This is a genomic window from Novipirellula herctigrandis, assembly GCA_007859835.1.
In the GTDB taxonomy this organism is placed as follows: domain Bacteria; phylum Planctomycetota; class Planctomycetia; order Pirellulales; family Pirellulaceae; genus Novipirellula_A; species Novipirellula_A herctigrandis.
In genome coordinates this window covers 1,934,033-1,991,703 of record SJPJ01000001.1, presented here as the reverse complement: position 1 = coordinate 1,991,703, position 57,671 = coordinate 1,934,033, and the positions used below count along the sequence as shown (strand labels likewise).

Below are 57,671 nucleotides of genomic sequence, written 5' to 3'. Positions count from 1 at the left end.
CGATGGTGATCCTGAAGATGTCCGGCAATTAGCCGAGCAGGCCGCTCAAGTACAGGGCATCAAAATTCAACCGCACGAACAAAACACGGTTTTGGTCGAAGTGGCCGACGGTCATAGCCGCGCCGGCGTGATGGCCGAAGTGCTGCGGTTAGTCGATGCCAGCAAACTTACCCTTCAAGCCATTCGGTCGACTCAGAACGAAACCGAATTCGCATACCTTCAGCTTTTGCAACAGGACAGTGATCATGGATTTCGGCGGTTTGATCTCCAATCTCCACTCAAAGAGCATGCCGTTACGAGCGATTCTGGCGTATGAGCTTAACGGCTTGTGGAAAAGTTGGCTCATTCGTGCATGGTTGATTGCCACCGTTCTTGTGACGTTTTTGATTGTCACGACGAATTGGGCTGTTACACCGACGGCACGTTTGATTGCTCAACTTTTGTTTCCGTATCTCGTTTTTCCGTGGTTCTTGGTGGTGTTACTACTCGGACTCAATCCGGTCACCGGGGCCCGTTTGGAAGCGTTGTCCGATGGCATTCTAAGCAGGCCTGTCACTCGGTTGGAGTATTTGTTGGCGTCTTGGGCAGCTCGCGTGACGGCGGTCTTGGCGGCTTTGTTCGTTGTGATTCTGCCAGCCGTTTGGATCGTCGCTGTGGCTGATCGTCCGGGCGTGGGCGAGAACGATGTGACGCTTTATGGGATCGTCGCTTCACTCGCCGTTGTGGCGATGGTGCTAACGTTTCTTGTCTCAATAGGATTTTTTGCGGGAACGGCTTTTCGCAGTTCGATGTTTGCTGCTGCTGCACTGATTTTGATTTGGATGCCGGTAAACCTTGTGCTACATACGTTTTCACTCGAAGAGTTTTCCCCAATCAGTTTGAATCAATCGTTACCAACGCTGCTGCGAACACCTTGGCATGAAGGACAATCGGCTGCTGCGGAGCCAGCCAAGGGAGAGGACATGCAAGCGGCGGCCGAACAAGCAGCGAACTTCCTGAATGTTCTGGCGGGCGGAAGTGCTGCGGCGACCAGGAAAGATCCAAAGTTTTATGAACGTGGCGACTACAAAGATTTTTCTTTGATTCGCGTTGTCTTGGGATACGGGGTCCCAACGCTCGCCGCACTCGGACTGACCACACTGATGTTTTCCAGACGAGATCTTTAGAGGCGTCAAAACGCCTGTTCGAGACGCTCTTAGGAGGTGTCTCGACGAAAACGGGCCTGCGTGTATGACCAACCAACTTTACAACCTCCAAGGAGTCAAATCCATGTGCCGAGTTAGCTTCATCTTCCATTCTTCGCTGTTCCTTTTGTTGGTTCCACAGATCGTTTATTCGCAAGATTCACCCGCGCCTGCGACGGAGTGGATTTCGCCGGATGCATTGATCGTCGTCGAGATCACTCGCCCAGATGCCATCTTGGATGCTGCCTTTCAAGACGATGTTGTTAAAGCCGTCACTGCGATACCTGCTTACAAGGACTTGATGGCGAATTCGGAGGCACAGCAAGCGTTCAATCTCGTCAACTATTTCAAGGGTAGGTTCGAGTGCGATTTGCCAACGTTGATCGATAAAGTTGTTGGCGGCGGGATCACTTGGGCGATTGGGCCGAATGAGGCCAATCTATTGATCATCGAAGCCAAGGATGCAAAAACGATCGAGGAAATCCACGAGTTCTTTCTAATGAATGCTCGTAACGATGCAGAAAAAGCGGGGCAGCCTGATCGCGTGGCATCGGCAGAATACCGCGGCGTCACGGGATGGCGGTTTGGACCAAACGAAGCTCATGCGATCGTGGGCAATCGATTGTTAGTAACCAACAAACCAGACATGTTAAAGCTGGCGATGGATCTTCGTGCGGAACCCGATCAGCCCTGCTTCGCAGACTCCGAGAGTTTCCAAGAAGCGAAACGAGCATCAAGTCAGGAGTCGGTGGCGACTGTGTATGCAAATATGGGTGTGCTGAAGCAAATACCTAAGCTACAGAAAGGGTTGTCGGAAAACGAGAACCCATTGGCGTCACTGCTCTTTGCTCCATTGCAAAAATCGTTGCGCAATGCCAATTGGGTATCGATCGCAGCGGAGATCCAAGACGGTGCTGTGCAATTCCAATTGACCACCGATGGTACCGTCGGTGATCCATCGGCAGCGGATGGATTCGCTTTGCCAGAAGTTGCCGGTGAAGGCGCAATGCCCAATTTCGATGTGCCACAACAGATTGCTGGGATCAGCCTGTATCGTGATTTGTATCGCTACTATGCCGCAAAGGATGAATTATTCCCAGAGCGTACGTCTGGGCTGATTTTCTTTGAGAACATGATGGGAATCTTCTTCACGGGGCGTGACTTGACCGATGAGGTTTTAGCTGAAACGCGACCCGAAATTCGTGTGGTTGTTGCCGAACAGCGATATGACTCAAACGTCGGCACGCCATCGCTTCAGTTACCGGGATTCGCGGTGGTGATGCGGATGCGGGATCCCGATAAGTTCGCACCGATCGTCGAGGAAGCTTGGCAAAAGGCGATTGGCTTGGTCAATTTCACACGTGGGCAACAGGCCGAACCAGGGTTGATCATTGAAAGACCAACCCACGCCGACATCACCTATACAAAGGCTGGATTTTCCGCCGCCGACGAGCAGGATCGTGCTTCGGTCAATCCACGCCACAACTTCCAACCGACGCTTGCCATGCCGGGTGACTATTTGATTCTTGGTTCTTGCGACACGTTGACTCGAGATTTGATTGATGCAATCGGCGACCATGGTGATGTGGACGCCATGACGGACACGCATAGTATCGCTGTCATTGATGGTCCCCAACTCGCTTCGATATTGGAAAAAAATTCGGATGCAATGGTGCGTCAGAACATGGTCGAGGACGGTAACACGCGCGAGGAGGCCGAGATGCAACAGAGAATTTTGAGGACTGTGCTGCAAAACGTCCGCACCGCGACCCTCCATGCAAATTCCACCAATGGGCAATCCCAGCTGATCGTCCGATTTGAGTTGTCTTTGCCTGTTTCTGTTCGATAAGACGTTTGCTTCAAATTCGATTACCAGTGAGAAGAACGATGAAACGAGACATCGCGAACGACGTTGATCCTGATTGGGCTTGGTCATCCTACCAGCCGAGCGAGAGCCGACCATGGACGCTCGCGATGGCCGGTCACCTATATCGACGTGCTGCCTTCGGAGCAACGTATTCAGAGCTGCAGCAGGCGGTCAGCGGCGGTCCTCAAAAAACTGTTGACCGTTTGCTACGGGGTGGCGAGGAATTGGACGCGTTCCACCATGTGATGGACCAGGACGAATTGGCATCGGCTAAGTCCGGTAACATGGGATCTTTGCGAGCATGGTGGTTGCGGCGGATGCTGAAAACCCCCTATCCATTACTCGAAAAGATGACGCTGTTTTGGCACAGCCACTTTGGTATCAGCGGATCACGCGTAGGCGATTCGCAACTAATGCTCCAGCACATACGCGTGCTGCGCGAACATGCGTTGGGCAAGTACAGCAGTATGCTTGATGCCGTCTCGCAGGACCCGGCTGTCTATCTTGGTTTAGGTGCACAGTCCAGTCGTAAGGCACAACCCAATGAAGAATTCGCTCGGCAATTGATGCATCGTTTGAGCTTAGGCCCTGGCAACTTTGGAGAAGAAGATGTCAGTGAAGCGTCGCGAGCTTTCACCGGTTGGGTCGTCCTGAGGGGGCAGCTCCGCTTTTTCGACCGAGAACATGATACGGGCGTAAAGAAGATCCTCGGTCGAAGCGGGAATTGGAAAGCAGAAGACGTACTGCGGATCGTACTGGAACAACCGGTTGCACCGCGAATGCTAGTTCGAAAGCTGTACCGTTGGTTCGTTTCGGAAGTGGAAGATCCCAGCGATCGTCTGCTTGACCCGTTGGCCGAGATGTTAGCCAAGGACTATGACACTGGTCGAGTCGTTGAGACAATGTTACGTTCGAACCACTTCTTTTCCGCTGCCGCCTACCGACGCCGAATCAAGAGCCCTGTCGAGTTCGCATTGGAAATCGTCCGAGGGATGGAGGGGACGTTGTCGACCGTCATCCTTAGTGAGGAACTCGCTCAACTCGGGCAAAACCTTTACAACCCGCCAACCGTTGATGGTTGGTACGGTGGTCGTCACTGGATCAACTCGGCCACCATGACCGGTCGATGCAACTTGGCGCATTCGTTGTTTGCTCGGAATGGTCGGTATGGTGGTAAACTTGATCCCACTGCGATTGCGAGTCGTTATGGCTATGACGATCCGACGGCCTCGCCAGGATTCTTGGTCGCGTTGTTTTTGCAGGACGATTTACCGAAATCCGTGCGTGAGGAACTCCGTAGAACGATACCAAGTTCGATTGATACGGATGGATCGGCTTTGCGGCAATTTGCATCCAATGCCGCCGCGCTGACTGAGTTTCAATTGTCCTAGAGATTTTGCCGCGTCGCGAGATTTTGTTGACGCTGCGAACCACGACTGTTTTTCAATGACCCTAACGAGAAATTTGCTATGTCACATTCACGTCGTGATTTTTTGAAATCGGTGGTTGGCACTTCCACCTTGGTCTCGCTTTCGCCTGCGATGCCCACGTTCATGCAGCAATCGGCACTGGCGGCCGGTGCGAGTGAACCATCATCGGATACGGTGCTTGTTGTCGTGCAACTTTCTGGGGGCAACGATGGGCTCAATACGGTCGTTCCCTATTCGAACGACATTTACGCACGCAGTCGATCGACGCTTCGTTTGACGGCTAGTGATGTACACCCGATCGACTCGGATCTTGGCTTCCATCCCGAAATGCCGCTGTTCTCGCGACTGTTCAAAGACGGGCAAATGATGGTCGTTCAAGGTGTTGGTTATCCAAATTCAAATCGCGGCCATGACGAAGCCTTGCGAGATTGGCATACCGCGCGTCCCGGTCAGGCCGCATGTCAAACCGGGTGGCTAGGCCGTGCGATTGACCACGCCGAACGCCCCGACGAGCCTTCGGTTCCTGCCACGCTGGTGGCTCCAATCCCAATGCCGTTGGCACTAGGAACGCAACGAGCGGTCGTTCCGTCGGTCCGCTCAGCGGAAAAATGGACTCTGCGAACGGATGAGAGTCAACGAAAAGGTCTGTTAGAAGCAGCCAAACAATCGGCCACAGATAGTGACAATCCGCTCGCCCACTATGTCCAGCAAAGTTCTTTGGCCGCTCACGCAACCAGTCATCAAGTGGCCGAAGTACTACGTACCACCGACCGGCAAGACGAATACCCTTCGTTCTCACTTGCTAAACAATTCAAGACGATTTCGGAATTGATCCGTGCTGATCTTGGCGTGCGGATCTTCTTTGCCGAACTTGGCGGAGGTGGGATAGGCGGCTTTGATAATCATGCGAACCAACGGGACAATCACGCGGCGCTGTTACGTGAACTATCCATCTCGGTCGCCGCATTCGTTGACGATTTGAATCGTGCGAAGCTGCTCGATCGCGTGCTATTGATGAGTTTTTCGGAGTTTGGCCGAACTCTCTCCGAGAACGGGCGACGCGGCACGGGGCACGGGGCTGCCGCTCCGGTGTTTCTAGCGGGCGGACGTCTCAAGGGGGGCCTGTTCGGTGAACATCCCGATCTAGCCGATTTGAAGGAAGACGCACCACGCCACCATACCGATTACCGACAAGTCTATGCCACCGCGCTTGAACGTTGGCTCGGTTTCCCAAGTGAGCCAGTGCTAGGGGCAAGCTACAAAGCATTGGACCTATTCGTCTAACCGGCATCGATCAGCTACGTGACACGGTGGAACGTGGAAAACACACGACAATCCGAGTGTACGCAACTATCATTGGTTGTGTGCCATGACGTCAGCGTCAATCGGGTGTGCGTTCGAATCGATAATTGAAAGGGAACCGGACAATGCTACATGCAATCAAACGGCTAACCGCAATCAAACGGCTAACCGCGATCAAATGTCTTGCCCTTGTCCTTGCCCTTGTCCAATCGAGCCTGCGAATATTCGTAGGGTGCTGCCTGCTTAGTGTGCCTGTTCTATCCGTGGCAGCTGACGAAGAGCCGATTGTGGAGGAACGTCTGCAAAATTTGCTCAAGCGATTTCCAGGTGCCGACACAAACAAAGACGGCATCTTAACACGCGAGGAAGTTCGTGCTTACCAGATTCGATATCGCGAAAATCTGAAAAAAGGGTTCGCGAGGAATAGTGACACAACACGCGGCGCGATCCAACCAACCTACGCGGATGTAAAGTACGGCGAGCACGAACGAAACGTACTCGATTTTTATCAAGCATCATCTGACGAGCCAACGCCATTGGTGATCTACATTCATGGCGGAGGTTTCGTCGGTGGCAACAAACACGTCCCCCCGGATAGGCTAAACGGTTTCTTGGATGCTGGTATCAGTGTTGGTGCGATTCACTACCGTTTTGTGGACGGAAAAGAGGTGCTCTTTCCCACGCCGCAACAGGATGGTGCTCGCGCATTGCAGTTCCTGCGAAGCAAAGCGGAGCAATGGAATATCGATGCGCAGCGAGTTGCCTGTTTTGGCAGTTCCGCCGGTGCGGGAATCTCGATGTGGATCGGCTTTCATGACGATCTTGCCGATCCAATGAGTGATGATCCAATCAAACGCCAATCCACTCGCATTCAGGCCATCGGTACGTTTGGTGGTCAAAGTACCTATGACCCGATCAAAATCAAATCGTTGATTGGTGGTCGAGCTTGGCAGCATCCGTCGATTTTCAAAGTATACGGAATGACGACCGCGGATGAGGTGCTCCATCCGACTCCTGAAAAACAGAGACTCTACGATGAGTCATCAGCCATTACTCATTTGACGAAAGACGACCCGGCAATCTATATGGTCTACAGTGAAGCGGATGGACCGCTTCCTGATAATGCGCGGCCTGGCCAGGGTATTCATCACCCGAATTTTGGCCGAGACCTCAAGTCAAAAATGGACGAACTTGATGTCGAAAATATCTTTGTGTACACCCGCGATGCCGGCGGCCGAGACATCAATTCGGAAATGCGGGAGTTCTTTCAGAGGCAATTCGAGAAAGTGAAATAGACCATCCAGACTTGTATGTGGCCTTGAACACGCGAGCTAAGTATCTAGCGCCTATTCGATTTGGACGGCCAAGGTAACGCAGCAAGGCTTTTCGCAGGGTCCTATTGTCTTCTTTGGACCGCAGTTTGGTCCACGTTCGGGGCTTTGGGTGGTTTCGAAAAGCCGTGAATTTTCACTGAAAAAAACTCGGAAATTAATAAACCTTCCATTTCGGTCTGCAGTACAGGGTCTGGTTAATCCGGTTTTTCCGAATCAATGGTTGCGTTCTATGAAGACGAGGAAAATTCCTTGCCTTGTGCCTTGCAAACGAGGCGAGGATTTCCGATTGGGAATAACGGGGGAAGAAATGGATTCTTCCGAGTTTGAATAAACTCCTGAGACTCTCCGGTGGCATGCCCGGTTTACAGGCGGGCACGACCATCCGGACAAGACGGTCCATTGGTGTAAAACGCCAGATTAACATTTTTTAAGCCAGGGACGGTCCACTAATGTATTCCCTCTTTACATCCGCCCGCAGGCGGACCCTATGCGGACTCATTTATACTTCAACATTCATTTGCTTTAGCGCATCGGCCGAAGCTGATCAATTGGAGTCGTATCTCCATTCAGCTTACGAAGTCGAGTCGGCAAACGTGCCAATCGCACAACCCTATCTAGGCGAGTCGTATCCGCAAGGCATGCTGATCAACGAATCGCTTAGCGAACCCACCGAAGCTGAAACGGACACGGAAGACGCCGACGAATCCGAGGACGATGGTAGTGATATCACGAAGCTTTCGGAAAAAATCGAAGCCTTCGGGGAAGATCTTGACGGTTTCGAAAAGTCACTTGAAAAAGTTGAAAAGCTCGCCGGGAACAAGAGCATTGTCGTCAGCAACACCAGTAAGGCGACGATGAAGATCAGCGGACGTATTCACGTCGATGGTTGGGGGTTTGATACTAACGAAGATCCAGCAATCAACCAGTTCAACGGTGGTTCCGACCCCGACAATCGACTGGGCTTTCGTCGCTTGCGATTGGCTGCCTCTGGCAAGATCAAAGACAACATGAAATACAAGTTGGAATTGGAAATGGCCGGCGCAAACAAGTCGGAGTTCCGCGACGCCTATATCGGATGGAGCAATTTGCCGATTTTTCAAGAAGTCTTACTGGGAAATCAAAAACGTCCCTTTGGCTTGGATCACTTGAATAGCTCTCGTTACAACGTTTTCATCGAGCGTCCGTTTGTGATCGAAGCGTTTAATGAAGACGCACGCCGATTGGGATTGCAATCCTACGGTATCACGGATGACTTGGCTTGGAATTGGCGATACGGGGTTTTCAATCAACGCAATATTCAGGATGAAGGTAACTACACGGGCGACCATTTGCAGTTGCAAGTTGCCGGACGATTGGCCAATACAATTTGGTACGATGAAACAAGCAATGGACGCGGTTACGCCCACTGGGCCATTTCGGGTTCACACGCCGATGTTAGCACCGATGCGGTATCGGAATCCCGCTTCCGCACCCGCCCAGAAGCTCGGACCGAGAGTACGCGGTGGCTCGATACCGGACAAATCGCTGGTGCAGACTACTACAATCTGATCGGACTCGAAGGCGTTGTGAACTTGGGGGCGTTGCAAATCGTCGGCGAGTACCAAAGCAACTGGGTCGAGCGTGATGGAGCCGAAGACGTTCGTCTGGACGGTGGCTACATCTATGCCAGCTACTTCTTGACGGGGGAGCATATGCCCTGGGAGCGTAAGTCGGGAACGATTGGTCGTGTCGTTCCGTTCCAGAATTTCTGGATGGTTGACTCCGCTAATTGTGGACGTGCGGCTGGTTGGGGAGCGTGGCAACTTGCTGCTCGATATTCAAAGGCTGATTTCTCCGATGAGGACATCTTTGGTGGCGAAGGCGAGGCACTTACCATTGGCATGAACTGGCACTGGAACACAAACGCGCGGATGCAGTTCAACTACATCACTGGTGACATTTCCAACAGCACGGTTGGTAATCGGATGGGAGCTCCTGTCTCGGGTGAATACGATGTCTATGGTGCTCGATTTTTGGTTGACTTTTAAGCCGACCTTTGACTTTTTTGCCGAACCCCGGTGGGGTTTGGCACCATCGCATATTGATCAACCGAAAAAAGGATTTTCCGATGAAACGCATTATTCCATTAGGATTGTTGGGTTTGGCGACGTTGCTGACCCTTTCGACTAGCACCGCAAGTGCTTTCGGCCCCTGCTGCTGCTTCTGCGAAGAGGGACGCTGTCAGGTCAAAGTCGAAAAGGAAGAAGTGGAGACAACGAAATTTGTTGTTGAATGTGAAACCATTTGCATCCCGCCACTACGATTCCCCTGGGAATGTGGTCCGCTGAAAAAATGCGGCAAGGTGCGGACGATTAAAAAGCTAGGGACTGAAAAAGGCAAGAAGACCGTTTGTGTTTACGATTGGAGTGCACTGCACTGCTGCCCATCCTGTTACAGCAAAGTACGCGGTGGCTGTGGATGTGATAGCGGATGCGATTCCTATTCCTGTTGTGCTCAGGCGGACGTCCCAGCGTCTAATGACGTGCGTGCAGTGGCGCTGGCGGATGCCGCCAAAGCCGCCGTTGACTTCGCAGCTCGATTTCCCGAGGTCTCCGTGGCAGCGATCGGAGCGATCCAATCGGCTAAACCCGATTCGGATGGTTGGGTCACGCTCAGTAATCACGAAGAGGTTGCAGTCGCCTCGGACGTCGAATTGATCGAAGTTTCGCGGTAAGTCGCCGAACGGCTTTTGCCGTGAACTATTCAAAAAGAGCCTGGCGTTTGCCAGGCTCTTTGCGTTTCGGGATGACTCTTCAGCTCACATGTCGGCAGCCGCAGCAAAAGAATGGAAGCGAGTGCGGCGGTTTGGGCGATCCTAAAACGCTTCGGCGAATTGCTGGCAACCGTCCCGAAAGAGCGCCTCGGTCAATCCGTCGGCAACGTGAATACTGGTCACGCCAAGCTGTGAAACTTCGCTAATGTTTCGCATTTCATCATCAAAGAAGAGCATCTTCTCAAATGGAATGCCGCTCGATTCTTGAAGTGCTGCGAAATGTTTCAACTTCGTTGTCGGGTAGATCTCGGCGAACGAAAACCGATTGGTAATTTCGAGTAGATCTAGCAACATTTGCGCCCACCTCGGCTGCTCCGTTCGTGATGCCACGGCAATGGGGACACGCCCTCGCTTGCATTCGTCAAGAATCATTGCAACGTCATCGTATAGTCGGACCATGCGCCCCGTTCGGTCGGTGACTTTTCCGCCGCGTAAACCAAATGGTGGCGACAAACAGTCACACCACGTTCCGTCGCAGTCCCATAGAGTGAAGTCGAGATCAAAGACGATGAGTTTTGGATAGGATTCGTTCATACCCAAGGTTACGAATCGTTAGAAAGCAACGCAACTAGGTATCCAAATGTCGTGTCGGAATGTCTTTACCGGGAAGAATCGAACCGTACGGTAGGGAGAGCTGGCATGATTCATGCGTTTCTTGTTGCGTTTTTTCTTACCCGCACTCGCCCGCTGGATTTACTGACACAGCTTCGCTACAAACCGGGCTCATCGAATTCGTTTTTTGACGATGCTTGATCCGCCGGTCCTGTTACCCTTTTGCGATTGAATTACATTGAACCGTTTCGTTTTTGGCGTTTTATCGCTCGTTGGAGTGGTGACGGTTTGGTCCGGTTGGGCGATCGCGTCACGCTGGGGTTTGACGCATTCGTCGCTCGGGCCGATGGAATTGATGTTGCTTAGGTTCGTGTTCGCGGGCGTCGTGATGGCTCCCGTCTTATGGCGTATCGGGTTGGGGGGGCTGCGGCTGCGGACCTGCTTTCTGCTAGGTCTTGCTGCCGGACCGGGCTATACGGCTTTGACTTATACCGGACTTTCGTTTGCTCCTGCAACGCACGGTTCGGCGCTTACCGCTGGGATGCTGCCGCTATTCACGATCTTACTGGGGGCAGCGGTCGGTATTACGAAAGTGACGCCGGTTCGTGTGGTGGGTTTGTCCTTCATGGTACTGGCAACGTTCTTTTTTTTCCTCGATGGCGTTGAACCGTCACGAGGCCAAGCTTGGATCGGCGACTTGTTGCTGTTGGGTGGTCCGTTGATGTGGGCGATCTATACGGTTCGAGTTCAGCAATTGGGCGTAGATGCACTTCGAGCGACATCGATCGTTTCCGTATTCGGTCTGATTCTCTATCTCCCCATCTATATGATTTTCGGTGATGCTCAACGTCTTTTGGACGCAGGAGCCGGCACGCTTGCTGTACAGGGCATCTTTCATGGTTGGATCGTCGTCGTCGGTTCGTTGACACTTTTTACCTACGCCGTTCGTTCGCTTGGCGGTGCGATCACGACGCTGGCGACAGCGACGGTTCCCGGTATCACAGCCGTCGCCGCTGCGATTCTTCTAAACGAAGCTTTTACAACGACATCGCTGATGGGTGTGACGCTTGATGCGACTGGTTTGGTTTGTGTCGCGATAGCCATGATGAGAGCGGCACAAGTGACGGCGGATGTGGAAGAGTCACCATCCATTCCGACGACAGGTTTTGCCAGCCAACCTGCGATCGCAATGGACAAGTGCTGATTCGATTTCCCGCTCTCGATGGTTGGCCGCGTGTTTGCTTTGCTTCCACCGGTTGCGCCCGATCTGTCCGTTGAATGCGCCCAGTCCGTTGAATGCGCCCAGTCCGTTGAATGCGCCCAGTCCGTTGAATGCGCCCAGTCCGTTGAATGCAATGCTCGACGATGCCATTCTAAACGCGAAGGCGTTTCTGGAATCGGGCAATGCTAAGTGCCATGACGACCACGCCACAAATGGTAAGGCCAATGACCCATGGCATCAGGTCAATGAAGTCGGCACCACGCAAAACGACGCCGCGAAGTATCTCGATATAGTAGGTCACTGGAATCATGAACGTGACCAAATAGATCGGCAATGGCATTTCACTCCGCGGAAAAACGAAGCCCGAAAGCAAGACCGATGGCAGCATGATAATGAACGCAAATTGGATCGCTTCGAGTTGTGTCTTTGCGATCGTAGACACGAGTAATCCGAGAGCGAGCGAGCAAACCATGAACAACATCGACAGGGCAAGTAATAGCGATATGCTGCCACGGATGTCGACGCCAAACACATAGATCATGACGACCATCACGGTCAAAAAGGAGACAAACCCGACCAAGGCATACGGCAATAGTTTTCCCAGTAGTAGCCCCGTACGGCCGACGGGAGTCACAAATAGCTGCTCCAACGTACCGAGTTCGCGTTCGCGGACGATGGCAAACGACGTTAGGAATAGCGTTACCAATTGCAGGATGATCCCGACCAAGCCAGGGACAAAGAAGTGGGAGCTTTCCAAATCAGGGTTATAGAGCATTCGCGTCCGAACTTCGATTGGCAGCACGCCTTTTCCTGACTCGCTCCGAGCGGGGGCCAATTGCATCGCGTCCTCTTTTGCCCTCGCCAATTGGATCGACAAATTCATGCCTAGTAGCTGCGCGGTGCTCTGAGCCGTCGTCGCGACTTGGGAATCGCTTCCATCAATGAGTACTTGCAGACGCGTTTGTTCGCCTCGGAGTAGTTGGTCGACATAATTCGGAGGAATGCGGATTCCGACTTTGGCTCGTCCCGACGACATCGCACGCTGAAAGGATTCGTCATCGGTTGCGTACGAGACGATTCGAAAACGACGCGTATTTTCAAACGCCGATGTCAACTCTCGAGACAATTGTCGGCCATCAAGGTTAAACACGACCGTTGGGATGTTCTCGATCTGAGTGTCAATGGCATACCCGAAGATGGTCGTCTGTATCGCAGGGATAACCAGCATGAAGAAAAGCGTCGTCGGCTGGCGGCGGATATGGACGAGTTCCTTGAGCAAGACTGCCCAAAGACCTGTGTAGGTACCACGATACGATGGATTTTCTATCGCTGTCGCATCGTCGGGGATCTCTTCCGCAGATTCGTGGAAAGTTGGTTCCGTCGCGATGGCGGGTTCGGTCGTGAGCTGGGTTGCGTTCTCGTTGGCTTGATCGGGATCCTGTGGGGTTTGTTTTTCTGCGTTGTTGGTCAACGTCACAAAAACATCTTCTAAGCTTGGGGCGATTTCGCGTGTGTCTTCTGCACTAGGCTGACCGATTTGGCGAAGAACGTCACCGGGTGATCGCGTTTGATCCATTAGTAGATGAATCGTTTCACCGAAAAGCGTTGCGTCATGGACTTCGGGCAACTGTCGCAGTGAGGCGAGGTGCTGGGCTGGGCTAGGTAGACGAATCTCATACCGCTGCGTGCCCGCTGGGTTCACTTCGGGCAGCTGTTTCAATTCGTGAGGCTTTCCAAGTACCAGAAGTCGTGACTGATAGATGTAGCCAACTTCGGTGCATCGTTCCGCTTCGTCCATATAGTGGGTGGTGACGAACAGGGTCACGCCGCGACCGGATAGCTCGAACAGCAAATCCCACAAGTGACGCCGAGCGACAGGGTCAATGCCAGCAGTGGGCTCGTCCAAGAACAAAACTTCGGGCTCATGTATCAGCGAACAGGCCAGCGCTAAGCGTTGTTTCCAACCACCCGACAGCGTGTCGGCTAGCTGTGGTAGTCGGTCGTCGAGCCCCGTCAGGCTGAGTACTTCATCGCGCCGCTTCGCCAAACATTGCTGGTCAAGTCCATAGACGCGTCCGTAGAAATCGAGATTCTCCCTGACCGATAAGTCGCCATAAAGACTGAATTGTTGCGACATATATCCGACCCGTGGCTTGATCCGTTCGGCGCCGGTTCGCACATCCAGGCCAAGCACACTAGCACGACCACCACTGGGCGGAAGAATCCCGAGCAACATGCGGATAATGGTGGACTTGCCGCTGCCGTTCGGGCCGAGCAGTCCGAAAATCGACCCGCGTGATACTTGGAAACTGACGTCGTGAACGGCCACCAATGAGCCGAAGCTGCGCGATAGCGATCGGACGTCAATGATTGGTGGATTCATTCTCCATCACCCATTGAATCCAACCAAACATCGGCCATCATCCCCGGTCGAAGGTAGTCACGCTGATCTTCAATGGACACTTTGATGCGGTAGACTTGTTTGGATCGTTCCTCCAATGTTTGGACATTGCTTGGCGTGAACTCGGCTTGCCGGGCAATGAATGTGATCGTACCGCTGAATGGTTCGGAGGGATAACTGTCGACAGTCACACGTACTTGCTGCCCAACTTTCATACCAATGCGATTTTGCGGAACATACGCGCGCACCCAAAGATTGTTCTTGTCCAGCATCGATAACACGGGCGCTCCCGACGCAACCATGTCCCCCGGTTGAAGATCGAGTGCTTCGACGATTCCATCGATGGGACTTCTGATGCTAAGTTCCTGTTTCTGTTGTCGAAGTGCATCCAATGCAGCTTGGGCGGAATCGCGAGCCGCTTTGGCTTGTTCAATTTCCTCGCTACGGTAGCCTTGCTGCATCAGTTGCCAAGCTTGACGCGCTTCTTCTACTCGGGCTGTTGCCTCTTGCAATTCCTCTTTTCGGGTGCCGGCAAGCAGTAGATTCAGCTCTTGTTGACGCACAACCACATTTGACGAGGCGGCATCGAGCGACTCATTCGCATTGTCGATTTCCTGTTTTGAAGCAGCGTTTTCGCGGACAAGCCTTGTCAGTCGGTCCGAGGTTTGCTGCGCGAGTTTATGTTGAACCCTGGCCATCGAAAGTCGACCCCGTGCCGCTTCGATTTCCTCTGTCCGAGGTCCCTCGGTCAATAAGTCGAGCCGTGCCTGCAATTGGTCAATCCTTGCCTGAGCCTGCGCCTTCTCTTGGTCACGAAAGCCAGCAGAGAACCGTTTGAACTCGGCCTCGCGAGCGGCCAGAGAAAACACTCGCTGCGATTCTCGCTCTAGTAAATCAAACGGTTCGAGTTCAACAAGAACGGTGCCTTGCTTGACCGTTTGGCCTTCTACTACCAAGACACGTGCGACACGCCCCCCGACGCGTGAACCCAACCTTATCTCGTCAGATTCAATGTACCCCGATACAACCGCTGGCTTTGGGGTCCATTTGCTGTAGTACACGAGACCCAAGAGAGCGACGACAATCAACGTCAGAACGAGGACCCGTTTTGTCATACTGCTAAATCTCGTTGAAATACCGTGACCAGAACGCACATTCTAGCAGCAAACACGGGCAAACAGCAAACACAGCATGCTTCGTGGAGTTGATTCGAAAATCATCGTAGGTGGTGTCAAATTGTTCCGACGCTATTCATTGCAGACAGGCGTTGTTGAGGAATTTCGCGAATGAGTGTCGCAGCACTGACGCGCGAACCCTCGTCCAATCCACAACGTCACGAATGGCCGATGGCAGGATTTATATTAGCACATGGCTTCCTACACCGCCGTCCATCGCACAGCTAACGCAATTTGTTGTAACCACTTTGGGCCTGCAGCGAATGAGTGCGGCAAACGTCAACTTTCTGTGTACTCCGGTGCGTGTTGCCGCAACCATGGTCCGCCATGATTGTAGTTGATTGCACTACTGGATTTCCCATTGGAGGAATCGCGATCATGATGAGAAACGGAACTAACGATACGGTGAATCCTGCGGAACAACCTTAGTCGGCTGAGCAGTCATGCTTCTCGCTTTGGGGCACTTCGTATAGGCTACGTGAATTGGCCGGACACGGCACACGGATTGCTGTAGTATGCTAGTTTGTGTGCCTGAGCAGATAAGCACAGTTGTGACGTGTCGAATAGGATGGCAGATGCGTGTTGTAGGACGGGGTGTCCAGGTTCGAGAGGTGGCGTACTTAACGGCTGCGTACCAATTTCACCTGACACTCCCTCCTACCACACCCGAATGAGTCGCCAAGATTGGTTATGCGATGTTCATAGGATAATCGCTGATTTTGTGCCTATATCGGCCTAAAAGTGTTCGCCAAATATGCTCTCCGGCAGCGGAAGAAGTCGTGCTGGCAAACACCGACGTGCGCTCGGTAATTGCCGACGTGCGCTCGGTAATTGCCAACGTGCGCTCGGTAATTGCCAACGTGCGCTCGGTGATAGACTGAGAAGTCGGCTAGATCGAAGCATTGGTTGTCGCTTTCTACTTTTCATTTCGTCGCGTCGACGAGCTTTCATCGACAAGTCCAGTAATGCTACTGTGCTATCCATGTGTGCGGATGCGGACGATTGCAGCGCCGCAACCACTCGAAACATGTAGGAAACGGGGATGGGCTGTTTCGGTATGTACATTGCAGCGTTTTGATCGCTGTCGCTTTTCTATAGACCAGAGTTTCTCTTCCAAATTGGTTTCATTGATGAATGCTTTAATCGAATATCGCCACGTGGGTGGCGAAACAGGGTTTGTGGTTGATAAACGTGCTGCTGGTCGGATTGATCAAGACGTTCGCGCTAAGTTGGAATCAGCTCACCAACCGGCATTGAGAGCAGTATCGTGCGAATTTCGACAAGGCGTTCTTCAACTTCGTGGTCGCGTCGATTCCTTCTATCTAAAACAGTTGGCGCAGGAGCAAGTTCGGCGTGTCGATGGAGTGACCAGCATCATCAACAATATTTATGTTGTTGGTCCAGCAAATCTTGATAAGAACGCGCCGGACTGAGTGGCGGAACCTTTACGCCAGTGGCCATTATCGAAATGCCAATTGAGTTTGCGGAAAGGCTTTTGATGACGCGCGTGCTTTCACAGCATCTTGAGACCCGATGTAGGCCCCCAATAGGCAAGGTGGAACTTAGCCGATCAGGGTTCGAGATTTTCGTCAACTTCGAATTTTGGGGTAGCGGGACTCGTCATGAGTTTCGATTTGCACCGTGAATCGCTGAAAGTATTGACGACTTTCGCTGCGCCGCCAATCTTGGGATTTAGTTTGGACGAAGCTCAAGGTAGGCAGTTTGATTCGCGAAAACCATGATCAAAAAGACTTTTGTTGCGCGCTTTGCAGTTGTCACTCCGATGGGTGGGGATGCGATATTCCCCTCGTCGCGATTGCCTGTTTACATTCAATTTAGTACCTCGTTCGCACAGCCGTGTGTCGGCTGATTTTGTTCGCATCGGAAGGACATTGAGGCAAGAATAATGGACCGTGTCTTCGTTTTCCGTTGTCGTGCAATTCGTTTAATCGGAGCATCGATGTGTTGTCGCGCGTTTCGCGAATTCGTATAGCAATGTCCCAATTGCAAATTGAACCGGCCTCGACATCGTCATCGATGCAAAATATGCTTTGCCACTGAAGATATTCAACCATGTCCTGTTTCCAAGTCGAACCTCACTAATCATTTTTAAAACAAAGGACCCGAGTTATGAGTCACAAACAGACGTTAAAGAATTTGCAATCCGCAGTTTCGATGGAGTTAACCGCGATGCATCAGTACCAACTGCATGCGAGCGTTCTTGACGATTGGGGAATGGACCTGCTTGCAACGAAGATGCGAGAAGAAATGCAGGAGGAACTCGGGCATTCGGACGAGTTCATTTCGCGCATCATCTTCCTTAAGGGTGAGCCCGATCTAACGCTCCAAAAGACGCCTGTACGCGCCGGATCACTCAAGGAAATGTTCGAGCTAGACCTTGCTGACGAACAAGAAGCGATTCAGTTCTACACGGCGTCGGCAAAGCAGGCAGCGGACGAGAATGATTTAGGTTCACGCATGCTTTTTGAACGTATCGCGCTCGACGAAGAAGGGCACATCGGATGGCTTGAATTGCAACTTGACTTGCTCCAGCGAATGGGAGAGCCAGCCTACATTTCCAAGCACATTTCTGCACCGGGCGATGTCGGCGACGCTTCGTAGACAGTTGCAAGCCTTAAGGACAAAGGGACGAAAACTGTCTGCTGATGGTTTTCGTTTGCATCATCCACCGATCGTCATCGTGCGAGGCGTACGAGTTCGTTGTGATCGCTAAACGAGTTTGTGATCGCTAAGCGAGTTTGATTTCTTTTCTCACTAGGCATGATCACTTCACTCGCTTTCGGTGGTAAGCGGTCAACCGACGAATGTGCTCAATGCGTCTAGCATTTGATCAATGCGTGTTTCCAGTTCGGCAATCGCGATTGTGCCTTCGGGTAATTCATCCTGGCGAGCCAAGCACTCTATGTTTGATGCTACGTTTTGCACTTGAAGACCGCCAAGATTACTGGCACTGCCTTTAATCGTGTGGGCCGCTTTTGCGATTCGTTCTGGATCATGTTCGGAGAACGCTAACCGCATTTCGCTGAGATGTTTAGGGTAATCTTCCCTAAAGATGTCTAGCATCGTCGCTAAAAATTCTTTGTCGTTTCCGACTCGTTTCATCACTCCCTCAAGGTCGAGTGATTCTTCTGGGGATCGAATCGGTGGTGGTGGTGGTGGTGGTGCTGCGTCACTCGCTTGATCGACAAGATTGGCCATCACAACGGTCAATTTGTCTGCATCGATTGGTTTGGAGACATAGGCATCCATTCCGGCTTCAAGGCACTTTTCCCGATCGCCCTTCATTGCATGCGCAGTCAAGGCAATAATCGGTATCCGCCTCGTTCCACCAGCTCGTTCATCTTTTCGTATTGCCGAGGTGGCTTCGATGCCATCGATCTCTGGCATTTGGACATCCATCAAAACGACATCAAAGTGCTGTGCTATTGCCTGTTCATAGGCATCACGGCCATTGTCGACAATAATGACCTCATGCTTCTCTTGTTCCAGGATGCGAATCATTACTTGTTGATTGACGTAGTTGTCTTCGGCAAGCAAGATTTTCAATGGACGGATCCGCGACTGCTCCAATGAGGCGAACTCGGTGTTTCCAGTGTTGGACGCGGTAATGGTTTCGTCGGCGATCACGGAGCTTTGAGTGACGGCGATGATGGAATCCAATAATTCGGATTGCTTGATCGGCTTGACGAGCGTGGCAGCAATGCCAAGCTCTTTATTTAATTCAACGGCACTGCTGGAATCATTCGAACTCAGTACGAGCAACGCCACATCTGGCATTGCCAAATTTTGCCGGATATGTCTTGCGACTTGGAATCCATTGATCCCCGGCATGTGAGCGTCGAGCAGAACGAGCGAAAACGGATTTCCCTGTTCTTTCGCAGCGATGATTGCCTCAATTGCCTGTTGGCCTCCTACAGCAACACTTGGTTTCATCTGCCATGCAAACGCCATTTCTTCGAGAACCAATCGATTGGTTTCGTTATCGTCCACCACCAACACACGCAGTCCGTCGAGCGACACAACTCGTCTGGCGGATCGCATTTTTGCCATCGCTTCCTCGGGTGCTGCCTGTAGCTTCACGATAAAGTGAAAAGCACTCCCTTTGCCGACATCGCTTTCCATCCAAACACGACCACCCATGATTTCGACAAGGCGTCGTGTGATCGCCAAGCCAAGACCCGTCCCGCCATAGCGGCGCGTCATTGTCCCATCCGCTTGGGTGAACGCTTCAAAAACAGCTTGCTGTTTTTCGGGATCGATTCCGACTCCCGTATCTTCGACGGTGAAGTACAACGAAAGGTTGTCGTCGACACGGTGCTCAACATCCACCGTTAAGGAAACTTGGCCTTCGTGAGTGAACTTGAGTGAATTGCCGATCAAGTTCACCAAAATCTGACGAAGTCTGCCGCTATCCCCGATTAGCATTTCAGGGATTGCAGGCTTGATTCGAGTGGTTAATTCAAGTCCCTTCTCATGGGCGCGAAGTCCAAACATCTTCATCGCATCCCCGGCGAGTTCTCTCAAGTCGAACGTTACGGGATCCAATTCAAGCTTGCCGGCTTCGATTTTTGAGAAGTCAAGAATGTCATTGAGTACTCCCATCAAGGAGTCCGCGGAAGTTTGGACCATTTCCAAATGCCTGCGTTGCCTGTCGGTAAGAGCGCTCTTCAACAACAAACCGGTTAGCCCGAGAATGCCGTTCATCGGTGTCCGGACTTCATGGCTCATGTTCGCAAGGAATTCACTCTTGGCTCGGTTTGCCGATTCCGACACACGACGCGCTTCTTGTGCATCACGATAGAGTTCCTCTAGATTGGCATTTTGACTCAATATGAAGGTCTTTTGCTCTTCTAACGCTTTGCATGCGTCTTGTAGCTCCGCTGTCTTTTCCACTACCTTCATCTCTAAGCTTGCCTGTTGGTCTTTGACGGCACGGCCGAGTTGCCACTTTTTTGAAAGCGTCCATGCCATTTGCAGTGCTTCACTATTGTGGAATGGCTTCTTCAGAATTAACAAACGATCATGATGGCCAAATTTTTGGACGAGTTCTCGCCACGAATAGTCGGAGTGTGCCGAACAGATAACCAATTGGATCTCATCGTCAACGGTTTGTATATGTTCGAGAGTCTTGACTCCGTCCCATCCCGGTGGCATTCGGATGTCGACAAAGGCCATGGCGTAGGGTCGGTTTTCTTCTAGCGATGTTTTGACCATTTCAAAGGCATCTTTGCCTTGATACGCTGATGCCAATTCAAAACGAACGCGCGGCCCAATCTGTTCAGGCTTGCCAAACAACGCTTCTTCGTCCTCGGAGATCTCGTCGAGTTCTTTGGGAGCAAGGATCCTGCGAAAGTCCTCATGAATCGACCGATTGTCGTCGACCAATAGTATCCGTAGCGGTTCAGTATGGAGATCGGGATTGATCATGATGTGATTTCGGTTGTCGATTGAATGAGAGGTAAATTGAGTGTGAATGTGGCTCCCTGGCCAACGCCGTCGCTCCCAAAGCGAATGGATCCGCCAAGTTGTTCCATGGCTAAGGCGCAGCTATGCAAACCAAAGCCATGACCGTCGCTTTTGGTTGTGAAGCCATGAGAAAAGATCGAATCGTGGTGCTCCTTGGCGATACCGACGCCGTTGTCGATCACCGAGACGATTGCTCGATCGAGGCTTGGTTGCGACAGGTGCACGATGATCTTTTTGCTGTCGACGTCCGCCTCACTGACCGCTTGTTTGGCGTTCCCCAGTAGATTGACGAGTATCTGTAACAGCTTGTGTTTGTCGGTAAGGGTTTTTGGGTGACCTTCATATTTCCGCACAAGTTCAATTCCGCAATGCTCGTACCCGACGTGAGGGATTTTGATTGCGTCTTCGATCACATCCCTAAGATCGATTTGTTGCTCCACTCCGCAGACGCGAGCAAATTCTTGCTGACGCGATACAATTTCTTTGATGTGTTCGATCTTTTTGCATACACGATCGATGTTCTCCATCGTGATCGCTCTTTCCCCCATTAGGTTTTTGGCCAGCGTCCCCAAATACCTTGGAATCCTACGCCCGCGATCATCTTCGGTGATGAAATGATTCAAATTGTCAGAATGCTCGTCAAGCATATCGGCGATCTGGCCGAGCTGGGAAGCTCGCGACGTTTCAAGACTTTCACAAACCAATGCTGCCGACACACAAACGCTATTGAGGACGTTGCCGACGTTATGCAGTACGCCCGATGCGACTTCCGCCATGCCCGCTTGGTGAGACATTGCGACCATTTCTTGGTGGAGTCGCATCAGTTCCTTTTGCGAATCCTTTTGGGCATTGATGTCACTCAAGGATCCAACTAAACGAGTCGCAACACCCTGGTTATTTCGAACGCATTTGCCTCGTACTCGATACCAGCGATATTCTCCGGACTTCATGGTGCCGCGGAACTCGATATCGAGCCCGGCCGTTTCCGCCGATAGATGCTTTGTGATCGCATCTTTCACACTGGGTAAATCGTCCGCAAGGACGTACTCGGAAAAATGCGGAGGATCCTCCGCCGGTTCATAGCCTAGCAACTGCTTGAATCGATCAGAACGATAGTTGACGGTTCCATCCGACGCCTTTTCAAGGTCCCAATCCCAAATGCCGTCTTCCACTCCATTGACCGCCAAGTCGTATCGCTCTTCACTTCGTCGCAGCTCGACTTCAATCAACTTGCGCTGCTCGATCTCACGAACCATCGTTGAATTGGCGAGGCTTAGTTCCTCGGTCCTCTCCAAGACTCGTTCTTCAAGCGTTTGGTTCGCCTCAAGTAGCGACGCTTCGGTTGACTGCAGTTTGTCGAGCATTTGGTTAAACGCGATGGCCATACAGCCAATCTCATCGTCGCAATCCACTGTCGCTCGCGCTGATCGGTCCCCATCGGTCATCCGTGTCATGACTCGTTCGAGGTTGCGGATCGGTTTGGTCAACCGTTGGCCAACGAACCAACAAACCGAAAGAACAAGAATGAAACAGGCGAGCACTTCGTAGATGGATCGACGGTGCATTCGGCCGACTTCACGGTCCAATTCGGCCAAGCTTAAACGGATCTCGAATTTGCCAAGGTCCATACCATCGGTGATCAAGTCACCTTGGGTTAAATGGGTTCTTAATACCGAGCTGTGGTTTGGTTCGGTGTCCTCGGGCAAAAAATCGTAGCCATCCTTGTTGAAAACCATGATATCGCCATTGGCTTTCACAATAATGGATTCAATGTCGGGATTGGCCGAGAGCACTTCCATTGTATGGTTGATAACCACTTCATAGTCTTCTCGGTACAGCGATTTTGCGTATGTATCCGAAAGTGAACTCGCCAAGGTCGTGCCTCTAGCTTCCACCGCTGCATACAGCGCCGCCTGTTGGCTTTTTGCACGAAAGAAAAACATGAAACCAACGCAGGTAGTCACGATCACAACCATCGGAAGCATTAGCTTCGTGAAAACGCTGAACTTAAATGGCTTCGGCAAAGGTGTCGCCTTCGCGGGGCCGTTGTCGTTCGCTGGATTTGTTTGAGTGTTTAACATGGTGTTGGTGAGCTCAATGGCAAACGCGTTGCTTACATTCCATACTGTTCGACGATGGCTTTCGCGTCTTGGTACATTTCCACATCGTAATGGGCAAAGCACTCGACCTTGAACAACACAAGAACCTGTCGCGTGCGTGCTTTCTGTTTGAATCCATGCGTTAAGAAGTCAACAATTTGTCCTTTTAGGGCCGGATCAAATTCCGCTCGAAACGCCAGTGATGCGCGAGGGTATTCGGGAGACTTCGCAACGATATGAAGGCGTTTGATTAGGTGGGGACTTAACTGTTGCATTGTTTCGAATGTGGTTCGTGTGACCAAACAGGCCCGCGATTTACGGCGTACAACGCTGATGATTGCATTGACTTGCTTATCGATGGTCTCGATCTCTCCAAAGAATGACTCGGGACGGGTTTGGCACTCTTGGTCGATCAGGGATTCCAGAAAGTAAATGGGGAACTCGCGATTGCCAGGCGCGACTAATTTTGAACCTTTCAAATCAGCCACGTTCTCAATCGGCTGATTGGAAACGAGATAGATTTGCTCGGATGCTCGCCCTCCTTGCACGACGCAAATGGACGGTTCGAGATCCCAGTCTTTTTGCAGTCGAACTAAATCCGTAAACTGGACGATAACGCCATCAATCTCATCGTCTTCGAGTTGCTGCGGAATGGGCTGGGCGGTTTCCGGAATGATTGACTCGACGGTCAAGCCAAGGTCTACTGAAATCTCTTGCATGTAGATCGGGAACGCGGTGAACAGGTCGATGCGTTGAACCTCAGGCCAAGCCGATATCGGACCGGAGTAGCGAATCGGACGCGTCTGTGCAAGCAACAAGCTCGGGAACGAAACGCCGATAAATAGCCATGCCAAGGCACGCATGCCCGGAAAGCAAAACCTTCTCATCGCGTCGGTAGGAGGATTCTTCGCAATTCGTTTTTGTCGCATTTTTTTTGCCCCACTTTGATTCGTCAGTTGGTCGCCTATTCATCGCAGCATCTGTTCGATGCAACGACCGGTCGCATGGTCCAATTCCACCAGCGACACATTCCAGTGGTACAGCGCCATTAAATTTTCACGCTTCATTGCCGTTTCCGTCATCTGTGCTTCGATGACGTCCTTGCTTTCGGTCATGCCGATTTGGTATCCGCGAATAAGTAGCTCGCGGTTTTCGATCGCTTTCTGCCAAGCCCGGTCGGTGGCCGCGATCTGGTCTCTTGCCTGAATGAGCTCGATATAGGCTTTCTTTACCTGCACGCCAATTCCATCGTGCAACAGAGCTCTTTCGGATTGTCGTGCACAATAACGAGCCTTCGCCTGGCGAATTTCATTGAGTGTCTTGAAACCCGAAAATAGGGGCACTTGTGCGTACAAACCGACTCGCCAATTATCGCCATTGGGGGTGACCACCCCGACGCCACCGAGGTTGTCGCGGGCTTGGATCAGGGCACCGGAAGCAAGCAATTTCGGGTGCAAACCGCTCTTGGCCAAATCGACCTGGGACGCGGCGAGGCGAACAACATCTTGCATCTGTTTCCAATCCGGTCGAAATGCGTATGCCTCGCCAATCATTTCGTTTAGATCGAGATGGATTGGCTGATAAGGTAGTACGGCCTCCACCGAATCGATTTCCTCGCTTGCGTTTGCCCCCACCGCGTTGGCCAACGCGGTTCTCGCCAATTGCGTTTTTGCATTGGCTTCGGCAATCATGGATTCGACCGTTGCGACGGCGACTTCGCCGCGAAGATAGTCCGTGCGGTCAACCGTTTCGGAACCCGCATCGAGCATCCCTTTGGTCAATTCTTGGGTAACCTGCAATCGGTCTCGTGTGTCCAGACCGAGTTCGAGCATTTGGCGGGTTAGAATCGTGCCGTAGTAGGCTCGACGCGCTACACGCACAACGTCGTTTTTGGTGATCACTGCTTGCTGACGTGCGATTTGCACCCCGGCGTCAGCCATGGCGACTCCTGCCTTGCGCGCACCGCCGACATAAAGTGGCAAGGTGGTATCAAGCGACGCCGTTTCTACCCTTTCACCGGTTAGCGGAATCGTCAGCAGGCTGGTGGATGGGATTCCCAGCGCCGAAGCGGAGACCTTCGTGTCGATACCTTGCCGGATTCGGGTGACGGAAAAGTTTCCGTTTAGTTGGGGCCAAAACGTCGACTCAGCTTGCTTTAATTGCGCCATCGATGCATGAATGCGGTGATGGGCCGCATCGTTCCGATGGTGATTGGCTATTGCTGAATCGACACACTGCCCTTCGGTCCAATGGCGGATGTCAGTTTCACTGACGTGGCCTTCCGTTGCGCTCGTCGCCGTGACACTCGATCGTCCGCGGTATGCGACCGGAGTTGTTACCAGCGAATTCTCAGTCGGCGTGTCGAAGGCGATCGAGCTGCCCGCGTCGGTAGGACACGATTCGTGGCCCTGAAATGATCTTGCGCTGTGACGCGACCGAGAACTTGCTAGCTGCGGTTCGCGACGATGGGCGGCGCAACCCAGAGAGCACGCCGAAGCCATGAAGACAAGGATACTCAAACAAGTTGTTTTGGATAAAGGGACTGGTTCAGCCACGACAGGTAATCTCGTTGTAACGAGCAAAGCGATGATGCTAGATTTGCGGCTGGCATCGTTCGCTCTCGAAATTCGGTTTGGCAGCAATCAATGCTTACCCAAACACGAATGGGAAATACGTTGTCGCAAGGAAGGGGCGGGATTTTGTTAAGAATCTCCGTGCGTCTATGGGTTAGAGTTCGGTCGTTGACGGATCGCTCGCGAGATGACGCAAAGCTTTTCCGGTTGCGAGGTTTAATCCATTTGGGGATGCAACACCCATTGTTGGTTTGGTGACAAGCTAGAGAGCCCCTTTTGTCGTCGCTTTTCAGACGACACTTAATTTATGACCTACATTAAGGGTGGAGTAGAACGGGGCAAGCGATCGCCGATGATTTGGTGATTGCGTCTATATTCAGTAAGATACCAATGAAACTTCCAACCGAAGAAATCCCGGTCCTTGCGACCGAGGCGAGATCATCTGACGACGTTCGCGTTGTCAGTAACACATGCATGCGCCAGAATTCCGAGCCAAGTTCGGGGCTGGTGTTGATTGTGGATGATGAGAGAATCAATCAGCAGATTCTTGCACGTCTTCTCTCGAAAAAAGGTTATCAGACGGTGCTTGCGTCCGATGGAATGGAGGCGCTGCAATACATCGAAGAGCTTCCCATTGACATCGTGTTGCTCGACATTGTGATGCCCGTGCTCGACGGATCCGAGACGCTTCGAAGACTGCGGAAAAAGCGAAGCGAAGTGGTGCTGCCTGTGATTATGGTCACCGGGGATGGTGACAAACAACAGGTTGTCCGGGCACTCAACGATGGTGCCAACGACTTTATCACGAAACCGATCGACCCCGATGTGACCATCGCGCGGTTAGAGATGCAGATGAAGTTGAGAAGTCTTCAGTCCGCCTTGTTTGAAAGTGAGCAGCGGTATGCGCTCGCGTCGCAAGGAGCCAACGACGGCCTATGGGATTGGGAATTGATCACCAATGAAGTCTATTTTTCGCCACGTTGGAAGCAAATGTTGGGGATCGATGAGGCATTGGTCCTGGATTCATCGGACGATTGGCTGGGCCGAACTCACCTCGAAGACCGAGCACGCATTCAACGCGAATTGGAATGCCATTTACTCGGAGAAATTCCGCATTTCGAAGCGGAATTGCGAATGTTGCACTGCGATGGCTCCTATCGCTGGATGCTGTGTAGAGGCTTGGCCGTTCGCGACAAAAATGGAAAAGCGACGCGTATTGCTGGTTCGTTGACCGATATCACCGAAGGAAAGGTAGCGGATTCACTGACCGGGCTTCCCAACCGTTTGCTGTTTCGTGATCGTTTGCAAGGGACCATTGACCGCGTTGGACTGTTAGACGAAAAAAAGTACGCGGTACTCTATCTCGACTTGGACAACTTTAAACTTGTCAACGATAGCCTTGGCCATGCAGCGGGGGACCAGTTATTGGTTCTGTTGGCCAAACGATTGGAATCGTGCGTGTGTGCATGTGAATCAATCGTTGCAAGAATTGGTGGCGATGAATTCGCTATTTTGCTTGAAAGTGTGAAGGCTCAATGCGAGGCCGAAAAGGTTGCCCAACGAGTGACCGAAGCGATTTTGACGCCGTTTACATTAGGGGATGGTCGCGAAGTTTTTACAAGCGCCAGTATTGGCATTAGCTATGTCAGCGATCGAAACGCCAGTGCCGACGATCTATTACGAGAAGCCGACACGGCGATGTATGAGGCTAAACAACACGGCAAATCGCATTTTGAAGTGTTTGATCCAACCATGCACGAATCTGCTCGCGCTCGACTTGATCTAGAATGCGAACTTCGACGGTCCATCGACCGTGATGAATTGTACTTGTGTTATCAACCGATTGTCGAAATGGCATCCGGAGCGTTAATCGGATTCGAAGCTTTGGCGAGATGGAATCACCCACGGCTTGGTCAAGTTTCACCCGAGCAATTTATTCCGATAGCGGAAGATACCGGATTGATCGGAGTGATCGGATCCAAGCTATTGCGGATGGCGTGTCGCCAAATGGAGACCTGGAAGGCGTCGGAAAAGTTCGCGGCCGAGCTCTCGGTCAACTTCAACTTGTCCGCAAAACAAATGTCGCAAAACGGCCTTGCCGATGACATTCGCGATTCGCTTAGCGAGTCATCTTTGTCACCCGATTGCCTGCGTGTGGAAATAACCGAAAGCGCAATCATGGAGAATTTGCACGAAGGTGTCGAACTTTTGTGTGATCTTCGTGAAAGTGGGATTCGAGTTGAAATTGACGACTTCGGCACCGGCTACTCCTCGTTAGCTCTGTTGCATAAACTCCCGTTGGACGTTCTGAAGATTGATAGGTCATTCATCCGCAAAATGTTGACTTCGACTGAGAATATTGCGATTGTTCGAACCATTTTGACGTTAGCGGATAGCCTCAATCTTGACGTGATTGCCGAAGGAATTGAAACCGAAGAGCAACGCGGGCAATTATTGGAAATGGGCTGCGAATTGGGGCAGGGCTACTTGTTTTCCAAGCCGCTCGATTGCGTTCAAATTGAACATCTGATTTGTCAGGCTTGCACTTGGAAACCTCAAGGGCAACGTTGCGCCGGAGGGCCCTTTGGTTGTAACGCCACGTGTCGTTTCCCAACTTGGAATTTCTCGTAGTCGGCTTGGTCTCGAATCAACACCAGTCATCAAATCTACTGTAGCGAAAGCAGTCCGATCGTGTTTCCTTCGCTATCGAACGCGAACGCCACAAAGCCAAGCGGACGAAATCGCCAAAAGGCTACACACCAGCGCTAGCAATTCACGAGCAACGTTGGTGTCCAGGCTTTAGCCGCCCCGAGCAATCCGACCGAGCAACAATCCGACCGGCGCCGGACGAAATCGCCAAAAGGCTAGACACCAGCGCTAGCAATTCTAAAAACGACGTTCCTCCGCTTCGTGTTCCTTCGTGCACTTCGTGGCGTCCCCATCATTCCCATTCACCAAGACCAGAGCTACCGACGTTCAATTTAAAGAACAATAGAAAGACCGGCGCCGGACCATCGCCAAAAGGCTACACACCAGCGCAAAAACCGGGGGCTTACTGAACGCTCCGACACCCGAGTTCCGTTAAGATAAAGGCATGGAAACCCCCAAACGTGAAAGCAATCCGTACCAAACACCCGAGACATTGGCTGCTGGCAAAACCGAGAAGTCGTCTGGTTTTTCCATTCGATGGATCGTTGGCGGAGCGTTATGGTCGATTGGGTTGGCGTTTCCGATCGGCATGTTTTTCGCACTCGTCTATCGATTCCCCATTCCATTTGCAGGTTACCGATCGGGCTTCGAGGCGGTTGTTCCTTCACTGATGGCGGTCCTTTTTTACGGAGTCCTCGGTGGCTTTGTCGTTTTGGGCATCGCCGGTGCGATCGGTGGAGTGGTCATCGGTCTGCTACCGGGCACGCGCCGAAGCAAGCACGTGATGTTGTTTAGCTGTTCCGCGGCATTGACGACATGCGGTCTATTTGTTCTAGCAATCCTCGACAAAATCATCGGCCCCTGGTGATTCTCGCTCGCGGGTGTCCAGGCTTTAGTCGCTCGTCCGGTGTTGGTCGTTAGGTGCTTAGGATAGTGGTTCCCGATTAAGGATCGGTGAACCTCCAATTCCAATAGCCTGAATTGGGGTGTCCGGCTCAGGAGCCTTGGTTTCGGGATAGTCCCGAGAGCGACGACAGCACCGAGGACCAGATGCCAGGCCGCTGAGTTCGTCCGTCCGCCCGATATTCGTCGCGTTAACGACTGCCTGTATCGGGTGAGACAGCTGTCATCGCTATCGCGACTCACTTAGGATAATTCGTTTGTATACCATGACTTACGCCGTGGGTAATCGTTGACGTCGCAACGCGACTGGAAAATGACTCAATGCCACCAAGGTCTAAACGTGCTCATTGCTCGCGCGTTCGGTCTTGTGCTTTTGTCAGGGGCGGCAATTTGGCGGTGTGTGCTCAAATTGATTGCGTTTCTTCTCTTTCTGTGCCGCCGACCAAATCATTCGCAAGATTGAATTTAGCGATTAATCGGGTCGAAATGTTTAGTGGTTGCTAATATGGATCTCGGTGGGGTGAAAGCCTTTGACTCTCTAGGGCCCCGAGCGTATCTTGAGAGTTCACCGTGAGAGTGGATTTGTTCAGATAAATGTCCACCTAATTGTTCACCGGTTGTCGTTCGTATTTGTTTTCCTGACATCCTGATTGATTTTCCGGACGCCATGTCTGCTTGCCGGATCTTCTAAACCCCTCTGATTGAGATTTCGATGCAGCCAGCCCCTCCCTCATCTACCAATCGCTCCGGTTCCGAGTTGATGAATAATATGCAATCTGCATCGGACGTTTCGGTCGGTGGCGTGTTGTGGCGTCGAAAGGGTTTGATTTTGTTCTTGATCCTCTGTGGACTCGGTGGAGGCTATTGGTTTTTCACTCAGCAAGAGGAAACATTCCGTGCGGGGGCCACGATCGAGGTCTACAGCCAAAACGTGCAAACCAACACGGGAAGCGTGGTTGAGAACCTAACGGAATCGGCACCGAGTTTGGCCTTTATTCAAGCAGAAATGACTTCGGATGAAGTTTTGAAAAGTGCGATTGAAATTGGACAATTGACCGCCTTCGAAGAGACACCTGCGGACGTAGGTGCCTTGATCGCATTAATCCGGAAAAACCTTCGACTTCAAGCTCCATTTGATGGTGCCGAATCTCGGGATCGAACGATGGTCGAAGTGACGTTTGAATCGGGGGATGCGACCGTCGCGACCGCGATCGTCAACGCGGTTGTCGAAGCCTACAACGAGTATGTCAACGGTCGTCATCGCCGGAATATCGAAAATGTGGTCGAGTTTTTTCGTGAAGGACGCGATTCGATTTTGCCCAAGTTGGACGAGTTAGAAAACGAGTTCACCGAATTCCGATCGACCGCTCCATTGGAATGGAATGGCAAGGGGGAAGCGATCAACCCATACCGTGATGACGCCATCCGCCTTGAAGAAAGTTTGCATGCTTTGGAAACGCAGTCACGCCAATTGAATAGTAAGTTGCGGCTGATCAGAGAAGCGGTTAAAGACGGCACCAACAACTATGCAATTTTGCAAGAAGTTCAGTACTTGTTAGAGGATGTGAAGGACATCGACACGATTCAACAAGTGATCGAAGCAGACGTTCCGAATTCTGAATGGGAACTGCAAACCAAATTGATGGGCTTGCGAGTACGTGCCGATACCTTGGCGTCTCAGTTCGCACCAAATCATCCGCAGCGGATTGCGATTGAGCAAGAGTTGAAGATGACCGAAAAAGCATTCCGTGAAATTCAAAAAACTCGCGACAGTGTTCAAGCTGAAACGATCGATGTAGCAGCTCAAAGGAATGAGGCGGCCAAGACATTGTTAATTATGTATGTGTCTAGCATTCGCAAGAAAATTCAATTGATCGATGAAGACATTGCGGATACCAATTCAAGGTTGACCGAAGTCCGCGATCGGGCTTTGAAATTGATCGCGTTCGAGAACAAAAATTCGTCTTTTTTAAGAAGCATTGCCCGCTATCAGGAAACGTTGCAATCGTTTGATAGTCAGTTGGAAAAAGCAAATCTGCCAAGTCTGAACTCGGGACTCCATGTCAATGTGCTTCGGCCTGCCGGGCTTGGTTACCTCGTCGGACCGATATTGTCGCGAGCCTTGGTTCTGGGCGGCTTCCTTGGGTTGGTCCTCGGTGCGGCCCTAGCGTTTCTATGGGATTGGTCCGAGCGAACATTCCGTAGCCCGGATGAAATTTCAACGTCGCTCGGTCTTCCAATTTTGGCACATTTGCCTGTGATGCTTACGCCTCGCAAACTCCGCAAAAAGACAAGCCAGAAAGCGAGTGCATTTCCAAAGACCGCTTCGATCGTAACGGTGTTACATGAACCGCATGCTCCCTGCTCGGAAGCCTTTCGATCGATCCGGACGAATTTGTTTTCTACGGCAGGTGGGGCTCCGGAGTATCAAGTGATCCAAGTAACCAGTGCTTTGCCGGGCGATGGAAAGAGTACGATCGTCGCGAATTTAGCGGCGAGTGTAGCGAGAGCCAATAAACGAGTTCTAATCATCGATGCCGATTTACGGCGGCCGACACAAGCAAAAGTCTTTGGAGTCCAACCGAGTGCAGGGTTGACGGGATTGTTAAATGGTGAGATCGAGTTCAAGGATGCGATCGTTGAAACGGACGCTGAAAACTTGTTTGTGCTCCCTTCGGGACCAAAGCCAAATAACCCAGCCGAAGCCTTGATGTTGCCAGAGTTCGGGCAAATTTTGGATGAAGCCCGGATGCAGTTCGATTTGATTATCGTTGATACGCCACCCCTTTTGTCGGTCACGGACGCCAGCAACGTGGCAACCCACATGGATGGCGTAATGGTAGTGATGCGTATCGGTCGGAACATCAAACCAATGTCAAAACGAGCAACTACCTTGCTGCGAATGCTTCACGTCAACATCATCGGAATCATCGTCAACGCGGTTGGCGATAGCGGTTACAGCGCTACGTATAGCCAAGCTTGGTCCGATAGCTATGGCGGACAACCGGGAAGTGAATACGGATATTCGTCGTATCGTTATGGCAGCGACCGATATCTCGACGCATCGAAAGAGCAAACGGTAACCGTTCGCGGACGTCATCGTGCCGAAAAGGCTGAACCCATCGGTGCAGGCGCCGGTGGTGAGAGCAACGGCAAAGGCTAGCCCAAATGATCCATCAAGGGTGCCATCTCAAGGCACCCATTGACGCGCGGCGTGAGTCATCATGCGGGGGTGAGGGTGAGTTGCTTTGCGATCGCTTGAGTGACCATCGGCACATGGCCATACTGTTTCGTGTGATGATGCACTCGATGGCAGTGAATCGTTTGGTGTGGCTTGCCACGTCGTCGTAAGTCACCGTCGGGGCGTTACCCGAATGATTGTTGCGCTAGTGCTCCGACTAGATTCAACTTTAGGGTTGGGGCTGTAGCGGAAGTCGTCAAGACTTTCGACGATTCACGTAGCAGACCGAAACGCTTGCCGAGTTCCATCTAGATTCAACTTTAGGGTTGGGGCTGTAGCGGAAGTCGTCAAGACTTTCGACGATTCACGTAGTAGGCCGAAACTCTTGACGAGTTCCGCTACCCTAAATTCAAATGTGGTTGAAGCACTATTGCTCCGTGCAGATCCAAAGTTTGGGTTCCCCGTCGTGGACGAGGCAACGAGTCCCTCGCCCAATCGCGACTATGTCGGCCTCCGGCCTTTGCTGGACTTTTGTTTCTGATTCGTGGCCTCCCGGCCACAGCCGAGGATATCTCGGCATCCGGCATAAGACGGGCGTTCTGTGAAGGCTGAACTCCAACGATACGTCATGAATAATCCGGTTGATGTTCCCGAGAAATGCTGGTGAACATTAGCGAATGCTTTTCAAAAACTCTGGCGGATTGCCGCGTTTCTGTTTATGCTAAAAATGATAATTCGATTACATGTTTTACAAATACGCATGTCCGTATTGTTTTCACTCATCAAGCTCGTTCTTTTGTTAGGCAGACATCTCATTGGCGTTTTTTCGGCACACCATCCATGTGGTCACGACGCTTCTGCTTGTCGCTGTACCAGGGCTGATTGCATTTGACTGTGGCGGCTTTTTGCCTTGGTCCCATTGGTTGCTCAGCGTGCTGGCAATCCTGTTTGTAATCCTTGTCACCGTCGGTCACTCCGAAGATCACCCGAAATGGGACACAACGATTCATGGGGCTGACAACGACGTCTCACACCGCCATGCGGATAGCCCGCTAAGCCCTCCGATGGGGGCGATTTCGTTCATGTTTCAGTCATCCTTGGAGAGGCTGATGCATTGGACCCCGCTGATTCTCATTTTGGTCTTTGCCGCAGTCTCATTGCTGCAAACATTGTCACTCGATGCCTCGGTCGTCCGTTGGCTATCGCCCGCATCAGCCGATGTTTTCCAACATTGGCTTCCCAAGGCACTCGGTATTGCTGCTCCGGATCGTTTTACCGTATCGGTTTCTCCCTGGCTGACGAACAATTTCACCTCGCGAGCGATCATATTGGCTGCTTTTGCTTTCGTCGGTGGCCGCTTGATGACGAATCGCCATTTTGTGATCGCGATGATGATTGGACTCGCGTTGACGGGCCTGTTACACGCCGCGGCCGGCTACTACCAACAAGCGGTCTCCCCCGGCGTTAACCTGTTCGGCGTCACCCGAATTGGCCGCCCATTCGGTCCCTTCGTGAATCGCGCCAATGCAGGTGCGATGCTCAATCTCGGACTCGCCGCAGCCATCGGATTGTTGTCTGCCCGACTCCACGGCCGTTGGGATTACCCACGTAAACGCCAACGGGGATTTCACGGCAGCTTTCGACGGCTGATCGTTGACCGAGTCCGAGCGATCCTGCTTGATAGGCCCTCCCTATTGATTTCGTTCGGGATCGTATTCATTGTCTCCGCGATTTTGGCTTGTGGTTCGCGAGGAGCCTTGATGGGGTTGGTCGCAGGAACGATTGCCTGCGCAATTTGTGCCGTTTCGACACAGAAATTGCCATTGTTCCTGGTCGCGTCCGTCGGCGTCGGTTTGATGGCGTTGATGACACTAGGCAAAACGGGCATCGAAGCCACCTCGCTAGAGCGATTTTTGGAAACCAGCGAATCGATCACACGCGATAATGCGAGGCTGCGGCATTGGCCCGACGGATTGCGAGCCGCCACGTCATCATTGCCACTCGGCGGCGGTATGGGGGCCTACCAGTATACCTATTTGCCGTTCCAACAAACCGGTGGCCCGAATTGGTTTCTGAACGCCGACAACCAATGGGTCGAATGGTTTACCGAAGGAGGCTTGCCGATTGCGGGCGCGATGTTGGTGGCTCTCTTTTCGGCGATGGTCGCCCTCCGCCGGTTGCTCGAAGCGTCCGACCCCGCCAACCGAGGGCTCGCCATCGCCGGCGTCTTTGCCATCGCTGCGATAGGCATTTCGCAAACCTTCGACTTTGCGTTGACCGCATCCTCGATCGCGCTGGCCGCCACCCTGCTCGCCGCCGCCATTCATGCCCGAGCGGCAAAAACGCAAGCTGCACAATCCCTTGCCGCACAAATGCCCCACGCTTTTCCGAAGCCCCGTATAGACCATAGCGATCACGTCGACCGAATGAGTCACGCATCGAGGATTCAACAAGTCGTCCGTGCGTGGATCGAGCGTTTCGCAGCGATTCCAGCCCCCTTTCGATACTGGAGCGGGCGAATTGCGGTCGCGGTGGTTTTCCTAGGCATGCTTGCCTGGGCACAGCATCAAACGCGCCGGGAAGCCATGGCCTACGCTGTCGTTCGCAATTGCAAATTACAACTTGCTGATGATGCACTCGATTATCCGACGCTATTGGAACTCGAACAACGAGTCGATCGAGCCATCGATCAAGCCCGCCTCTGCGATCCGCTATTGATCCAGCAATGTCTCGTTCAAAGGCGATTGTTTCGTATCGAACGTATAGGAAGGCTCTTGGACGATCAGCCGATATCGGCCGCCGAAGCGGTACGCCGGACAAGCTTGGAGCTGATCCGCGTCAACGAGTCTTTGCTAGGCGATCCGCCGCTCAGTGACGACCCCCGGTTACGACGGATCACCGATTTATCCCGACAAACATTACAACGTTGCCCGTTGTCGGAAACCGCACTTTGGAACTTGGCCCAGCTCGATTTTTCCGAGGGATACCGCTCGCGGACGCCAGCGATTTTGGAGCAATTGAGCCGTCTGCGCTGTCGCAATGGCGACATTCTTGCCGGGATTGCCGCAACAGCGTGGCAGATGGGGGAAAAGGAAACTGCCGCCCAAGCGTGGAAGCAGTTGTTGTTGGTCGACGCTAAGCGTTTGCCAAAGGTCTTTCAGCAATTGTCGAAAACCGAAGGCGCGATTCGGCTCAGCCAAGTTTTACCCGACGAGATCGGCTCGGACGATAACCACGCATCGAACCACCGGCAATTGCTACTCAATGCCGCGAGACTACAGAACCAACTCCCCGCTGACCAACAAGACCCGATCGTCCGCGCCCGAGCCCTAAAGCTACTCCAAATTCCCATCAGCCCCGCCGAAAGGGAGTTGAAAAAGGAATTGGAGGAAGAGTAAGCGGGAGGCGGGAGGCGGGTGGCAGTTGGCAGTCGTCAGTCGTCAGTTCAAAGAAGTTGGCAGGCATCAGTTGGCAGTCGTCAGGAAGAGGCCCCATCAGCCGGCACGCGCTAGCGTCCGGTTCCGCTGCGCAAATTCCTCGGACGCCCACCGTCAACAAGGGGCGTAACCGCAATGATTTTGTAAAAGTAATTCGTCAAGCATGGAGGAGGAAGAGAGTGGGCAGTCGTCAGTTTTCAGTCGTCAGTTCAAAGAAGTTGGCAGGCATCAGTTGGCAGTCGTCAGGAAGAAGCCCCATCAGCCGGCACGCGCTAGCGTCCGGTTCCGCTGCTTAAATCCCTCGGACGCCCACCGTCAACAAGGGGCGTAACCGCAATGATTTTGTAAAAGTAATTCGTCAAGCATGGAGGAGGAAGAGAGTGGGCAGTCTTCAGTTGGCAGTCGTCAGGAAGAGGCCCCATCAGCCGGCACGCGCTAGCGTCCGGTTCCGCTGCGCAAATTCCTCGGACGCCCACCGTCAACAAGGGGCGTAACCGCAATGATTTTGTAAAAGTAATTCGTCAAGCATGGGGGAGGAAGAGAGTTGGCAGTTTTCAGTTTTCAGTTTTCCTGCCCACTGCCTACTGCCCACTGCCAACTGCCAACTGCCAACTCTTCCCCCTGCCAACTCTTTCCCCCCTTCCTCCCAATCCGCAAAACCGCTCACGTTGAAAGCATTCCGGCGTATTCTCTCGTGGTCAGACTAGAAACTCCGGTGCACATGAACTGTACTACCTTAATCTTCAATTAATCAGGCGGAAGACGGATTGCCAGCACGCACATGTGTACAGGCAGCTCCCTTGACGATTTGAGTGAGCCGACCCATATTGCCTCGACGGTTTTTTGAAGTCACATCCAAATTTCCTGACAAACCAAGCCACAACTCAACCACTTCCAAATATGGGTGCCATGCCACCCACGTGGACGAAGTCTGCGCCAAGCGAAGGCGGTGCGGTCGTCGGCGAAAATCATCCTCTATTCCCGGGCCGTGGCAATTTTATTCTTCTGCCCACTGAAAACGGCCAACTGATTACTCCCGTGAAGTGGGCCCTGACCACTCTTCTTCCCGCCATCTGAAAACTGAACACTCAAACTTCCATGACTCGAAAAGGAATCGTATTAGCTGGTGGATCGGGCAGTCGATTGCATCCGGTGACTCGGGCGATCAGCAAGCAATTGCTGCCGATCTACGACAAGCCGATGATCTATTACCCGCTGTCGGTACTGATGTTGGCGGGAATCCGAGAGATCTTGGTGATTTCAACGCCGGATGACTTGCCGATGTACCGAAAACTGCTCGGCAGTGGCGAGGATTTCGGGATCCAATTGACTTATGCCGAACAACCGCGGCCCGATGGATTGGCTCAAGCGTTTCTGATCGGTGAAGAGTTTATCGGCGATGATACCGTGACGTTGGTGCTCGGCGACAATATTTTTTACGGGCAAGGGTTTTCGCCAAAACTAAAGACCGCAGCCCAGCAAACCACGGGTGCGACCGTATTCGGTTACGAAGTCCACGACCCCGAGCGTTACGGGATCGTCGAATTTGATGCCCGTGGCAAAGCGATTTCCATCGAAGAGAAACCAACACGTCCTAAATCGCGATTCGCGGTTACGGGGCTCTACTTTTACGACAACCAAGTCGTTGAAATCGCCAAATCGATCAAGCCGTCGCCACGTGGCGAGCTTGAAATCACCTGTGTCAATCGGCAATACTTGGAATCGGGGCAACTCAGCGTCGAAAAGCTCGGCCGCGGTCACACGTGGCTCGACACGGGGACGCATGACAGCCTGCTAGAAGCATCAATGTTCGTCAAAACGATCGAGCATCATCAGGGGTTCAAAGTCGCCTGTTTGGAAGAAATCGGGTTTACGCAAGGTTGGTTGTCCGCCGAGGAGTTGCAGCGGCGATCAGAGCAAATGAAGAAAACCGGCTACGGCGACTACCTAGCTCAGCTCCTTCTCACCTAGTAGAAACCACGCAGTGGCTTTTCGATTTAACCAGCCGCCTCGCGATAGCGTACGGTTCGTTGCCGGATACCGCACGCTATCGCGTCAGTATCTGATCGTTATTTCGCCAATCCGCATAAAATCGACAACCTTCACACTGCCAACTGTCAACTGAAAACTTCCCTCCCATGATCCATCCCACTGCTGATATACAGTCCGATAAAATTGGCAAAGGAACACGCATTTGGCAGTATGTCGTCGTCTTACCAGGTGCGAAGATTGGTGAAGACTGTAACCTGTGTTCGCACTGCTTCATCGAAAAGGACGTGATTGTTGGTGACCGTGTGACAATCAAATGTGGCGTCCAATTGTGGGACGGGGTCAGGATCGAAGACGACGTTTTCATCGGCCCGAATGTGACCTTCACCAACGATCTATATCCACGCAGTCAACAATACCCGGCTGAATTTGCTCGCACGACCATCAAGAAAGGTGCGTCCATTGGCGCGGGCTCAGTTCTGCTGCCCGGAATTACCGTTGGCGCAGGGGCAATGGTTGGCGCTGGCAGTGTAGTGACAAAAAATGTATCGGATCATTCGCTCGTATTCGGCAATCCGGCGAAGCATGTACGGTCATTGAACTAAGACGAAAACTGAACCATGTCGATTGCAGATTGTAAACTTATTGATCTCCCCAAGATCACTGACCATCGTGGCAACCTGACCTTCGTCGAGGGCGGAAATCACATTCCGTTTTCGATCGAGCGTGTGTACTACCTGTACGACGTACCCGGTGGCGCCGAACGTGGTGGGCACGCTCATAGACAACTGAGCCAATTAATCATCGCGATGTCGGGAAGCTTCGATATCGTGCTAGACGATGGTCGTGATAAGAAGCGGATCCATTTGAACCGTTCATACAATGGACTTTACGTTTGTCCTATGATCTGGCGAGAAATGGATAACTTCTCTTCGGGTAGCGTCTGTATGGTGTTGGCCTCGAACCGTTACGACGAGTCGGATTATTACCGCGACTATCAAGACTATCTCAAAGCGCTCAAAGCATAATTGATGAACGTTCCCTTTCTTGAATTGAAACCAGCCTATTTGGAACTGAAGGACCAATTCGATGCCGCTTACCACCGAGTGATGGATTCCGGATGGTACCTGCTCGGAGCGGAAGTCAAGGCCTTCGAATCGGAGTACGCCGAGTATTGCGGGGCGGACCACTGCGTCGGTGTCGCCAATGGGCTCGAAGCGATCAAGTTGGCACTATTGGCCGCTGATGTTGGCCCCGGCGACGAAGTCATTGTCCCGGCGCATACCTTCATCGCAACGTGGTTGGCTGTATCGTCGGTCGGTGCGACGATTGTTCCCGTTGAACCGGATCCAAGCACGTTGAACATCGATACAAATCGAATCACTCCTGTGATTACTTCGCGGACCAAGGCGATCATTCCAGTTCACTTGTACGGTCAACCCGCGCAGATGGACCCGATCATGGAGATCGCAGCGGAACACGACCTGGTTGTAATCGAAGACGCCGCGCAGGCCCAAGGGGCGACGTACAAAGGCCGCCGCGTTGGTTCGCTCGGTCACATGGCCGCGCACAGTTTTTATCCAGGCAAAAATTTGGGTGCCTTTGCCGACGGCGGTGCCGTCACCACCAGCGACCTCGCCATAGCCGAACGCGTTCGGATGCTCGGCAATTACGGATCGCGTCAAAAGTACCATCATGAAATCGTGGGAACCAATTCGCGGCTTGGTGAATTGCAGGCAGCGTTTTTGCGAGTTCGACTATCGGTTCTGGACCAGTGGAATGGTCGACGACGCGAACAGGCGGCTGTGTACACTCGCCAACTTGCGGAATGTGCCAACTTAGTACTGCCCCAACCCCGCAGCGATACAAATCCAGTTTGGCACTTGTATGTGATCCAGACCGATCATCGCGACGAGCTACAAAAGTACTTGGCCGATTCGGGAATTGGAACCGTGATCCACTATCCCATTCCCTGTCATCGCGCCGGGGCGTATCAGGCCTTAGGGTTCGATCAATTTCCAATCACCGAGAACATTTCCAAACGTTGCCTCAGCCTCCCGATTGGACCTCATTCGATAGGCCAAGAGATGGTTGTGAATACGGTTATTCGATTTCAAACAGGAAATGTGGCTAGTGTTTAGTCTGTTTTCCCGAACGATAAAACGTGTGTTGCGAACAGCTCGAAGCATACGACTACCGAAGCCAACTTCGGGTGTAGGGCGTTTTGTATACAAATCGAATCGTGTCTCGCTGAACTTGAGTCGGCATCCCACGAGTCAGATTGTTTTAAACGGAAACGTCTATCTGCAGTCAGATCTGGGGGATCGAGGTTTGGTGAATATTTCGATGGCGGAAAACTCAACACTCTTGATTGATGGTGACCTAATTTTGGGACCCGGCGTGTTTTTGCACGTCAATAAAAATGCGAATTTGACTTTCGGCGGACGTAACACATCGTCAGGTAGTGGCATTACGTGTAATACGCGAGTTATGGTGAATCAGAGTTTGACCATCGGTTCAGATTCTATCATTGCTTGGGATTGTTTCATTTCCGATTGTGATTGGCACCAAATCCACAACCAGCAGAATACAATCCCTGTAAAAATCGGCGACGGCGTCTGGATTGCTCAGGGGGCGACAGTACTTAAGGGTAGCGACATCGGTAGTGGAAGCATTGTCGCAAGCAAATCGGTTGTGTCGGGAGGAACCTTTGGGCGGCAATCGTTGGTTGCAGGCAATCCAGCGAAGGTGGTTCGACATCCGGTTGTTTGGTCTCGTGATTTGGACGCGACGCATTGATTCAATCTATTAATCGACAAAACGAACTGTTGGAGAGTGATCAAGACACTCGCAATTCAATCGATGTAGCAGACCGCAAATCCCAGTCGAACAGCTATGGTCAAGTCCTCAAGGCATCCTCCATCATCGGTGGATCCCAGGTGGTCACGATGGTCATCGGAATGGTTCGAACCAAATTGGTGGCGATGCTGATCGGGCCCTCGGGGGTCGGACTGGTTGGCATGTTCCAGTCGATCACGGGAATGGCCGCAACTATCGCCGGACTGGGGATCCAAACCAGTGGCGTGCGAGATGTGGCTGCCGCCGCAGGAGCGGCCGACGAGCGGCGAATCGCCGAAACCATCTTGACGCTCCGCCGCGTTTGCTGGATCACCGGAATGCTCGGATGCTTGATCCTCTATCTCGCTGCCGGTTTCCTGAGCCAGATGACGTTCGGTTCCCTCGACTACGTTTGGTCCATACGGTTGCTCGGCCTGACCATTTTGATGGGTAACATTGCGGGTGGACAATCGGCGATCATCCAGGGTAGACGCCGGATCGGCGATTTGGCGAGGATGCGAATTGTCGGAGCGATCGGCTCGACCCTCGTCGCAGTTGGTTTTTACACATGGCTGGGGATCGATGGCATCATTCCCGCACTGCTGGCGATTGCCGCTATTACCCTGGCCGTTTCCAGCTACTTTGCTCGCCGAGTTCCGGTGCAGAAAACCAGCATCTCCTGGCGAGAGAGTCTACGACAGGCCCACGGACTATTGGGTCTTGGACTGGCATTGGTTTGGAGCGGGCTATTAACGATGCTGGTCGCGTACCTGACGCGAGTTTGGATTGCAGAAGAGCTGGACCTTCATGCGGTCGGTATCTACACCGCCGCTTTTGCACTTTCAGGGCTGTTCGTGCAATTTGTGCTGCAGGCGATGGGTGCCGATTACTATCCGCGGTTAACAGCGGTGGCTCACGATCCCGCCCAAATGAACCGCTTGATCAATCAGCAAACCGAGATTGGATTGCTGTTGGCGTTTCCCGGTTTATTGGCAACGCTGGCAATGGCACCGTTAGCCATTATGGTGTTTTATACTACGGAATTTGCACCGGCGGCGGGCCTACTAAAATGGTTTGTGGTTGGTTGCATGGGGCGAGTAATTTCATTTCCTCTTGGCTACTCGATGCTTGCACTCGGCCGCGGCAAGCTATTTGCCACCACCGAAACGATCTTCAATTTATTTCACCTTTCGGGGATTTGGATTGGACTTCATTACTTTGGTCTATCGTCCGTCGCGATCGCCTTTGCGTTGTTCTATTTGTTCGTTACGACTGTCATGCTCGTCACGACTCATTATTTGACGCGATTTCGTTGGAACCACGCAGTCATTGAATTGCTAGTATGGATGATACCGGTTGCTGCGATCGTCTTTTTACTCGATGGATGGTTGTCTCCAGCCCTCAGCGCCAGTGCCGGCGTCATAGCGACGCTAGTCGCAACGGTCCTATGCCTTCGGCATCTGGTGACCTGTTTAGGCAGCCAGCACCGCATTTCAAAAACATTACTTCGCCTTCCCGGTGGTAATTGGTTTACGCGAGGTCTAAACCAAGCATGACAAACACCAGCGAACCCAAACCCGAAAAACCTTTGATCACGTTTGCGCTGCTTGCATACAATCAAGAAAAACTGATCTGCGAATCCATTGAAGGTGCATTTGCCAAAACCCATTCGCCACTCGAATTTGAAACTCTTTCAAATGTCTACGAGCGCAACACCAAAATGCCAGCTTTCAATGTGTGAAGAAGTGAGTCATTGCTCCCTGAATATTGTCTATTATCTACTCGCGGTTTATTGTAGTTTGTATTGAGACGCTGATATTGAGGAAGGCGAAGCCTTTGGTGCCAATGGCCAACAGAATCGCGATCTTTGCTTTTAAGCGACCATAAATTCAGTAACTCGCAGGAATTGTTCCCAATGAAGTTTGTGTTCTTGACTTGCCGCCTTGTAATGGGAGGCAACGAAACATTGATGATTCGAATGGCCCGCTGGCTGATTAGTCGCGGGCATTCGGTTGCGATTATTACTGCACAAGGTGGATACCTTGAAGGCAAGATGCCCGAGGACTGCGAAACGTTTATCGTTGGCTCTACAAATTTTGGTGCGGCAGTGGTTCCCAGATGGCCGTTTCCACGACGCGTTCGCGAGCGCATTCGCGACGCCGATTTCGTAATGAGCTTTTCGGGTGGCGGATGCATGTTCGCCTACCATCTAATTCGCGCCACTCGCTCTCGTGCCAAACTGATAGCAGGAGTCTTTCACCCAAATACCGGAACCACGATTGGCCGCAAACACTTTTTTGACTTCGTGTTTCAAGAGGGTACTCACGACGAGAATAAGCTCTATATGAACGAAGCGATGCGTCAAATACATGAACATAGAATGGATCGCCCACTCCCTACATCCCCAATCTGGAAGTTGCCCGTGGAAGTCTGCGATAGCGAGAATGTATTTCCGAATCGTCAATCAGGAATCATCCTCTCCGTTGGGCGGTTGACACAATTTAAAGGCTACAATCTTTACATGCCGCGTGTATTACGGCAGTTGCTCAACGAAGGGTACGACACGCAGTGGCATGTAATCGGTGACGATGAACCCAATACTCGGGAACTTGTAAAGGAAGAAATGATTGCTGAATGCAAGCGTTTGGGAGTCCTTGATCGTTGCACGATGCACGGAATTGTTCCCTATGAAGAACTCCGGCAACATTTCGCGAAGTCGACCGTTTTTGTTGGCATGGGAACCGCCATGCTTGAAGCATCCGCTTGCGGCGTTCCCTCGGTCTGCGCGGTCGTGGATGACATGGATGGATTGTCCTATGGCTATCTTTGGAATCAGCCTCCTGGATGCGTCGGAGAGCGGTTAACCTCGCGAGAACCTAACAAAAAAGTGGTCAACCTACTAAGGAACGTTCTCAATGCGGACGAGCGTTCTTATTTAGAATTCACCGAAAAAGCGAGGGCGAGCGTTCGGCAATTTGAACTCGAAGATCGAATGAATGAGTTTTTCTCGATCTGTGCAGCGGCCAAAGAGGGCACAAAGCCCATTAGCCAGTCGCGGACACTGTACATTGCAAATAAAGGTCAGCAATGGATTCGAAAACGAATTGTTAGTCAGACGCAATGGTGGAAACGGCGGTTGTTAAAATCTACTATAGAAAACGATTCCAAGTCCGTGATGAACAAATGAAAGTACTTGTAGTGCTCGAGGAATGGGGGAATGGGGGAACTGAACAGTATGTTGATGTTCTGTACGATACGTTGTCTGCTGCCTTGGCCGAATCCGAATTCCGCCTAGTTCTACTGAGTGACAAAGCCAACTTGTCGGTTTCATCTGACAGATGGGGTGGCCCAGTTGAGATATGTGGCAAGGAACCGTCGCGTAAATTCAGAGCACTGCGTTCCATCGTCAACCAACAGCAGCCTGATATCGTGCATCTGCATCTTTACACTTCCATCTTACCCGCGATTCTATCCCTGAAGCCATGGTCCCGCGTTCCAGTGATTTCCACGTTTCACCTGCCCATTAGTCAATGGTCGTGCCGACATCAGATGGGCTTTCGGATCGCAGCGGCAATGTGTGATCGCGTGATCGGCGCTTCGGCATTCACAGCAGATCAATTGCGTAAGTGGATACCCGATGTGATTCAGGCGTCACCACCGATTTCCGTGAGCAACGATGCTTCCGAGAGAAAGCAATCGAATGCCGGTCGGATAAAGCTGGTTGGGTGTGGCAGGCTCGAAACACAAAAGTCGTGGGACACACTGATTCAAGCGATTGATGATCTCGACGAATGCCATCGCCACAATTTGCAGGTCGAAATCATTGGCGACGGAACACTTCGCAACCATCTCCAGCAACAAATTGACGCGTTTTCGCTTGGCTCCATTGTCTTTTTGTCAGGGGCATTACCTCACGATGAGGCCATGAAGCGTGTAGCGTTGGCAGATTTCTTCGTTTTACCGTCACGTTTTGAAGGCTTCGGTATGTCTGCCGTCGAGGCGATGATGTTGGGAGTGCCGACGATCACGTCCGACTTTCCAGCATCAGCCGAATACATCGACCATGGTGTAACGGGGCACCGCTTTCCCATCGGCGATACCGATGCGCTAGCCAAGTTGATTCTCTGGCACGTCGAGCATCGTGATCAATCGTTCGCGATTGGGCTAGCGGGTCAGCAACATGCAATCGAACATTATCAGCCACAGCGCATTGCAGCGATTTACCATAACGTCTACCAATCCTACTTGCCCAAAGCATGAATCTGACGCTATCTGAATGATTTTGTCGTAAATTGGCACAGGGATGCCAAGGGAATTTTGATGTTTTGATTGGCAATCATCTGGCCCGATTGATATAGCGTTAAACTGACGCTGCCCCGACTACATGCATAGAAGGATATGACACTATGGCGAGTCGAAAGGTCTTTGCTGGGTATCTTCTGCGAGAGATACCATTATTTTTGATCTCAACGGTAACCTGCATTTTGCCTGATCACCCACACTTTTGTCGGATACGGGGTTTTTTGGCAAGACCTTTTTTCAAGAGCTGCGGAAGGAACTTTCAATTTGGACGGTTCGTACGTTTTATCAGACCTGGCAATTTAGTCATTGGCAATGATGTCTATATTGCAGAAGGATCCTGGGTTTGCGGCACGGGCGGATGCGTTCTGGAAGATGAAGTCATGTTAGGACCTAGGTGTATCGTCATTTCAACTCATCACGGTCGCAGAAACAATTCATATCGGTTCGCCTATGGGAAAATGAAGGCAATACACATTGGCCACGGAACTTGGCTTGGTGCACACGTCACTGTTACCCCGGGGGCACATATCGGTGCGGGGTGCCTGGTCGGGGCGAATTCCGTAGTAAGTGGAGCAATCATGCCTAATCAACTTGTTCGGCCCGCGGCCGTATCATCCGTTACAATTGAGGCCAGTATCGATGAAAATTCTTCATTGTGATCGAGCAGGTGCACTTGCGATCTGGCAGGTTGTTGAGAATCTTTCCACAACCCTTCCTGACGGTATCGAAATTGTTGGCTGCCGTGTGCATGGTTTTCGCTCAAGCCTAGAACCCGTTGCGTTTTCAAGCAGGATTGTGGGAAGCGATATTTATTTGAAGCCCGGTCGATTGCCTGCTCTATCTCGTTTATTGGAGGCGTTCCAATTTGTACGGGCGTTTCGCAAGTTGTTGTTGCGTGAGCGTCCCGACATTGTTCATTTGCACTTTGCGATGCCAGGGATCCTCTCGAAGCTTGTTCTCACCTTCCCCTCAAACAGGAAAGTCATTCTTGTCTCGACGGGCCATGAGCTTTTCGGTTCCATGAACGCGTTACTCCGTGGAGGCACACGTTTGTTTGAATTCAGGTCCAATGCTGTCGTTTACGTGTCCCAGTCTGTGGGCAGATCATACCGGCCATCATTTGATCCGGATGAAAGCGGTGTCGACCGTGAGGATACGCGACACCGTGTCATTTATAACGGTATAGATACTAACGCGATCCAGAACGTAGTGCAGCAGGTAAACGCCAAGGTCCCTATGACACCATCCGTCAGGCGACCAACGCTGCTATCGGTGGGCCGACTGGTCCAAGAAAAGGGACATGAACTGGTGATTCAGGCTCTGCCTGGGCTGGTTCGGCAGCATCCGGATCTGTGCTACGTGGTGCTGGGCGAAGGACCGTATCGCGGACACCTGCTCGAACTGGCCCGGTCGCTGGACGTCGCCCAACATGTGCAACTTTCCGGCTGGATTGATCATGACCAAGCGATTCGTCAGATGGTATTAGCGGACGTGGTCATCATGCCGTCGCGAAGTGTTCAGGAAGGGTTCGGCTTGGCCTTAGCCGAGGCGATGCTGTGCGGCACGCCAATCGTTGCCAGCCGAATCCCCGTCTTCGAAGAAGTGGCCGACGACGACTCCAATGCCCTGCGGTTTTTCACCGATGGCGACAGTAGCTCACTTGGACAAACGATCAGCGACGTCTTAGCATCTGATCCGAATGAAGCCAACTTTGATTTATTATCTCAACGAGTCCGCGAAAAGTTTGATGTCCAGCGGATGTCACAGGCTTATGCTGATTTGTACGCGGAAGTTCTAGCCGACTCGCAAACACGGGGAAGGTGAAGGATTGAACCGATTCTAAGTTCGACTTTCGCACTTTTAAGTCGTTTGATAGCAATTGCTTATAAAGAAAACGACCTCCGGGTTGCAGGCTTTCGCCTGTGTCAAATAACCCTTACGAGGAGGCCGCCTTCAATGGACATCACAACATCTTTCATGCCACTTCTGCAAGTCTTTACCGCTGCGATGTCCGAGCCAACCGCAGAGTCATTTCGGCAACTCGTCGCCGGATGGATCTTCGCTCCCAAGCGTACGATTCTCGGCGGACTGCGAGCTACCCAGTCCACCAAACACCACCGTGCTTGTCATCGAGTCTTCGCCAACGCGAGTTGGTCCATCGACACAGTCGGACTGGCGGTCTTCGACCTCGTCGTGAAGCTTACGATCAGGCCACCTACGATTTGGTTGGCGACGATACACTGATTCACAAAACTGGACTCAAAGTCTACGGCGCGGGTATGCATCGCGATGCCTGTCAAAGCTCCAGCGGATTCACCTCGTTTCGTTGTGGGCACTGCTGGGTCGTGCTTTGTGTGCTCGTACCCTCACGCAAAGACCCCAACCGAAAGTTCGCCATTCCAATTCTGATGAGGCTCTATCTCAACACCAAAACCAATGAGAAGCTACGACGAAAGCACCGAAAGAAAACAGACTTGATGTTGGCGATGATCCGAATCCTGGCTAATCACGCAGCGGACAAATCCCTGCATTTCATTGCTGATTCGGCTTACACCGGCGGACGGATACTCCAGCAAATCCCTGCGTGGCGTGCTCCCCAAAACCTGATCCATAAGTTATACGAGAGAATCGGTCGCGTTGAATGAATCGCTAGCCGATTCTTAAACTACGACTAGTCCTCAATCAAGCGACTGCTAAGTCGCGAATATTTTATAAAACTCGAAAACCCTTGGCGTTTTACGCGTCTATTGGAGGTTACTAAGACTTCAATCCACGCACGCTACAAGGGGTTTCGAGTGAACATCAGGGTACGTCAACAACTGCGAAAACGCAAACGGAGATTATTACGCAGAATTTCAGTCCAGCATGGAGCGTGGAAATCGCCCATGATTCGTCCTTCCACCACGAAACTCGAACTCGCCGAGAAACAGCAGGCGGTCTCCTGCGGCGGTATCGCAGTGATCCTCGAACTGATCAAGAAGCTTGGTCTGCGGAAGGAACTCAATCGTTCGGCAAAGGTATTCAAGCTCCACCTGCCCTACGACGAAACTGACCACATTCTCAACATTGCCCTGAACCTGCTCGCCGGTGGAACGTGCTTGGATCACATCGAACAACGACGCAACGACGAAGCCTATCTCGATGCACTCGGTGCGGAGCGCATACCCGACCCGACTACTGCTGGAGATTTCTGCCGGAGATTCAGTCACCTCAAGCTGCTCATGGTCATGCAGGCAGTCAATCGCGTTCGGCAAACCGTTTGGAAGCAGCAAGAGGACAGCTTTCTCGATTGCGCCACGATCGAAGCAGACGGAACGATGGTGGAAACAAGCGGTGAAAAGAAATCCGGCATCGGCATCAACTACAAAGGCCAATGGGGCTACCATCCGCTGGTCGTCACGCTCGCGGAAACTCAGGAGCTGCTTTACCTGCACAATCGTAGCGGCAATCGTACCAGCGAGGAAGACTCCGCATTTTTCTATGACTTGGCGATCCAACAATGCACACAGGCGGGCTTTCGAAAGATCGTTCTTCGTGGCGATACGGCCTTCTCGTCGACGGAGCACTTGGATCGCTGGGACAACTCAGGTGTGAAGTTCATTCTTGGCTATTCCGCTCATCGGAACCTCTGCCGCATCGCTGATTCGCTTGCAAAAACCGCATGGAAACGGCTTGACCGTTCGAGGCGAAGCACGCCGGACAAGGCAGAGCGTGCCTGCCGTCCGAACGAGAGAGAACGAATCGTCCAGACCAATGGCTACAAGAATCAACGACTTACCGGAGAGAGTTACGCTGAATTCGAGTATTGTCCCACCGCATGCGAGAAGACTTATCGAATGATCGTTGTTCGCAAAGACATTGATGTAACCAGTGGGCAACAGCTACTGTTCTCCGAAGAGCGATACTTCTTTTATATCACCAATGAAACAGCAGGAACTTTGCCAGCGAGGGAAGTGATTCGCGGCAGCAACCAGCGTTGCGACCAAGAAAACACGATCAGCCAATTGAAAGCCTGTGGAGCCTTGACCGCTCCGCTGGATAACCTTGAAAGCAACATGGCGTACATGCTGTTCGCCTCCTTGGCTTGGACGTTGAAGATTTGGAGCGGGTTGCTGGTTCAAGTCAAGGGCAACGAAAGTCAGAAACGTGTTCGCCGGGAAGCTCGCAACCGAATTATTCGGATGGAATTCTGGACGTATTTGAATTCGCTGATCCTTCTTCCCGCTCAAATCATCCGTTCGTCACGGCAGCGCGTCTTCCGGTTGTTAACCTATCGCCCTACGGTGGACCTACTGATGACCCTACACGATCACATCCGCAAGCCACTGCGATGTTGACGACTCAGCACCAACGAAGCCGAGGTCTGGACGTCTCGGTACCGCTCAAACGCCTAACTCAAAGAACACGAGCCATGCGAAGATCAAGATCGAAAATCAAAAAGCCTGGCCACCGGTCTGCTCGCATCGCACAAGCGAAAAACCCGAAAACGTCACGCGTGGATCGCTTGATTGAGGACTAGTTGTCTTTCGATGATGCTTTTTGCATTAACTTCAAGATCAGTCACGCGCATTAGAAAAAGTATAGGTGAAATCCAAATGACGTTGCCAAGTTTTTTGATTGTCGGCGCAATGAAGGCAGGAACAACGACGTTGTATGATGATTTGAACTCACATTCGCAAATATTCATGCCCGAGGTGAAAGAGCCGGATGCGTTAATATCGGATGAAATCTATGGTGACAGCGTGCGAAAAAAATATGCTCAACTGTTCGATGATTGCCCGTTGGGATGCATCAGCGGTGAAGCCTCGACCACCTATTCCAAACTCCCCACGTATAAACGCGTCCCAGAGCGAGCGAAACAAGTTCTTGGTGATGATCTAAGAATAATCTACATCGTTCGCGACCCGCTATTGCGAGCAACAAGCCACCATGCATATTTACATCGGCGGGGTTACGTACAACAAGATGCAAATCATGCGATTGCGAATGATCGCACATACATCGACTATAGCAATTACGCGATGCAGCTTTCCAGTTGGATGAATCACTTTCCTCGCGAGCAGGTTTTAGTCATTCAGTTTGAACGATATATTGCGAATCGCGAGGAACAGCTTTCCGGCGTTTGCCGTTTTCTGGAACTTGATCTCGATGAAAAAGTCGCGATCGACAGCCAAGGCAGCAATCAAACGAAGGAGTTGTCTCCACTGCCGCCATATCTACGAGCGATTCGCGAATCATCACTCTATCTTAGACTACATGCGATGCTTCCGGGGAAAGGGCGTTCGAAAATGGGATGGCTTCGCAAAAAACTATCAGGATACGACCCACCTCCGGCGATTCCGTTTGACGCTTCCAATGTTGTCCTGATTCAGGAAGAACTGCACGATTCAACTTGCGAATTCATTGATGAATGGGGATTGGATGAATCCTTATGGGGCGTTTTTTTTAATCGCGAAATCCGCCCGTTTCCAAATGCTAATTTGGACTAATGAAAGTCAATGTGTAATTCTTTGAAAATGGAACGACAGCAACCCACAAGCAATTAAATGCAATGGCAAACACATTGGACCCAAACATGACAACGCTTCGTTACATCGTGACTAAGCGAAGGGTGAAGGGATTGGCCGTTTGCGATTGTCTATCCGCAACATTGGTCTGTGCGGTGACCGAAAAGACGTCGAACTTCACCAACAACTTCTCCGATAAGAATGATTGATTTATCAATGGTTACCAGCACACGAACGGATGAGTCCGTCACGCTTCGGGATATCTCGACTCGGTTGGGGGCCAAGGAGGCGGTGCTTCGAGATTGCCTCTACGCCGTCCTAGTACGCGCGGTGACCGATGGAACGGAACACAAATCTACCCACGACAAACTGTCAAACCCCGACCTCCAACTGCCAACTCTCTCCGTCCTCGACATTGGCTGTGGTCGTGGTGAGCTGATGCAGCATTTGAATGCCGCAGGGCACACCTGCGTTGGAGTCGATGTCGAACCGGATTGTGTGGAACTAGCACGTCAGTTTGGTGACACTCATTTGGGCGGATTCGATTCGTTGGCCTCGTTGCCACTGCCGGAATCGTTGGATGTCGTCGTCTCCTCTCATGTGCTTGAACACGTGGACGAACCGCTAACCTGTTTACGACAAGCGTTGGCACTTGGTGCGGAACGGTATGTTTTCGCCGTGCCCAATGTGCTGCGCAGTATCCGACTGGTCCGTGCCGTCACCGGCAGCCCGCGAGCGGATCACCCGACACACGTTTTTGGTTGGACCCGACCTGAGTTCAATGCGTTGCTCGAGCGTGCGGGATATGAAGTAATCGCTTGGCACCAAGACCGAGTCACCATCAATCCACTATCCGGAAAAATTGGTACCCAAATCACCCGCCTGCTTTCCCCGCTGGAAACTCGCTTGTTGCCAAAACTGTTCCCCATGCTCTCCTCGTCACTGATCGTGGAGTGTCGGCCGGGGAAGGGGAGGCAGTAGGCAGTTGGAACACTCTTTTTCACTTATCGACACTCATAAACGAGCGCAACCGATTATTGAGAACTAGCGACAATTAGTGTTCCAAGCTTGAACCCTAGCGAGAAACGCTCGGTTCCTTCCGCAAACTGTCGTGTTGGCCTGGATCACCGAATCCAAAGAACACGGAACCGGACGCTAGCGCGTGCCGCAAATCAAATTTTTACAAAGATCCAATCAGCCGCTGGGCGCTAGCCCACGGTTCTCACGCGATTCACGAACGGAACCGGACGCTAGCGCGTGCCGGCTGATGGTGGCAGATAGGATAAATCAGCCGGTGGGCGCTAGCCCACGGTTCCCGAGAACGGATAGCGAGGGCAAACCGGCGGGTGATCACAACGGAACCGGACGCTAGCGCGTGCCGGCTGATAGGGCGACGAAACTCATAGCCGAACCGGACGCTAGCGCGTGCCGGCTGATAGGGCCCGTCTATTCCTTCATCCCTTCCAACGGACGACTGAAAACTGACTACTACAAACTCCCCGCCACCGATTACTGCCAACTGCAAACTGACGACTCCGGCTGTGACGGCCATCATCACAGTCTATAACGAAGAAACTTGGATCCGCTCCGCTGTCGATAGTCTGCTGAATCAATCCCTGTCGGATCTTGAAGTCCTGGTTCTTGACGATGGATCGGACGATGGGACGAGCGAGATCCTGGATTCCTATACCGATCCTCGAGTCCGAGTGATCCATGGTGCGAGGATGGGCCGGGCCCCGGCTCTGGCCAAGGCGGTCGAGCTAGCACGCGGCAAGTATGTTGCCAACTTGGATGCCGACGACGATGCCTATCCCGACCGGCTTCGCGACCAAGTCGCGTTCTTGGAAGCCAATCCCGATCACGCTTGGATCGGTGGTGGCGAAGACCGTGAAGATACTCAGCGTGACGAACAGTACGTTCGTTATTACCCCGAGCATGATGCGGACGTCCGCCGGATGGCGGCCAAGTGCATTCCCTATTGCCACAGCGCGATCACGTTCCGCCGCGACCTGATCGACCAAGGCATCAACTACGACCCCAAACAGCCGTTCTTGATCGACTTTGAGTTCTTTTTACGGGTCGCTGCGAAACACAAGGTGGCCAATTTGCAAGTCCCTGTCGTGAAACGACGAGCCCACGCAAAGAGTTTTTTCCAGCGTTCGTTCAAAGTCAGTGACCAAAACCGTGAACTGTCGCGTCTGTGCCGAATCGCCCGGCGCGAGTTCGGCTTGCCACTGTGGATGGAAGCCTATCCGATCGCTCGAACCGTCTACCCCATGCTGCCAACCTTCGTCAAATCCCCAATCCGAAAAGTGTTGGGCTTAAGCGAAAGCAAGTAGGCAGTGGGAAGAAGTTGGCCGTTGACAGTGGGAAAGGTAGTATCAGCAGACTGCTTCGGTCGTTTGGGAACACTCATTTTCACTTATCGGCACTGTTTAAACCAGTGCAACAGATTAGTGAAAACTAGCGCCGATTAGTGTTCCACATTCGACTCTTGATGAAAAAGCCCGGTTCCTTTCGCAAAATGTCGCATAAACTTGGATCACCGATTCCAGAGAACTCTCCGCAATGATCCAAGGCCTGGTCCGAAGCATCCGCCGCAACAACTGACAACGGAACCGGACGCTAGCGTGTGCCGGCTGATAGGGCTTCCTGACGAATGCCAGCTCTTCACTTTTTTTCCACTGCCGACTACCAATTTCTTCCTCCTGTTCTTATTTAGCGAAAATTGATGACTTCATCGGTTCCAATATCCGCCGCACCTAGACAAACTCAACTGAATTCGATTCAGGCGTTACGAGGCTTGGCCGCCGCAATCGTTGTCGTGTCCCACCTGATTATTTCGATACGGCCGCAGATGCGTCATCTGGGAATGGAAATACCCGATTGGCTGCGAAAAGGATTTGATACGGGCGCCTGTGGTGTTGATTTATTCTTCATCATCAGCGGGTTCATTATCGTTTACGTCACGTCGAACACACCGGCAAATTTCCGTGAGGTTAAACGGTTTTCGTTTCGACGTCTGATCCGAATCTACCCGACATACTGGTTTTTACTTAGCTTTGCGGTCGTGGGCTTGATCGTGCGAGCGAACCTTAGCAAAACCACGTTCGCTGGCGATCGTTTCCCAATCGACGTGGAGTGGATTGTCAAGTCATTCTTTTTGTTTCCGTCATATAAGCCAGGCGGAGGATCTGACTTTGGCCCGGTGTTGGGACCTGGATGGACTCTTTGTTTTGAAGTGTTTTTCTACGGGCTTTTCGCAGCAGCACTCGGGCTGATTAGCAATCATCGAAGGCGGGCGTTTGCCACTGCGATCGCCACAGCTTGTCTAGGATCCATTGGCTATTTTTGGAGCGAGACACTTTCCGAGGCTGACGCGCTGACGCGAATGGTAACGCATCCCTTATTGTGGGAATTCTCTGCAGGTTGCCTTGTTGCTCTTATCTATCAGAAATTGATTGGTACAAAACGATTCATTTTTTCGGGACTAATCGTTTCGGGTTTAGGAGCTTTGATTCTTGAGTTTTGGTTTGACATGCACCCCGGCAAGCTTGGAATCAATCGACCCATTATTTACGGCATCCCGTGCCTTCTGCTTTTCTTGGGCTTCATCGGACTTGAGCTTAATGGATGGCTGCAGGTTCCTAAGGCCTTCATCGCCGTTGGCGACGCTTCCTATGCAACATACCTGTCGCACTCCGCGATCTCAACGAAAATCCTAGGCCTATTCTGGCTACACACAACACTGCTTCTCGTCTTCCCAACTCCACTAATTTTATTGATCAATTTGGCTGCTTGCCTTGTGGTTGGCCAACTGTTTTTCATGGTATTTGAACGTCCGGTTATCCAGTTCGGTCGAAATCTCCTACAAAACCATTAGAGGACCGTGAGGAGTATCTATCTAGATGATGAAATTGCTTGCCTGCAAATGCGGAAGTGAATGACGCCGACACCACAATGCAACATCAAGTCCGCAAGGATGAATATTTTGGATTGCGCCTATGAAGTATTCTGAGGATTCAAGACACCTTTGAGAAACACCCTATACCTTCTCGCCAAAATCGGTCTCCTTGCTTTTCCTGCGAACTGTCAACTGACAACTCCCCAAATCGGTTCGCTTGCGAGAAACGGCAAAGCCAAATAGGCTGGCGAGGCCGACGAAGGCTAATGTCGACGGTTCTGGAACTGCCATCGTCGTCGCCTGGAAACTCATTGATTCCAACCCGAAACCGTTTCCAGCAGAGTAGCCGACGTCAAAGGTTTGTCCGACTGCCATCAATTGATTGACGCTCAGCACATTCGTGTTCGACAAATCATCATCGTCGAATAACGAAGTGGGTGTGCCATTGATCTGTAGCGATCCTATATCTCCGTCGGTAAACAGGTTGAATTTGATTTCAGTAAGTTCTAGCGACGATAGCGGCACGTTCGAGGAGCTGATCGAAAACCTTGCCGATTCCACCCCTAATCCGCCGTCAAACGTGTCTGTATCGTCTCCCGAACCGTTGGCGTCGATACCGAATGAAGAGCTGGTCTGGTTAAACTTATGAGTGCCGCTGTTGATGCCGTCGACAAATGCTTCGGCCGACAGGGTCAGCGTAACGCCGTCGATGGTGATCGATGTTGATTCCGATGCTTTGCCATCCAAATCATTCCCAGCACCGGCGGAGGTGTTACGGAAATCAAAAACAACAAATGCGGCATTGGCGTGCTCGGCGGTGACCATCAGAACCACCAGGACGCATAAGGGTGCAAAATGAATTCGCTTCATCATTTTCGCCGATCGTAAATTTTTTGGGAAACCGATATTACAATTAGATCAGTAATTTACTCGACAAATTGCGAGCCTTCAACCGATTTCCAACAATCCTCACATGCCCGGCAATTTGCGCAACGGAACGGACTGATGGTGGCGGATACGAATTTAATCAGCCGCTGGGCGCTAGCCCACGGTTCCCGAGAATGGATATCGATGGCAAAACCGGCGGGTGGTCACACCGGAACCGGACGCTAGCGCGAGCCGGCTGATGGGGCAACGGAACCTGACTGATGGTGGCGGATACGAATTTAATCAGCCGCTGGGCGTTAGCCCACGGTTCCCGAGAATGGATATCGATGGCAAAACCGGCGGGTGGTCACACCGGAACCGGACGCTAGCGCGTGCCGGCTGATGGTGTTGGACAGGATCAATCAGCCGCTGGGCGCTAGCCCACGGTTGCCGGGAACGAATATCGAGGGCAAACCAGCGTCGCGTAACGGAACCGGACGCTAGCGCGTGCCGGCTGATAGGGCAACGAAACTCACGAACGGAACCGGACGCTAGCGCGTGCCCGCTGACAAGCTTTCCTGCCAACTGCCTACTGACGACTGCAAACTGACTACTGCCAACTTCTCCGAACTGCCAACTCCCCTCCTCCCCCTATGCTTGACGAATACTTTTACGAAATCATCGCGGTTGCCACCCTTGTTGGCGGAGGGTTGTTCCTGGCGGGGCTGCGCAATCCGATTGTGTTCTTCTACGCGGGTTTGTTTGGGACCGCGATTCTGAAAACGCCGGAGCTTCCCATCGTGCGGGAAAAGTTCACGATTGTGGAGCTTTGCTTGTTGTGCCTGTGGATGTGCTGGCCGCTGTTGTTAAAGGGGCGGTTGCCATCGAAGGCTACCGGACTTGTCTATTTGTGGGGTGGCGCGTTTTGCATCATCTGTTTGTCATCCTCGCTGATCGCCATTTCAACCGCACCGCCACGGATGGTGACCGCCAAGATGGCGGCGTGGTCATTACTGGAAGCGGTGAACTACTGCTATGGCGTCGCCATTTTGTGGACTTGTGTGCAAGTGCTCGATACGTGGCAGCGTTGGATTGGTGCGATTGTGGCTTGGGTTGGCGGCATGGCGGTGGCCTCGTTTGTTGGTGCGGCAGCGGTGGTGGGAATCGCACCGGGGTGGGCTCGGGAGGAGACGGGGCGGATTTGTTCAACACTGCGTAACGAGAATCAAGTTCCCTCGATGATCTTGCCACTACTGGTGGTGGTGCTGATGATCGCGGTACGTCGCGGGCTACCGATTCGATATCGCGGTTTGGCTCTGGCCATTTTTGTTGCGGCACTTCTCGCGGCGATCGGTACGGGAAGCCGTACTGCGGCGCTGATGATTGGGCTCTCTGGCGCCGGGGTGGTCTGGATTCTGCATACAGCGATTCAATCGAAATGGACCGTTTACCGGTTTCAATTGTTCTACCTAGCTGTCGGTTTTGCGGGCGTCGTTGTTTCGTATTTTGCAATCGCCTGGTCTCAGTACGATGGCAACTATTCGCTGATGAGCACCCCCTCGTGGCAGCGACCGGCGGTGCTACTGATTGAATGGTTTGATGGTCGGCGAGAGCTTGATGGCACGCGACCGAAGCAAATTACCAATGCGATGGAGTATTTTTGGCAATCGCCGATTCTTGGGACGGGACCAAAGTTCGGACCGGCGTTTGCCGCGACCGGTGGTGAGGTGCATAACACCTATTTCAGTCTGTTGTTGGAAACGGGTTTTGTCGGACTTGGGGCGTTTCTAGCGTTGGTCTGGTTAGCCGCCTATCTCAGTTTTGATGCGGCGCGAAAATGCCGTTATCCGTGGTACGGGATTCTTGGACGCGCATTGTTGGTGGGACTGTTTCTAATTTGTCTCTATAACGGCACCATGCTAGGACTGAGGCAACGCAACATTTGGTTCTTAATGGGAATGCTGCTGGCTTTTTCGGACCTAGTTGCCGCTGGAGCGGAGCCAGAGTCGACGTTACCGCGGCAGATTCCAAAGGGGATGAGGGCTATTTTCGTAGACGAAAATAGTAGGCAGGGGAAGGAAGTAGTCAGTAGTCAGTAGTCAGTAGTCAGTAGTCAGTAGTCAGTAGTCAGTAGTCAGTAGTCAGTAGTCAGTAGTCAGTAGTCAGTCGGCAGTCGGCAGTCGGCAGTCGGCAGTCGGCAGTCGGCAGTCGGCAGAAATAGAAATAGAAATAGAAATAGAAATAGAAAAACGACAATTGATGACTGAAGACTAACTCCTCTTTCTTATCGACTGAAAGGAGATTCTTATGGCTGGGTTTGAGGATTTGGAGGTCTGGCAGCGGGCGGTGGAGTTGAGTGCCAAAGTGTATTTGCAACTTACCGAGTGTCGTGATTTTGGATACAAGGACCAGATCACTCGATCGGGTTTGTCGATCCCGTCAAATATTGCGGAAGGGATGGAGCGATCAACGCCGGCCGATCAATGTAAGTTTCTCGACTATGCTCGAGGATCCTGCGGCGAGTTTCGCACTCAAACGATCGTCGGTCAAAAAGCCCGGTTCCTGCCACAAACAGTCGCAGAATCCTGGATCACCGAATCCAAAGAACTCTCCGCCATGATCCAAGGCCTGATCCGAAGCATCCGCCGCAACCACC

Annotated in this window: 42 protein-coding genes and 1 pseudogene (1 of these 43 cut by a window edge); 35 read left to right on the top strand and 8 right to left on the bottom strand. The window is 52.0% G+C overall.

The genetic code is table 11. The features are described from left to right. From CA13_RS07140 to CA13_RS07105, 8 genes are all read left to right on the top strand, one after another. A protein-coding gene (locus CA13_RS07140) for an ABC transporter ATP-binding protein (protein ID WP_146395246.1) crosses the window boundary here: on the top strand, positions 1 to 316 show its final stretch. It extends 704 nt beyond the left edge of the window; 316 of the gene's 1,020 nt are visible here — the last part of the coding sequence; its start codon lies beyond the left edge, outside the window; it ends in the stop codon at positions 314 to 316. Beyond that, the gene (locus CA13_RS07135) at positions 288 to 1,166 is read left to right on the top strand and encodes an ABC transporter permease (RefSeq protein WP_419194032.1); all 879 of its coding nucleotides are present in this window, start codon (positions 288 to 290) and stop codon (positions 1,164 to 1,166) included. Before CA13_RS07140 ends, CA13_RS07135 begins: the two co-directional genes overlap by 29 nt. A gap of 103 nt (positions 1,167 to 1,269) precedes the next feature. Then, positions 1,270 to 3,033 (top strand): hypothetical protein, encoded by a 1,764-nt coding sequence (locus CA13_RS07130; protein WP_146395244.1) that lies wholly within the window; start codon positions 1,270 to 1,272, stop codon positions 3,031 to 3,033. 38 nt (positions 3,034 to 3,071) lie between these two features. Next, positions 3,072 to 4,442 (top strand): DUF1800 domain-containing protein, encoded by a 1,371-nt coding sequence (locus CA13_RS07125; RefSeq protein WP_146395243.1) that lies wholly within the window; start codon positions 3,072 to 3,074, stop codon positions 4,440 to 4,442. A gap of 78 nt (positions 4,443 to 4,520) precedes the next feature. Then, positions 4,521 to 5,765: a DUF1501 domain-containing protein gene (locus tag CA13_RS07120; RefSeq protein ID WP_146395242.1), complete on the top strand. Its 1,245-nt coding sequence runs from the start codon at positions 4,521 to 4,523 to the stop codon at positions 5,763 to 5,765. Between the two features lie 143 nt (positions 5,766 to 5,908). After that, positions 5,909 to 7,078: an alpha/beta hydrolase gene (locus CA13_RS07115; protein ID WP_146395241.1), complete on the top strand. Its 1,170-nt coding sequence runs from the start codon at positions 5,909 to 5,911 to the stop codon at positions 7,076 to 7,078. A 488-nt stretch (positions 7,079 to 7,566) separates the two neighbouring features. Continuing rightward, positions 7,567 to 9,144, top strand: coding sequence for an OprO/OprP family phosphate-selective porin (locus CA13_RS07110; protein ID WP_146395240.1), 1,578 nt, complete (start codon positions 7,567 to 7,569; stop codon positions 9,142 to 9,144). Positions 9,145 to 9,224: 80 nt separating this feature from the next. Beyond that, complete coding sequence (locus CA13_RS07105) at positions 9,225 to 9,830, top strand: hypothetical protein (RefSeq protein ID WP_419194031.1); 606 nt, start codon at positions 9,225 to 9,227, stop codon at positions 9,828 to 9,830. A gap of 141 nt (positions 9,831 to 9,971) precedes the next feature. Here CA13_RS07105 and CA13_RS07100 read toward each other — a convergent pair whose 3' ends face one another. Next, entirely contained in the window at positions 9,972 to 10,463 is a 492-nt protein-coding gene (locus CA13_RS07100; protein ID WP_146403491.1) for a magnesium-dependent phosphatase-1, read from the bottom strand. 256 nt (positions 10,464 to 10,719) lie between these two features. Between CA13_RS07100 and CA13_RS07095 the strand changes: the two genes are divergently transcribed. After that, positions 10,720 to 11,685: a DMT family transporter gene (locus CA13_RS07095; protein ID WP_146395239.1), complete on the top strand. Its 966-nt coding sequence runs from the start codon at positions 10,720 to 10,722 to the stop codon at positions 11,683 to 11,685. A 169-nt stretch (positions 11,686 to 11,854) separates the two neighbouring features. Here the strand turns inward: CA13_RS07095 and CA13_RS07090 are convergent, their stop codons facing one another. Both CA13_RS07090 and CA13_RS07085 read right to left on the bottom strand, forming a co-directional pair. Beyond that, positions 11,855 to 14,086, bottom strand: a complete 2,232-nt coding sequence (locus tag CA13_RS07090) for an ABC transporter permease (RefSeq protein ID WP_146395238.1) — start codon at positions 14,084 to 14,086, stop codon at positions 11,855 to 11,857. Next, entirely contained in the window at positions 14,083 to 15,219 is a 1,137-nt protein-coding gene (locus CA13_RS07085; protein ID WP_146395237.1) for an HlyD family secretion protein, read from the bottom strand. The genes CA13_RS07090 and CA13_RS07085 overlap by 4 nt, the downstream gene beginning before the upstream one ends. Positions 15,220 to 16,409: 1,190 nt before the next feature. On the opposite strand from CA13_RS07085, the gene CA13_RS07080 reads away from it, so the two are divergent. Both CA13_RS07080 and CA13_RS07075 read left to right on the top strand, forming a co-directional pair. Beyond that, positions 16,410 to 16,712, top strand: coding sequence for a BON domain-containing protein (locus CA13_RS07080; RefSeq protein WP_146395236.1), 303 nt, complete (start codon positions 16,410 to 16,412; stop codon positions 16,710 to 16,712). Between the two features lie 697 nt (positions 16,713 to 17,409). Then, entirely contained in the window at positions 17,410 to 17,901 is a 492-nt protein-coding gene (locus CA13_RS07075; protein ID WP_146395235.1) for a bacterioferritin, read from the top strand. A gap of 192 nt (positions 17,902 to 18,093) precedes the next feature. Here CA13_RS07075 and CA13_RS07070 read toward each other — a convergent pair whose 3' ends face one another. From CA13_RS07070 to CA13_RS07055, 4 genes are read right to left on the bottom strand one after another with little or no spacing between them, the layout of a single operon-like run. After that, positions 18,094 to 20,727 carry a response regulator gene (locus CA13_RS07070; RefSeq protein ID WP_146395234.1) on the bottom strand — a complete coding sequence of 878 codons (2,634 nt, stop codon included), beginning with the start codon at positions 20,725 to 20,727 and terminating at the stop codon, positions 18,094 to 18,096. Next, on the bottom strand, positions 20,724 to 22,847 hold the full coding sequence (locus CA13_RS07065) for an ATP-binding protein (RefSeq protein ID WP_146395233.1): 2,124 nt from the start codon (positions 22,845 to 22,847) through the stop codon (positions 20,724 to 20,726). The genes CA13_RS07070 and CA13_RS07065 overlap by 4 nt, the downstream gene beginning before the upstream one ends. Positions 22,848 to 22,879: 32 nt before the next feature. Further along, positions 22,880 to 23,794 (bottom strand): phosphate/phosphite/phosphonate ABC transporter substrate-binding protein, encoded by a 915-nt coding sequence (locus CA13_RS07060; RefSeq protein ID WP_146395232.1) that lies wholly within the window; start codon positions 23,792 to 23,794, stop codon positions 22,880 to 22,882. Between the two features lie 39 nt (positions 23,795 to 23,833). Beyond that, the gene (locus CA13_RS07055) at positions 23,834 to 25,420 is read right to left on the bottom strand and encodes a TolC family protein (protein ID WP_146395231.1); all 1,587 of its coding nucleotides are present in this window, start codon (positions 25,418 to 25,420) and stop codon (positions 23,834 to 23,836) included. Between the two features lie 408 nt (positions 25,421 to 25,828). Between CA13_RS07055 and CA13_RS07050 the strand changes: the two genes are divergently transcribed. The 22 genes and pseudogenes from CA13_RS07050 (at position 25,829) to CA13_RS06955 (ending at position 54,127) form a co-directional block, all read left to right on the top strand. Beyond that, positions 25,829 to 28,069: a putative bifunctional diguanylate cyclase/phosphodiesterase gene (locus CA13_RS07050; RefSeq protein ID WP_146395230.1), complete on the top strand. Its 2,241-nt coding sequence runs from the start codon at positions 25,829 to 25,831 to the stop codon at positions 28,067 to 28,069. Between the two features lie 463 nt (positions 28,070 to 28,532). Then, entirely contained in the window at positions 28,533 to 28,955 is a 423-nt protein-coding gene (locus tag CA13_RS07045) for a hypothetical protein (RefSeq protein ID WP_146395229.1), read from the top strand. A gap of 795 nt (positions 28,956 to 29,750) precedes the next feature. Then, positions 29,751 to 32,153: a polysaccharide biosynthesis tyrosine autokinase gene (locus CA13_RS07035; RefSeq protein WP_419194030.1), complete on the top strand. Its 2,403-nt coding sequence runs from the start codon at positions 29,751 to 29,753 to the stop codon at positions 32,151 to 32,153. Positions 32,154 to 32,986: 833 nt separating this feature from the next. Further along, on the top strand, positions 32,987 to 35,569 hold the full coding sequence (locus CA13_RS07030; protein ID WP_146395226.1) for an O-antigen ligase family protein: 2,583 nt from the start codon (positions 32,987 to 32,989) through the stop codon (positions 35,567 to 35,569). 1,137 nt (positions 35,570 to 36,706) lie between these two features. Then, positions 36,707 to 37,579, top strand: coding sequence for a glucose-1-phosphate thymidylyltransferase RfbA (gene rfbA / locus CA13_RS07025; protein WP_146395225.1), 873 nt, complete (start codon positions 36,707 to 36,709; stop codon positions 37,577 to 37,579). Positions 37,580 to 37,746: 167 nt separating this feature from the next. Beyond that, positions 37,747 to 38,202 carry an acyltransferase gene (locus CA13_RS34780; protein ID WP_419194029.1) on the top strand — a complete coding sequence of 152 codons (456 nt, stop codon included), beginning with the start codon at positions 37,747 to 37,749 and terminating at the stop codon, positions 38,200 to 38,202. Positions 38,203 to 38,217: 15 nt separating this feature from the next. Continuing rightward, positions 38,218 to 38,625 carry a sugar 3,4-ketoisomerase gene (locus CA13_RS34775; RefSeq protein ID WP_419194028.1) on the top strand — a complete coding sequence of 136 codons (408 nt, stop codon included), beginning with the start codon at positions 38,218 to 38,220 and terminating at the stop codon, positions 38,623 to 38,625. Between the two features lie 3 nt (positions 38,626 to 38,628). After that, on the top strand, positions 38,629 to 39,738 hold the full coding sequence (locus CA13_RS07015) for a DegT/DnrJ/EryC1/StrS family aminotransferase (protein ID WP_146395224.1): 1,110 nt from the start codon (positions 38,629 to 38,631) through the stop codon (positions 39,736 to 39,738). Positions 39,739 to 39,943: 205 nt separating this feature from the next. Continuing rightward, positions 39,944 to 40,396 (top strand): acyltransferase, encoded by a 453-nt coding sequence (locus CA13_RS07010; protein WP_419194027.1) that lies wholly within the window; start codon positions 39,944 to 39,946, stop codon positions 40,394 to 40,396. Next, entirely contained in the window at positions 40,393 to 41,991 is a 1,599-nt protein-coding gene (locus CA13_RS07005; RefSeq protein ID WP_146395222.1) for an O-antigen translocase, read from the top strand. Before CA13_RS07010 ends, CA13_RS07005 begins: the two co-directional genes overlap by 4 nt. Positions 41,992 to 42,350: 359 nt before the next feature. Next, positions 42,351 to 43,622 (top strand): glycosyltransferase family 4 protein, encoded by a 1,272-nt coding sequence (locus tag CA13_RS07000; protein ID WP_146395221.1) that lies wholly within the window; start codon positions 42,351 to 42,353, stop codon positions 43,620 to 43,622. Beyond that, complete coding sequence (locus CA13_RS06995) at positions 43,619 to 44,695, top strand: glycosyltransferase family 4 protein (protein WP_419194026.1); 1,077 nt, start codon at positions 43,619 to 43,621, stop codon at positions 44,693 to 44,695. Before CA13_RS07000 ends, CA13_RS06995 begins: the two co-directional genes overlap by 4 nt. 146 nt (positions 44,696 to 44,841) lie before the next feature. After that, positions 44,842 to 45,396, top strand: a complete 555-nt coding sequence (locus CA13_RS06990) for an acyltransferase (RefSeq protein ID WP_146395219.1) — start codon at positions 44,842 to 44,844, stop codon at positions 45,394 to 45,396. After that, positions 45,377 to 45,919, top strand: a pseudogene (locus tag CA13_RS34770) (glycosyltransferase family 4 protein); the annotation flags it as partial. The gene CA13_RS06990 and the pseudogene CA13_RS34770, both read left to right, overlap by 20 nt. A gap of 54 nt (positions 45,920 to 45,973) precedes the next feature. Continuing rightward, positions 45,974 to 46,561: a glycosyltransferase family 4 protein gene (locus CA13_RS34765; protein WP_419195092.1), complete on the top strand. Its 588-nt coding sequence runs from the start codon at positions 45,974 to 45,976 to the stop codon at positions 46,559 to 46,561. A 98-nt stretch (positions 46,562 to 46,659) separates the two neighbouring features. Further along, on the top strand, positions 46,660 to 47,382 hold the full coding sequence (locus tag CA13_RS06980) for a transposase (RefSeq protein ID WP_146395217.1): 723 nt from the start codon (positions 46,660 to 46,662) through the stop codon (positions 47,380 to 47,382). A gap of 240 nt (positions 47,383 to 47,622) precedes the next feature. Next, positions 47,623 to 49,074 carry an IS1380 family transposase gene (locus CA13_RS06975; protein WP_146393721.1) on the top strand — a complete coding sequence of 484 codons (1,452 nt, stop codon included), beginning with the start codon at positions 47,623 to 47,625 and terminating at the stop codon, positions 49,072 to 49,074. A 258-nt stretch (positions 49,075 to 49,332) separates the two neighbouring features. Next, positions 49,333 to 50,226 (top strand): sulfotransferase family protein, encoded by an 894-nt coding sequence (locus tag CA13_RS06970; RefSeq protein ID WP_419194025.1) that lies wholly within the window; start codon positions 49,333 to 49,335, stop codon positions 50,224 to 50,226. Between the two features lie 62 nt (positions 50,227 to 50,288). Beyond that, a complete protein-coding gene (locus CA13_RS34760) occupies positions 50,289 to 50,453 on the top strand; it encodes a hypothetical protein (protein ID WP_419194024.1) in 165 nt (54 codons plus the stop codon). Then, entirely contained in the window at positions 50,446 to 51,225 is a 780-nt protein-coding gene (locus tag CA13_RS06965; protein WP_146395215.1) for a class I SAM-dependent methyltransferase, read from the top strand. The genes CA13_RS34760 and CA13_RS06965 overlap by 8 nt, the downstream gene beginning before the upstream one ends. A 560-nt stretch (positions 51,226 to 51,785) precedes the next feature. Next, positions 51,786 to 52,583 carry a glycosyltransferase family 2 protein gene (locus tag CA13_RS06960; protein WP_419194023.1) on the top strand — a complete coding sequence of 266 codons (798 nt, stop codon included), beginning with the start codon at positions 51,786 to 51,788 and terminating at the stop codon, positions 52,581 to 52,583. Between the two features lie 392 nt (positions 52,584 to 52,975). Next, positions 52,976 to 54,127, top strand: a complete 1,152-nt coding sequence (locus CA13_RS06955; RefSeq protein ID WP_146395213.1) for an acyltransferase family protein — start codon at positions 52,976 to 52,978, stop codon at positions 54,125 to 54,127. A 162-nt stretch (positions 54,128 to 54,289) separates the two neighbouring features. On the opposite strand, the gene CA13_RS06950 is transcribed toward CA13_RS06955, so the two are convergent. Continuing rightward, positions 54,290 to 55,021, bottom strand: coding sequence for a PEP-CTERM sorting domain-containing protein (locus tag CA13_RS06950; protein WP_146395212.1), 732 nt, complete (start codon positions 55,019 to 55,021; stop codon positions 54,290 to 54,292). A gap of 647 nt (positions 55,022 to 55,668) precedes the next feature. Between CA13_RS06950 and CA13_RS06945 the strand changes: the two genes are divergently transcribed. Continuing rightward, the gene (locus CA13_RS06945) at positions 55,669 to 57,114 is read left to right on the top strand and encodes an O-antigen ligase family protein (protein ID WP_146395211.1); all 1,446 of its coding nucleotides are present in this window, start codon (positions 55,669 to 55,671) and stop codon (positions 57,112 to 57,114) included. Between the two features lie 208 nt (positions 57,115 to 57,322). Then, positions 57,323 to 57,671, top strand: a 349-nt coding sequence (locus CA13_RS06940; RefSeq protein WP_146403489.1) for a four helix bundle protein, incomplete at its 3' end; no start/stop codon positions are given.

What these genes read in the sequence shown, in the direction of transcription:
- CA13_RS34760 (WP_419194024.1), top strand. Translation starts at nt 50,289, where the DNA reads ATGGCAAACACATTGGACCCAAACATGACAACGCTTCGTTACATCGTG.
- CA13_RS34775 (WP_419194028.1), top strand. Translation starts at nt 38,218, where the DNA reads ATGTCGATTGCAGATTGTAAACTTATTGATCTCCCCAAGATCACTGAC.
- CA13_RS07135 (WP_419194032.1), top strand. Translation starts at nt 288, where the DNA reads ATGCCGTTACGAGCGATTCTGGCGTATGAGCTTAACGGCTTGTGGAAA.
- CA13_RS06965 (WP_146395215.1), top strand. Translation starts at nt 50,446, where the DNA reads ATGATTGATTTATCAATGGTTACCAGCACACGAACGGATGAGTCCGTC.
- CA13_RS06975 (WP_146393721.1), top strand. Translation starts at nt 47,623, where the DNA reads ATGATTCGTCCTTCCACCACGAAACTCGAACTCGCCGAGAAACAGCAG.
- CA13_RS34765 (WP_419195092.1), top strand. Translation starts at nt 45,974, where the DNA reads ATGACACCATCCGTCAGGCGACCAACGCTGCTATCGGTGGGCCGACTG.
- CA13_RS07110 (WP_146395240.1), top strand. Translation starts at nt 7,567, where the DNA reads ATGTATTCCCTCTTTACATCCGCCCGCAGGCGGACCCTATGCGGACTC.
- CA13_RS07070 (WP_146395234.1), bottom strand. Translation starts at nt 20,727, where the DNA reads ATGATCAATCCCGATCTCCATACTGAACCGCTACGGATACTATTGGTC.
- CA13_RS07000 (WP_146395221.1), top strand. Translation starts at nt 42,351, where the DNA reads ATGAAGTTTGTGTTCTTGACTTGCCGCCTTGTAATGGGAGGCAACGAA.
- CA13_RS07075 (WP_146395235.1), top strand. Translation starts at nt 17,410, where the DNA reads ATGAGTCACAAACAGACGTTAAAGAATTTGCAATCCGCAGTTTCGATG.
- CA13_RS06970 (WP_419194025.1), top strand. Translation starts at nt 49,333, where the DNA reads ATGACGTTGCCAAGTTTTTTGATTGTCGGCGCAATGAAGGCAGGAACA.
- CA13_RS06995 (WP_419194026.1), top strand. Translation starts at nt 43,619, where the DNA reads ATGAAAGTACTTGTAGTGCTCGAGGAATGGGGGAATGGGGGAACTGAA.
- CA13_RS07045 (WP_146395229.1), top strand. Translation starts at nt 28,533, where the DNA reads ATGGAAACCCCCAAACGTGAAAGCAATCCGTACCAAACACCCGAGACA.
- CA13_RS07065 (WP_146395233.1), bottom strand. Translation starts at nt 22,847, where the DNA reads ATGTTAAACACTCAAACAAATCCAGCGAACGACAACGGCCCCGCGAAG.
- CA13_RS07100 (WP_146403491.1), bottom strand. Translation starts at nt 10,463, where the DNA reads ATGAACGAATCCTATCCAAAACTCATCGTCTTTGATCTCGACTTCACT.
- CA13_RS07050 (WP_146395230.1), top strand. Translation starts at nt 25,829, where the DNA reads ATGAAACTTCCAACCGAAGAAATCCCGGTCCTTGCGACCGAGGCGAGA.
- CA13_RS06945 (WP_146395211.1), top strand. Translation starts at nt 55,669, where the DNA reads ATGCTTGACGAATACTTTTACGAAATCATCGCGGTTGCCACCCTTGTT.
- CA13_RS06990 (WP_146395219.1), top strand. Translation starts at nt 44,842, where the DNA reads ATGGCGAGTCGAAAGGTCTTTGCTGGGTATCTTCTGCGAGAGATACCA.
- CA13_RS07120 (WP_146395242.1), top strand. Translation starts at nt 4,521, where the DNA reads ATGTCACATTCACGTCGTGATTTTTTGAAATCGGTGGTTGGCACTTCC.
- CA13_RS06950 (WP_146395212.1), bottom strand. Translation starts at nt 55,021, where the DNA reads ATGATGAAGCGAATTCATTTTGCACCCTTATGCGTCCTGGTGGTTCTG.
- CA13_RS07115 (WP_146395241.1), top strand. Translation starts at nt 5,909, where the DNA reads ATGCTACATGCAATCAAACGGCTAACCGCAATCAAACGGCTAACCGCG.
- CA13_RS07125 (WP_146395243.1), top strand. Translation starts at nt 3,072, where the DNA reads ATGAAACGAGACATCGCGAACGACGTTGATCCTGATTGGGCTTGGTCA.
- CA13_RS07085 (WP_146395237.1), bottom strand. Translation starts at nt 15,219, where the DNA reads ATGACAAAACGGGTCCTCGTTCTGACGTTGATTGTCGTCGCTCTCTTG.
- CA13_RS07090 (WP_146395238.1), bottom strand. Translation starts at nt 14,086, where the DNA reads ATGAATCCACCAATCATTGACGTCCGATCGCTATCGCGCAGCTTCGGC.
- CA13_RS07130 (WP_146395244.1), top strand. Translation starts at nt 1,270, where the DNA reads ATGTGCCGAGTTAGCTTCATCTTCCATTCTTCGCTGTTCCTTTTGTTG.
- CA13_RS07035 (WP_419194030.1), top strand. Translation starts at nt 29,751, where the DNA reads ATGAATAATATGCAATCTGCATCGGACGTTTCGGTCGGTGGCGTGTTG.
- CA13_RS07010 (WP_419194027.1), top strand. Translation starts at nt 39,944, where the DNA reads ATGGCGGAAAACTCAACACTCTTGATTGATGGTGACCTAATTTTGGGA.
- CA13_RS07105 (WP_419194031.1), top strand. Translation starts at nt 9,225, where the DNA reads ATGAAACGCATTATTCCATTAGGATTGTTGGGTTTGGCGACGTTGCTG.
- CA13_RS07080 (WP_146395236.1), top strand. Translation starts at nt 16,410, where the DNA reads ATGAATGCTTTAATCGAATATCGCCACGTGGGTGGCGAAACAGGGTTT.
- rfbA (WP_146395225.1), top strand. Translation starts at nt 36,707, where the DNA reads ATGACTCGAAAAGGAATCGTATTAGCTGGTGGATCGGGCAGTCGATTG.
- CA13_RS07060 (WP_146395232.1), bottom strand. Translation starts at nt 23,794, where the DNA reads ATGCGACAAAAACGAATTGCGAAGAATCCTCCTACCGACGCGATGAGA.
- CA13_RS07015 (WP_146395224.1), top strand. Translation starts at nt 38,629, where the DNA reads ATGAACGTTCCCTTTCTTGAATTGAAACCAGCCTATTTGGAACTGAAG.
- CA13_RS34780 (WP_419194029.1), top strand. Translation starts at nt 37,747, where the DNA reads ATGATCCATCCCACTGCTGATATACAGTCCGATAAAATTGGCAAAGGA.
- CA13_RS06955 (WP_146395213.1), top strand. Translation starts at nt 52,976, where the DNA reads ATGACTTCATCGGTTCCAATATCCGCCGCACCTAGACAAACTCAACTG.